The 53,231-nt window shown below is 64.6% G+C and carries 43 protein-coding genes; 17 read left to right on the top strand and 26 right to left on the bottom strand.

Annotated features, from left to right (window positions below):
• The 5 genes from fba to gap all read right to left on the bottom strand — a co-directional run.
• Positions 1 to 980, bottom strand: a 980-nt coding sequence (fba, locus tag BLR25_RS19390) for a class II fructose-bisphosphate aldolase (RefSeq protein ID WP_091940211.1), incomplete at its 3' end; no start/stop codon positions are given.
• A 67-nt stretch (positions 981 to 1,047) separates the two neighbouring features.
• Positions 1,048 to 2,475: a pyruvate kinase gene (gene pyk, locus BLR25_RS19385; protein ID WP_091940209.1), complete on the bottom strand. Its 1,428-nt coding sequence runs from the start codon at positions 2,473 to 2,475 to the stop codon at positions 1,048 to 1,050.
• Between the two features lie 144 nt (positions 2,476 to 2,619).
• Positions 2,620 to 3,405 (bottom strand): hypothetical protein, encoded by a 786-nt coding sequence (locus BLR25_RS19380; protein ID WP_091940207.1) that lies wholly within the window; start codon positions 3,403 to 3,405, stop codon positions 2,620 to 2,622.
• A 228-nt stretch (positions 3,406 to 3,633) separates the two neighbouring features.
• Positions 3,634 to 4,803, bottom strand: coding sequence for a phosphoglycerate kinase (locus BLR25_RS19375; protein WP_091940205.1), 1,170 nt, complete (start codon positions 4,801 to 4,803; stop codon positions 3,634 to 3,636).
• Between the two features lie 96 nt (positions 4,804 to 4,899).
• Positions 4,900 to 5,904 carry a type I glyceraldehyde-3-phosphate dehydrogenase gene (gene gap, locus BLR25_RS19370; RefSeq protein WP_091940204.1) on the bottom strand — a complete coding sequence of 335 codons (1,005 nt, stop codon included), beginning with the start codon at positions 5,902 to 5,904 and terminating at the stop codon, positions 4,900 to 4,902.
• A gap of 463 nt (positions 5,905 to 6,367) precedes the next feature.
• Between gap and pgi the strand changes: the two genes are divergently transcribed.
• The 4 genes from pgi (at position 6,368) to glgA (ending at position 12,513) form a co-directional block, all read left to right on the top strand.
• Positions 6,368 to 8,005, top strand: coding sequence for a glucose-6-phosphate isomerase (pgi, locus tag BLR25_RS19365; protein ID WP_091940202.1), 1,638 nt, complete (start codon positions 6,368 to 6,370; stop codon positions 8,003 to 8,005).
• A gap of 66 nt (positions 8,006 to 8,071) precedes the next feature.
• Positions 8,072 to 9,709, top strand: coding sequence for an alpha-D-glucose phosphate-specific phosphoglucomutase (locus BLR25_RS19360; RefSeq protein WP_091940200.1), 1,638 nt, complete (start codon positions 8,072 to 8,074; stop codon positions 9,707 to 9,709).
• Positions 9,710 to 9,760: 51 nt separating this feature from the next.
• Positions 9,761 to 11,032: a glucose-1-phosphate adenylyltransferase gene (gene glgC / locus BLR25_RS19355; RefSeq protein ID WP_091940198.1), complete on the top strand. Its 1,272-nt coding sequence runs from the start codon at positions 9,761 to 9,763 to the stop codon at positions 11,030 to 11,032.
• A 26-nt stretch (positions 11,033 to 11,058) separates the two neighbouring features.
• Positions 11,059 to 12,513, top strand: coding sequence for a glycogen synthase GlgA (glgA, locus tag BLR25_RS19350; RefSeq protein WP_091940196.1), 1,455 nt, complete (start codon positions 11,059 to 11,061; stop codon positions 12,511 to 12,513).
• Between the two features lie 83 nt (positions 12,514 to 12,596).
• Here the strand turns inward: glgA and BLR25_RS21580 are convergent, their stop codons facing one another.
• From BLR25_RS21580 to BLR25_RS19320, 6 genes are all read right to left on the bottom strand, one after another.
• Entirely contained in the window at positions 12,597 to 13,058 is a 462-nt protein-coding gene (locus BLR25_RS21580; RefSeq protein ID WP_218122825.1) for a DUF2934 domain-containing protein, read from the bottom strand.
• Between the two features lie 90 nt (positions 13,059 to 13,148).
• The gene (gene malQ / locus BLR25_RS19340) at positions 13,149 to 14,693 is read right to left on the bottom strand and encodes a 4-alpha-glucanotransferase (RefSeq protein WP_091940192.1); all 1,545 of its coding nucleotides are present in this window, start codon (positions 14,691 to 14,693) and stop codon (positions 13,149 to 13,151) included.
• Positions 14,694 to 14,697: 4 nt separating this feature from the next.
• Entirely contained in the window at positions 14,698 to 16,680 is a 1,983-nt protein-coding gene (gene glgX / locus BLR25_RS19335) for a glycogen debranching protein GlgX (RefSeq protein WP_091940190.1), read from the bottom strand.
• Complete coding sequence (gene glgB / locus BLR25_RS19330) at positions 16,668 to 18,860, bottom strand: 1,4-alpha-glucan branching protein GlgB (protein WP_091940188.1); 2,193 nt, start codon at positions 18,858 to 18,860, stop codon at positions 16,668 to 16,670. Before glgB ends, glgX begins: the two co-directional genes overlap by 13 nt.
• A gap of 10 nt (positions 18,861 to 18,870) precedes the next feature.
• A complete protein-coding gene (locus tag BLR25_RS19325; protein ID WP_091940186.1) occupies positions 18,871 to 21,330 on the bottom strand; it encodes a glycogen/starch/alpha-glucan phosphorylase in 2,460 nt (819 codons plus the stop codon).
• Positions 21,331 to 21,559: 229 nt separating this feature from the next.
• A complete protein-coding gene (locus tag BLR25_RS19320) occupies positions 21,560 to 22,297 on the bottom strand; it encodes an SDR family oxidoreductase (protein WP_091940184.1) in 738 nt (245 codons plus the stop codon).
• Positions 22,298 to 22,495: 198 nt separating this feature from the next.
• Between BLR25_RS19320 and BLR25_RS19315 the strand changes: the two genes are divergently transcribed.
• From BLR25_RS19315 to BLR25_RS19300, 4 genes are read left to right on the top strand one after another with little or no spacing between them, the layout of a single operon-like run.
• On the top strand, positions 22,496 to 23,236 hold the full coding sequence (locus BLR25_RS19315; protein WP_091940182.1) for a 16S rRNA (uracil(1498)-N(3))-methyltransferase: 741 nt from the start codon (positions 22,496 to 22,498) through the stop codon (positions 23,234 to 23,236).
• A 25-nt stretch (positions 23,237 to 23,261) separates the two neighbouring features.
• Positions 23,262 to 24,770, top strand: coding sequence for a polyphosphate:AMP phosphotransferase (gene pap / locus BLR25_RS19310; RefSeq protein WP_091940220.1), 1,509 nt, complete (start codon positions 23,262 to 23,264; stop codon positions 24,768 to 24,770).
• A 7-nt stretch (positions 24,771 to 24,777) separates the two neighbouring features.
• A complete protein-coding gene (gene argA / locus BLR25_RS19305; RefSeq protein WP_091940180.1) occupies positions 24,778 to 26,097 on the top strand; it encodes an amino-acid N-acetyltransferase in 1,320 nt (439 codons plus the stop codon).
• 58 nt (positions 26,098 to 26,155) lie between these two features.
• Positions 26,156 to 26,425 (top strand): oxidative damage protection protein, encoded by a 270-nt coding sequence (locus BLR25_RS19300; RefSeq protein ID WP_091940219.1) that lies wholly within the window; start codon positions 26,156 to 26,158, stop codon positions 26,423 to 26,425.
• A 60-nt stretch (positions 26,426 to 26,485) separates the two neighbouring features.
• Here BLR25_RS19300 and BLR25_RS19295 read toward each other — a convergent pair whose 3' ends face one another.
• Positions 26,486 to 27,232 carry a cytochrome b gene (locus tag BLR25_RS19295; RefSeq protein ID WP_245715615.1) on the bottom strand — a complete coding sequence of 249 codons (747 nt, stop codon included), beginning with the start codon at positions 27,230 to 27,232 and terminating at the stop codon, positions 26,486 to 26,488.
• A gap of 130 nt (positions 27,233 to 27,362) precedes the next feature.
• Between BLR25_RS19295 and BLR25_RS19290 the strand changes: the two genes are divergently transcribed.
• Complete coding sequence (locus BLR25_RS19290) at positions 27,363 to 27,758, top strand: calcium-binding protein (RefSeq protein WP_143009933.1); 396 nt, start codon at positions 27,363 to 27,365, stop codon at positions 27,756 to 27,758.
• A gap of 318 nt (positions 27,759 to 28,076) precedes the next feature.
• Here BLR25_RS19290 and rpiA read toward each other — a convergent pair whose 3' ends face one another.
• Entirely contained in the window at positions 28,077 to 28,739 is a 663-nt protein-coding gene (rpiA, locus tag BLR25_RS19285; RefSeq protein ID WP_176785990.1) for a ribose-5-phosphate isomerase RpiA, read from the bottom strand.
• Between the two features lie 426 nt (positions 28,740 to 29,165).
• Here rpiA and BLR25_RS19280 point away from each other — a divergent pair, with 426 nt between their 5' ends.
• Positions 29,166 to 29,678 carry a calcium-binding protein gene (locus BLR25_RS19280; RefSeq protein ID WP_143009932.1) on the top strand — a complete coding sequence of 171 codons (513 nt, stop codon included), beginning with the start codon at positions 29,166 to 29,168 and terminating at the stop codon, positions 29,676 to 29,678.
• A gap of 254 nt (positions 29,679 to 29,932) precedes the next feature.
• Here BLR25_RS19280 and BLR25_RS21845 read toward each other — a convergent pair whose 3' ends face one another.
• The 4 genes from BLR25_RS21845 to aceE all read right to left on the bottom strand — a co-directional run bounded on the left by BLR25_RS21845 (position 29,933) and on the right by aceE (position 36,666).
• On the bottom strand, positions 29,933 to 30,436 hold the full coding sequence (locus BLR25_RS21845; RefSeq protein ID WP_091940172.1) for a type II secretion system protein: 504 nt from the start codon (positions 30,434 to 30,436) through the stop codon (positions 29,933 to 29,935).
• A 341-nt stretch (positions 30,437 to 30,777) separates the two neighbouring features.
• Positions 30,778 to 32,610, bottom strand: a complete 1,833-nt coding sequence (gene lpdA / locus BLR25_RS19270) for a dihydrolipoyl dehydrogenase (protein ID WP_091940170.1) — start codon at positions 32,608 to 32,610, stop codon at positions 30,778 to 30,780.
• 11 nt (positions 32,611 to 32,621) lie between these two features.
• Positions 32,622 to 33,962: a dihydrolipoyllysine-residue acetyltransferase gene (aceF, locus tag BLR25_RS19265; protein WP_091940168.1), complete on the bottom strand. Its 1,341-nt coding sequence runs from the start codon at positions 33,960 to 33,962 to the stop codon at positions 32,622 to 32,624.
• A gap of 16 nt (positions 33,963 to 33,978) precedes the next feature.
• The gene (gene aceE, locus BLR25_RS19260; RefSeq protein ID WP_091940166.1) at positions 33,979 to 36,666 is read right to left on the bottom strand and encodes a pyruvate dehydrogenase (acetyl-transferring), homodimeric type; all 2,688 of its coding nucleotides are present in this window, start codon (positions 36,664 to 36,666) and stop codon (positions 33,979 to 33,981) included.
• Positions 36,667 to 36,994: 328 nt separating this feature from the next.
• Here aceE and BLR25_RS19255 point away from each other — a divergent pair, with 328 nt between their 5' ends.
• The 6 genes from BLR25_RS19255 to BLR25_RS19230 all read left to right on the top strand — a co-directional run bounded on the left by BLR25_RS19255 (position 36,995) and on the right by BLR25_RS19230 (position 43,231).
• Entirely contained in the window at positions 36,995 to 38,479 is a 1,485-nt protein-coding gene (locus tag BLR25_RS19255; RefSeq protein WP_143009931.1) for a hypothetical protein, read from the top strand.
• A 288-nt stretch (positions 38,480 to 38,767) separates the two neighbouring features.
• Positions 38,768 to 39,319 (top strand): toxin-activating lysine-acyltransferase, encoded by a 552-nt coding sequence (locus tag BLR25_RS19250; protein WP_218122824.1) that lies wholly within the window; start codon positions 38,768 to 38,770, stop codon positions 39,317 to 39,319.
• A gap of 343 nt (positions 39,320 to 39,662) precedes the next feature.
• The gene (locus BLR25_RS19245) at positions 39,663 to 41,045 is read left to right on the top strand and encodes a TolC family outer membrane protein (protein WP_091940162.1); all 1,383 of its coding nucleotides are present in this window, start codon (positions 39,663 to 39,665) and stop codon (positions 41,043 to 41,045) included.
• A gap of 117 nt (positions 41,046 to 41,162) precedes the next feature.
• Positions 41,163 to 42,104 carry a hydroxymethylbilane synthase gene (gene hemC / locus BLR25_RS19240; RefSeq protein ID WP_091940160.1) on the top strand — a complete coding sequence of 314 codons (942 nt, stop codon included), beginning with the start codon at positions 41,163 to 41,165 and terminating at the stop codon, positions 42,102 to 42,104.
• Positions 42,101 to 42,874: a uroporphyrinogen-III synthase gene (locus BLR25_RS19235; protein WP_091940159.1), complete on the top strand. Its 774-nt coding sequence runs from the start codon at positions 42,101 to 42,103 to the stop codon at positions 42,872 to 42,874. The genes hemC and BLR25_RS19235 overlap by 4 nt, the downstream gene beginning before the upstream one ends.
• 117 nt (positions 42,875 to 42,991) lie before the next feature.
• The gene (locus BLR25_RS19230) at positions 42,992 to 43,231 is read left to right on the top strand and encodes a hypothetical protein (RefSeq protein WP_091940213.1); all 240 of its coding nucleotides are present in this window, start codon (positions 42,992 to 42,994) and stop codon (positions 43,229 to 43,231) included.
• A gap of 30 nt (positions 43,232 to 43,261) precedes the next feature.
• Here the strand turns inward: BLR25_RS19230 and hemF are convergent, their stop codons facing one another.
• The 9 genes from hemF to BLR25_RS19185 all read right to left on the bottom strand — a co-directional run bounded on the left by hemF (position 43,262) and on the right by BLR25_RS19185 (position 52,743).
• Positions 43,262 to 44,185 (bottom strand): oxygen-dependent coproporphyrinogen oxidase, encoded by a 924-nt coding sequence (gene hemF / locus BLR25_RS19225; protein WP_091940157.1) that lies wholly within the window; start codon positions 44,183 to 44,185, stop codon positions 43,262 to 43,264.
• A gap of 4 nt (positions 44,186 to 44,189) precedes the next feature.
• Positions 44,190 to 45,470, bottom strand: coding sequence for a phosphoribosylamine--glycine ligase (gene purD / locus BLR25_RS19220; protein WP_091940155.1), 1,281 nt, complete (start codon positions 45,468 to 45,470; stop codon positions 44,190 to 44,192).
• 24 nt (positions 45,471 to 45,494) lie between these two features.
• Complete coding sequence (gene purH / locus BLR25_RS19215; protein WP_091940153.1) at positions 45,495 to 47,087, bottom strand: bifunctional phosphoribosylaminoimidazolecarboxamide formyltransferase/IMP cyclohydrolase; 1,593 nt, start codon at positions 47,085 to 47,087, stop codon at positions 45,495 to 45,497.
• 34 nt (positions 47,088 to 47,121) lie between these two features.
• Positions 47,122 to 47,358 carry a helix-turn-helix domain-containing protein gene (locus BLR25_RS19210; protein ID WP_091940151.1) on the bottom strand — a complete coding sequence of 79 codons (237 nt, stop codon included), beginning with the start codon at positions 47,356 to 47,358 and terminating at the stop codon, positions 47,122 to 47,124.
• A complete protein-coding gene (gene dusB, locus BLR25_RS19205) occupies positions 47,355 to 48,398 on the bottom strand; it encodes a tRNA dihydrouridine synthase DusB (RefSeq protein WP_091940149.1) in 1,044 nt (347 codons plus the stop codon). Before dusB ends, BLR25_RS19210 begins: the two co-directional genes overlap by 4 nt.
• A 155-nt stretch (positions 48,399 to 48,553) precedes the next feature.
• Complete coding sequence (locus BLR25_RS19200) at positions 48,554 to 49,699, bottom strand: FAD-dependent monooxygenase (RefSeq protein ID WP_091940147.1); 1,146 nt, start codon at positions 49,697 to 49,699, stop codon at positions 48,554 to 48,556.
• Complete coding sequence (gene pepP / locus BLR25_RS19195) at positions 49,692 to 50,990, bottom strand: Xaa-Pro aminopeptidase (RefSeq protein WP_091940145.1); 1,299 nt, start codon at positions 50,988 to 50,990, stop codon at positions 49,692 to 49,694. Before pepP ends, BLR25_RS19200 begins: the two co-directional genes overlap by 8 nt.
• Entirely contained in the window at positions 50,987 to 51,685 is a 699-nt protein-coding gene (gene murU, locus BLR25_RS19190; RefSeq protein ID WP_091940143.1) for an N-acetylmuramate alpha-1-phosphate uridylyltransferase MurU, read from the bottom strand. Before murU ends, pepP begins: the two co-directional genes overlap by 4 nt.
• Before the next feature lie 38 nt (positions 51,686 to 51,723).
• The gene (locus tag BLR25_RS19185; RefSeq protein WP_091940141.1) at positions 51,724 to 52,743 is read right to left on the bottom strand and encodes an aminoglycoside phosphotransferase family protein; all 1,020 of its coding nucleotides are present in this window, start codon (positions 52,741 to 52,743) and stop codon (positions 51,724 to 51,726) included.
• 111 nt (positions 52,744 to 52,854) lie between these two features.
• On the opposite strand from BLR25_RS19185, the gene BLR25_RS21445 reads away from it, so the two are divergent.
• A partial coding sequence (locus BLR25_RS21445; protein WP_218122823.1) for a hypothetical protein occupies positions 52,855 to 53,231 on the top strand: 377 nt, incomplete at its 3' end.

Here is a 53,231-nt window from a genome sequence, read left to right as displayed (position 1 = left end):
CCGGCGGCGCCGAAGGCTTCGAGACGGGCGCGGACGACCTTCTTGGCGCCTTCGCGGGCGGGCTTGAGGTAGTCGCGCGGGTCGAACTTGCCGGGGTTCTCGACGAAGTAGCGGCGAATCGCCGCGGTCATCGCCAGACGGATGTCGGTGTCGATGTTGACCTTGCGCACGCCGTGCTTGATGCCGCGGACGATTTCCTCGACCGGCACGCCGTAGGTTTCCTTCATGTCGCCGCCGAATTCACGGATTTCGGCGAGCAGTTCCTGCGGCACCGACGATGATCCATGCATGACGAGGTGCGTGTTCGGGATGCGCGCATGGATCTCGGCAATGCGGTCGATCGCCAGGATGTCGCCGGTCGGCTTCTTGGTGAACTTGTAGGCGCCGTGGCTGGTGCCGATGGCGATGGCGAGCGCGTCGCACTGCGTCTTCCTGACGAAGTCGGCGGCCTGCTCGACGTCGGTGAGCAGCTGTTCGCGCGTCATGTGGCCGTCGGCGCCGTGACCGTCTTCCTTGTCGCCCTTCATCGTTTCGAGCGAGCCGAGCACGCCGAGTTCGGCTTCGACCGAGACGCCGATCGAGTGCGCGAGTTCGACGACCTTCTGCGTCGTCGCGACGTTGTATTCGTACGAGGCGACGCTCTTGCCGTCAGCCTCGAGCGAGCCGTCCATCATTACCGACGAGAAGCCCGAGCGGATCGCCTGCATGCACACCGCCGGCGACTGGCCGTGGTCCTGGTGCATGACGATCGGGATGTTCGGATAGGCTTCGAGGGCCGCCAGGATCTGGTGGCGGAGGAATGCTTCGCCGGCGTACTTTCTCGCCCCTGCGGAGGCCTGCATGATGACGGGCGCGTCGAGTTCGCTCGCGGCGTCCATGATGGCGCAGACCTGCTCCATGTTGTTGACGTTGAAGGCGGGCAAACCGTAACTATTTTCAGCAGCATGGTCCAGCAATTGGCGCAGTGAAACAAGTGGCATGATTCCTCCTAGCGAAGCAGTTTGATGATGATGCGATAAAAAGTGTGGTCTCTGGTTGAAATCGGTCCTAGCCGTGGTCGCCGACGCGAACGATGGTCATGGTGTTGGTGCCGCCGGACGTGCCGTGGCGATCGCCGTAGGTCAGCACGATGAGGTCGCCCTTGACGACGACACCGGCATCGATCAGGCGTTTCTCGACGTCGCGACGCATGCTTTCGCGCTCGTCGGGGACGTCGTCGATGAGCAGCGGGAAGACCTGGCGGAACAGCGACATCTTGGTCAGCGACTGGCTTTCCTGGGTCAGCGCGAAGATCGGAATGCCGCAGTTGAGGCGGCTCATCCACAAGGCCGTCGAGCCGGTGCTGGTCAGCGCGGCGATGGCCTTGACGTTGAGGTGGTAGGCAGCGAACAGCGACGACATCGCGATCGACTGGTCGATGCGCGTGAAGATGCGGTCGAGAAATTCGCGGTCTAGGGTGATCTGCATCGAGCGCTCGGCGGCGAGGCAGATGCGCGCCATCGATTCGACGGTATGCACGGGGTAGCTGCCGACGGCGGTTTCGGCCGAGAGCATGACCGCGTCGGTGCCGTCGAGCACGGCGTTGGCAACGTCCGAGACTTCGGCGCGCGTCGGCGTCGGGGCGTGGATCATCGACTCCATCATCTGGGTCGCGGTGATCGCCAGCTTGTTCTTCTCGCGCGCCATGCGGATCATGCGCTTTTGCAGCGAGGGGACGGCAGCGTCGCCGACTTCGACGGCGAGGTCGCCGCGCGCGACCATGAGGCCGTCGGACGAGTCGAGGATTTCTTCAAGGGCAGCGACGGCTTCGACGCGCTCGATCTTGGCGATCGTCATCGCGTGGCCGCCAGCGGCGCGGACCAGTTGGCGCGCCATATACATGTCGGAGGCGCTTTTCGGGAACGAGACGGCAACGAAATCGGCGCCGATCTGTGCCGCCGTCTTGATGTCGTCCATGTCCTTGGCCGTCAGCGCCGGCGCCGACAGACCGCCGCCCTGGCGGTTGATGCCCTTGTTGTTGGACAGGTCGCCGCCATGGCGGACGACGGTGAAAATTTCGTGGCCGATGACGCGCTCGACTTCGAGCACGATGCGACCGTCATCGAGCAGCAGCGTGTTGCCGGCGTTGACGTCGTGCGGCAGGTCCTTGTAGTCGAGGCCGACGCGTTCCTGGTTGCCGAGTTCGCAACGTGCGTCGAGGATGAAGCGGTCGCCGTCGGCGAGCGTGATCTTGCCATCCTCGAATTTGCCCACGCGGATTTTCGGACCCTGGAGATCGGCGAGGATGCCCACCGGTCGGCCGATTCGTGCCGCAACCTGGCGCACCGTCGAGGCGAGCGCGATGTGATCCTCGGCCTTGCCGTGCGAGAAATTGAGGCGGACGACATCAACGCCTGCCTGCAGAAGCTTTTCCAGGGATTGCGGGGTATTCGAAGCGGGGCCGAGGGTGGCGACGATCTTGGTGTGACGGGTCATGGAGTTCCTTTGGTGGTCTGCGCCGGAAAGGGACGTGGCGCGGGGGTGAAATGTGCAGCTACAAACCAGGATTTTACCGCAAATTCAGGGGGCTATTTGCCGCCGGGCGGCGCCGATACGGCGTCTCCGGCGGGGGAGGAGCGATCAGACGTTGGCCGACCGCCACCATTGGTTGTAGTTGTCGCGCAATTCGCGATGGGAGAGCATCGGATAGAAGGCAATGTCGTGTCCGTTGCCGACGTAGAAGCCGCGCTTGACCATGCGATACGGGAATTCGAGCGAGTGCACGCGGTGCACCATCTTGGTTTCCTTCGTGCTGGGCTCGTTGCCGGCCGGCGGCTTGAGTTCCAGCAGGGCTTCGCGCAGGTGGTGAATGAACGAATAGGGCAGGTCGCCGATGTTGCCGTTTTCCGGGTCTTCGGCCAGTTCGCCGAGTTCGAGTTCGACGAAGAACAGACCGGGGAAGCGGATGAACTTGAGCGGGTGCGTCGTGACGCTCTCGTAGAAACCGACCGGGTCGAGGTTGCTGACGACCAGGCTGTTGGTCGGCACCATGTCCTGGTAGAGGTGCAGGCTGTACGACGTGTCGCGCGGCACTTCGGCGCCGCGTTCGAGGCCGATCGTGTGACCGTAGGCCGTCGTCAGGTAAAGCTTGCCAAGCGCCTTGATCGGCAGGTGTTCGAGGACGCGATAAACCGAGATATAAACCGAGTGCTTCGGCGTGCCGTCAGCCTTCGGTACGCACCGCGCGACGGCGGTGTCGATGTCGAAATAACCGCTGCGGAACTTCGGATCGACTTCGAAGAAAATGCATTGACCCTTGGATTTGTAGCTGCTGCCCGTCGCGTAATACTGACCGAATTTCTCCGGCGGCAGGTTGGAGGCGATCAGCGCTTCCGGGATCAGGGAGAAATAGAGATGAACATCCATGGTGGCACACCCTCTTATTTGTTGGTTGGCTTGTCGATGTTTCCGGTGCGGAACCGGATCGGGCAAACGGCCCGCGTTTGAAGGCAGAGGCCGCGTTGCCGCACTGGCGCTTCGATTATAGGACGCGGGGCGTGCGGTGTCATCGGGCGGGGGCATGCGTATGCCATTGTGCCGTCGACCGGGTGCCGGCCCTGGGGGCGGGCACCCGGCGTCGATCGGTGTCGTGCCTTAGTTCGCGAAGCGCGACTCGAGGATGTCGACGGCAGGCAGGCGCTTGCCTTCGAGGAACTCGAGGAAGGCGCCGCCGGCGGTCGAGATGTAGCCGACCTTGTCTTCGATCTTGAAGACGTTGATCGCCGAGACGGTATCGCCGCCACCGGCCAGCGTGAAGGCCTTCGACGTGGCGACGGCCTTGGCCAGCTCCTTGGTGCCGCCGGCGAAGGGTTCCATTTCGAAGACGCCGACCGGGCCGTTCCAGACGACGGTGCCGGCCTTGGCGATGATGTCGGCCAGGGCCTTGGCCGATTGCGGTCCGATGTCGAGAATCATGTCGTCATCGGCAACGTCGTCGACGCTCTTGACCGTGGCGGTGGCCGTCGCCGAGAACTCCTTGGCAACGACGACGTCGGTCGGCAGTGGCACGGCGACCTTGGCCATGACGGTCTTGGCCTGCTCGACGAGATCCTTCTCGGCCAGCGACTTGCCGATCTTCTTGCCCGAGGCGAGCAGGAAGGTGTTGGCGATACCGCCGCCAACGACGAGCTGGTCGACCTTGGCCGAGAGGCTTTCGAGCACGGTCAGCTTGGTCGAGACCTTCGAGCCGCCGACGATGGCGACGAGCGGACGGGCGGGTTGCGCCAGTGCCTTGGTCAGCGCTTCGAGTTCGGAGGCGACGCAGGGACCGGCACAGGCGATCTTGGCGAACTTGCCGATGCCATAGGTGGTGGCTTCGGCGCGGTGCGCGGTGCCGAAGGCGTCCATCACCCAGACGTCGCACAGCGCCGCCATCTTCTGCGACAGTTCATCGCTGCACTTCTTTTCGCCCTTGTTGCAACGGGCATTTTCGAGCATGACGACTTCACCCGGCTTGACGTCGAAACCGCCGTCGACCCAGTTCTGGACGAGGCGAACGTCCTTGCCGAGGAGTTCGGACATGCGCTTGGCGACCGGCGCCAGCGAGTCTTCGGGCTTGAATTCGCCTTCGGTCGGGCGGCCGAGGTGCGAGGTAACCATCACGGCCGCGCCCTTGCCAAGAGCATACTGGATGCCGGGCAATGCCGCGCGAATGCGGGTGTCATCAGTAATGGCGAGCGAGTCGTCCTGGGGGACGTTGAGGTCGGCGCGGATGAAGACGCGCTTGCCGGCGACGTCGAGATCGGTGAGGCGTTTGAAAGTCATGGCAATAGTCCGTACGAATTGAAAACTGGAGACAAAAAAGGGAAGGGGGCGGAGCGAGACGCTCTTCTCCCTTCCCCCTGCGGGATCAGACCTGAATTACTTCGAGGCCATCACGCGGACCATCTCCAGCACCTTGTTGGAGTAGCCCCATTCGTTGTCGTACCACGAGACCAGCTTGACGAAGGTCGGGTCGAGCGCGATGCCGGCTTCGGCGTCGAACACCGAGGTGCAGGTCTCGCCACGGAAGTCGGTCGATACGACCTTCTGTTCGGTGTAGCCGAGCACGCCCTTCATCGAGCCTTCCGACGCTGCCTTCAGGGCGGCGCAGATTTCCTCGTAGGAAGCTGCCTTGTTCAGTTCGACGGTCAGGTCAACCACCGAGACGTCCGAGGTCGGCACGCGGAAGGCCATGCCGGTGAGCTTCTTGTTCAGTTCGGGGATGACCACGCCGACGGCCTTGGCGGCACCGGTCGAGGACGGGATGATGTTTTCCAGGATGCCGCGGCCACCGCGCCAGTCCTTGTTCGACGGCGCGTCAACAGTCTTCTGCGTGTTGGTCGCTGCATGCACGGTCGTCATCAGGCCGCGCTTGATGCCGAAGGTGTCGTTGATGACCTTGGCGAGCGGGGCGAGACAGTTGGTCGTGCAGGATGCGTTCGAGATGATCGTCTGGCCGGCGTATGACGTGTGGTTGACGCCGTAAACGAACATCGGGGTGTCGTCCTTCGACGGGGCGCTCTGGATGACTTTCTTGGCGCCGGCGGCGATGTGCTTCTCGCAGGTGTCCTTGGTCAGGAACAGGCCGGTCGATTCGACGACGATCTCGGCGCCGATTTCGTTCCACTTGAGTTCGGCCGGATCCTTGACAGCGGTCAGGCGGATCTTCTTGCCGTTGACGATCAGGTAGTTGCCTTCGACCGATACTTCGCCCTTGAAGCGGCCATGCACGGAGTCAAACGACAGCATGTAGGCGACGTAGTCCGGCTCGAGCAGATCGTTGATGCCGACGATCTCGATGTCGTCCTTGAAGTTCTGAACTGCGGCGCGGAACACCATTCTGCCGATACGACCAAAACCGTTGATGCCTACTTTGATAGCCATGATTGTTTCCCTTATTCAATAAAAAATCGCACCATACAATGGATGTCGCCCAACGGAGGGAATCCGGCGGCTGTCGGACTCGCGCGTCTGCGGCTAAATGGATGATAGCCTGTACGACGCTTTGACGCCGGTTGAATTCCCGCCCGAACCGATCATTTTTGCGCAAGACGCCCGGTCGTGCGAGCATACGGTTCATGGGTGGCACCGTTCGGGCGGGTGAGAAGCACCTTTCCGAAACGAAGCGTAGTGTATTACATATGTATTTGCGAAACAACATTTGTTTCGGGGTGAAAGGGTGTTTGCCCGCCCGGTGATTTGATCACTTTTTACGGCGGGAAGTCGCGACGGGCCAGAACTTTGGCATAGAATGTCCGAAACACGCGCTAGCGCTGGCGCTGCAGCCCCAGTGCCGCGAGGCGGGACGAAGCTCCCGGTCAGGACAACAGGAGAAAGGATGCTTTTTATGACATTCACACGCTCGAAACCCTGGGACGCCCTCGTGAAACATCGGCAGGATCTGGAAGGAACGCATTTGCGCGAACTGTTCGCGCGGGATCCGGATCGCGTTGCCCGGCTTTCCTTGTCCTTCGACGGCCTCTATTACGATTTCTCCAAGCAGCGCCTGACGCCCGAGACCCTCGGCCTGCTGCACGCCCTGGCGAACGAGGCCGGCATCGCCGACGGCATCCGTCGCATGTTTGCCGGCGAGCGCATCAACAATACCGAAGACCGTGCCGTGCTGCATGTCGCCTTGCGGCGTTCGGCCGGGCCGTTCCCCGGCGGCGATCAGAATGTCATGGACGAGGTGCTGGCGACGCGGCGGCGCATGGCCGCCTTCGCCGAGCGTCTGCGCAGCGGTCAGTGCTGCGGCGCCAAGGGCATGCCGATCCGCGATATCGTCAATATTGGCATCGGCGGCTCCGACCTCGGTCCCAAGATGATGGACTATGCATTGCGATCGATCGGCCATCCGACCCTCGGCATTCACTATGTTTCCAATCTCGACGGCGCCCAAATGGCGCCGTTGTTGCAAACGCTCGATCCGCGCACGACGCTGTTCATCGTCGTCAGCAAGACCTTCACGACGCAGGAGACTCTGTTCAACGCGCGCACGGCGCGCAACTGGCTGCGCGCCAATCTCGGCGATGACGTCGTCCTGCAAAACCATTTCGCCGCGGTATCGAGCAAGCCCGAGCGGGCGGTCGAGTTCGGCGTCAATCCGGATCTCGTCTTCCCGATCTGGGATTGGGTCGGTGGCCGCTATTCGCTGTGGTCGGCGGTCGGGCTGGCGCTGATGATCGCGATCGGTCCGAATGCCTTCGACGAGATGCTCAAAGGTGCCGAACGCATGGACGAGCATTTCGCTTCGGCCCCGGTCGAGCGCAATTTGCCGGTGACGATGGCGCTGGTCGGTCTCTGGAACACCAGTTTCCTCGGCGCCGAGAGCCTAGCGGTGCTGCCGTACAACGAATCCTTGAAATATTTCCCGTCCTTCCTGCAGCAGCTTGAGATGGAAAGCAACGGCAAGTCGGTGACGCGCGACGGCGAGACCTTGCCGGCCCCGGCGTGTCCGATCGTCTGGGGCGAACTCGGCAATAACGGGCAGCACGCCTTCTTCCAGTTGTTGCATCAGGGGGGGCGGTTGGTGCCGTGCGACTTCATCGCCGCGGTCTGTTCCGATTTTCCGCTGCCGGAGCATCAGGAGGCCTTGCTCTCGAACTGCTTTGCGCAGAGCGCTGCGCTGGCCTTCGGCAAGACGGCCGAGGAAGTGCGCAAAGACATGGAGAAGGCGCTGCAGCGTCCCGAAGAGATCGAAATGTTGTTGCCGCATCGCGTCTTCAAGGGTAACCAGCCGTCATCGACGCTGCTGCTCAACAGCCTGAGTCCGGCCTCGCTCGGCGCGCTGGTGGCGCTATACGAGCACAAGGTCTTCGTCCAGGGGCTGATCTGGGGCGTCAATTCCTTCGACCAATGGGGCGTCGAACTCGGCAAGGCGATGGCCAGCCTGATCCTGCCGGCCGTGCATGATCCCGAGCGCGCCGTCGGACTCGATGCCTCGACACAAAAGCTGCTGGCGTACTGCCGCAGCCGTCTGGGATAGGAGGTCGCGCGACGAAACCGCCTTGCCCATCAAAAAAATCGCCAACTACCGATCAGGGAGAATGAAATGAGCATCACAACGGTGAACACCCGTCCCATCGCGGGACAGAAGCCGGGAACCTCGGGCTTGCGCAAGAAAGTCAAGGTGTTCAGCCAGCCGGGCTATCTCGAGAATTTCGTCCAGTCGATCTTCGACAACCTGAATGGGCAGGCGGGAAAGACCTTGGTTCTTGGCGGCGACGGCCGCTATTTCAACGACGTGGCGATCCAGACGATCCTGCGCATGGCGGCCGCGGCCGGCTTCGGTCGCACTTTGGTCGGCAAGAACGGCATCCTGTCGACGCCGGCCGCCAGTGCCGTCATCCGCAAGCATGGCGCCTTCGGCGGCATCATCCTGTCGGCGAGCCACAATCCGGGCGGCCCCGACGATGACTTCGGCATCAAGTACAACCAGGGCAACGGCGGTCCGGCCAACGAGACCTTTACCGACGCCGTCTATCAACGCACGCAGGAAATCTCGGTCTATCGCCTTGTCGAGGGCGCCGACATCGACCTCGGACGCCTCGGCACCACACAGATCGGCGCGATGCAGGTCGAAATCATCGATCCGGTCGCCGATTATGCCGAATTGCTGGAATCGCTGTTCGATTTCAAGCGCATTGCCGCGCTGCTGCAGCGGCCGGACTTCCGCATGCGTTTCGACGCCATGCACGCCGTTACCGGGCCTTATGCCAAAGAGATTCTCGAGCGGCGCCTCGGCGCACCGGCGGGCACGGTCGTCAATGGCACGCCGCTGCCCGATTTCGGCGGCGGTCATCCCGATCCGAACCCGGTCTATGCCGCCGATCTCGTCGCGGCGATGGCCGATCCGGCGCTCGGCCTGTCTTTCGGCGCAGCATCGGACGGCGACGGCGATCGCAACATGATCGTCGGCGCGAATTTCATCGTCAGCCCGAGCGACAGCATTGCCGTGCTGGCCGCCAACTACGCGCTGGTGCCGGCCTATGCCAAAGGTCTTGCCGGCGTCGCCCGTTCGATGCCGACGAGCTGCGCGGTCGACCGCGTCGCCGCAGCCTTGGGGATTCCCTGCTTCGAGACGCCGACTGGCTGGAAGTTCTTCGGCACGCTGCTCGACGCCGGCAAGGCGACGCTGTGCGGCGAGGAAAGCGCCGGCACCGGGTCGAATCACGTGCGCGAGAAGGATGGCTTGTGGGCCGTGCTCTACTGGCTGAACATCCTGGCGGCGCGCAACGAGGCGGTCGAGCAGATCGTGCGTGATCACTGGCGGCGTTATGGCCGCAACGTCTATTCGCGCCACGACTACGAAGGCATCGAAAGCGCCAAGGCCGAAGCGCTGTTCAGCGCCCTGCGCCAGCAGTTGCCGGCGCTGCCCGGACAGATCGTTGCCGGCCAGCGCGTCCAGGCTGCCGACGACTTCGCCTATACCGATCCGGTCGATGGCTCGCGCAGCGAACGGCAGGGCGTCCGCATCCTGCTCGACGACGGCTCGCGTGTCGTCTTCCGCCTGTCAGGGACGGGGACCGAAGGGGCGACGATGCGCGTCTATCTCGAACGTTACGTCGCCGATCCGGCGCAGCACTCGGTACCGACACAGGAAGCGCTGGCGCCGTTGATTGCGCTGGCAGAGAAGGTCGCGCGCATCGTCGAGATGAGCGGCCGTGACCATCCGGATGTCATCAGCTGAGGCGACAGGGTTTCGCAGTTTGAATCAAGCAGACAGCAAGGGAGCAAGATCATGATTGAAAGACGCACATTCCAGTTGCCCGGTCGGGCAGTGGCTCTCGTTTTGGCAGGCGGGCGCGGCAGCCGTCTCTATGAATTGACCGATACCCGGGCCAAGCCGGCGGTCTATTTTGGCGGCAAGTTCCGGATTATCGACTTTGCCCTGTCCAATTGCGTCAACTCCGGCATCCGCCGGATCGGCGTGGTGACGCAGTACAAGTCGCACAGCCTGTTGCGCCACCTGCAACGCGGCTGGGGCTTCCTGCGCGGCGAGGTCAACGAGTTCGTCGACCTGCTGCCGGCCCAGCAGCGCGTCGATGAGGAATCGTGGTACCGCGGCACGGCCGACGCCGTGTACCAGAACCTCGACATCCTGCAGAACTATCGTCCCGGACCCGAGTACGTCGTCATTCTGGCCGGCGATCACATCTACAAGATGAATTATGCCGCCATGCTGGTGGACCACGTCGAGGGCGGTGCCGAGTGCACGATCGCCTGTATCGAAGTGCCGCGTCGCGATGCCACCGGCTTTGGCGTCATGGCGGTCGATGGTCGCTGGAACATCACCGAATTCGTCGAGAAGCCTGCCGATCCGCCGCCGATGCCGGGCAAGCCTGATTACGCGCTGTGCAGCATGGGCATCTACATTTTCAACGCCAAGTATCTGTACGCGGAACTTGAACGGGATATCGCCGATCCGACCTCGAGTCACGATTTCGGCAAGGACATCATTCCGCGCGCGGTGCGCAACGGGCTGGCCAAGGCGCATTCCTTCGACCGCAGCTGCGTGCATGCGCCCGAGGAAGCGCCGGGCAAGGAAAATTACTGGCGCGACGTCGGGACGGTCGATGCCTATTGGGAAGCCAATATCGACCTCACCGCCACCGATCCGGCGCTCAACATCTACGACCGTTCCTGGCCGATCTGGACCTACCAGCAGCAATTGCCGCCGTGCAAGTTCGTGCATAACCAGATCGATCGGCGCGGCGTCGCCATCGAGTCGACGGTGTCCGGCGGCTGTATCGTCTCGGGCGAAATGAACCGCTCGGTGCTGTTCTCGGCATGCCGTGTGCATTCGCATGCACGCGTCGATTGGTCGGTGCTGTTGCCGGATGTCGAGGTCGGTCGGCGAGCGCGCCTGAGTCGGTGCATCATCGACCACGGCGTGCAGATTCCGGAGGGGCTGGTGATCGGCGAGGATGCCGAGGAAGACGCGCGCCGCTTCCGGCGCACGCCGAACGGCATCACCCTGGTGACGCGCAAGATGATCGAGCGTCTGACCTGATTTGATTCATTTGCTATAAAAACAACATGCAGATTCTTCACGTTGCTTCAGAAATCTTCCCGCTGGTGAAAACCGGCGGCCTGGCCGATGTCGTCTCAGCCCTGCCGCCGGCGCTCGCCAAGCGCGGCCTCGACGCGCGCGTCTTGTTGCCGGGGCTGCCGGGCGTGTTGCGCGGGATGGTTGGACTCAAGCCGGTGACGACGATCGGGCCGGTTTTCAGCGCGGCGTCGGTGCGCCTGCTGCTCGGGCGCCTGCCCGACAGCGGCCTTCCGGCCTACGTTATCGAGGCGCCGTTCCTTTACCGCCGCGACGGCAATCCCTATGTCGCTCCGGACGGCAACGACTGGATCGACAATCACCGGCGTTTCGGCCTGCTCGGCTGGGTGGCGGCGCACCTGGCGTCGGGGGAACTCGATCCCGACTGGGTGCCGGACGTCGTGCACGCGCACGACTGGCATGCCGGCCTCGCGTCGGCGTACATCGCCCAGAATCCGGCGTTGATGACCGGGACGGTCTATACGATTCACAACATGGCCTTCCGCGGCATCTTCGCGATGGACTGCCACCACGACCTCGGTTTGCCGGCGCGCAAGCTGACGCCGCTGGGTATGGAATTCCACGGCAAGATCTCGTTCATGAAGGCGGGGCTCGTCTACTCGAACAAGATCACCACCGTCAGCCCGACCTATGCGCAAGAAATCTGTACGCCCGAGTTCGGCTGTGGCCTCGAGGGCGTGATGCGTGACCGCGGTCGCGACCTGTCGGGGATCCTGAACGGGGTCGATTACGCCATCTGGCGTCCCGACGATCCCGCGATTGCCGCGTCGTACAGCGCCACCGACCTCGGTGGCAAACAGGCCTGCAAGCGGGCGCTGCAGGCCGAATTCGGGCTGTCGCCGTCGGCGGGTGGCCCGCTCTTCGCGGTGGTCAGTCGGCTCACCTCGCAGAAGGGGATGGACATGCTGCTGGCAGCGCTGCCCGACCTGCTGCGCGAGGGGGCGCAACTCGTCGTGCTCGGTTCCGGCGATGCCGATCTCGAGGCCGGTTTCCGCTACGCCGCCTCGGTGAATCCGGGCAACGTCGCCGTCCATGTCGGTTATGACGAGGAAATGTCGCACCGGATCATGGCCGGCGCCGATGTGCTGCTCGTGCCGTCGCGCTTCGAACCCTGCGGGCTGACGCAGCTCTATGCGCTGCGTTACGGCACGCTGCCGCTGGTGCGCCGGGTCGGCGGGCTGGCGGACACGGTGGTCGATGCGACGCAGGAAAATCTCGCGGCGGACCGTGCCACCGGTTTCGTCTTCAACGAACCGTCCCGCTATGCCTTGAGCGCGCGGATTCAGGACGCCTGCGCGTTTTATCGGGATGCTGCGGCCTGGGCACAGGTACAGCGATGCGGCATGGCCCAGGATTTCTCCTGGGACGATTCGGCGGCGAATTACGAGGCCTTGTATCGCTCCCTGATGCCTGCCCGCGCCTGAGTTTTTGGACGGGCCAGAACGGGCAGTTCCCCGTTTATCGGGGGGCTGCCTGTTTTATTTTGGGTCGGCGCAGGAGGCGTTGCTTAGCGGGCGCTGCCGCTTAGCAGTGCCGTGATGTCCTTTTCGGCCTCGATCCAGTCGCGCACCGGGTCGCTGCGGAAATGGTTGCTTTCGGCCCGGTAGTAAGCGGCTTCGGCGATCATGCGATAGCGCTGCTCGTCGGTGACCAGCATGACTTTGGGCGCGTCGACTTCCATGATGCCGGGCGTGATGCCCGTCTTTTTCACGGCGGTCTTCTTGGCTGCCGGGGCTTTGGGCGCGGGCGCTTTCTTGCTCGCGGCATTGGCGGCGGCCTTCGGTGCGGCAGCCTTCGGTGCGGCGGCTTTGGGCGCAGCAGCCTTCGGGGCTGCGGCCTTCTTGACGGCCGGTTTTTTCTCGGCAGCGGGTGCCGCGCTCGTCTTGGCGACGGCTTTCTTGCTTGCGGGCTTGGCCGGGGCGGTTGCAGCGGCGGACTTCTTCGTCGTCTTGCTCGGTGTGTCAGCCATCTCCATTCCTTTCGAGAAATTGAGTCGACATGAAAATCGTGCCGGCTCTGCTTACTATACTATACAAAACGAATAGCCCATGGGTGGGTTTCAGAACGAAGGAATGGGCGCATCCGCCGTTCGTCCGTACAAAGTAGCAAGTTCAGCGAGCCGCTCGGCGTGCCACGATTCGACCTGCCGCCAGGTGAAGCGCCATTCCCAGAAGCCCTCCGGTTGGCCGGGTTGGTTCATGCGATCCTCCGAAGTGAGACCGAGTACATCCTGCATCGGCACGATGGCGGCGACGGCGACCGAGGCGGTGGCGGCGCGGATCAGATCCCACTGGATCGTCTCGCCGGAGATGCCGAGATAGCGTCGGACATGATCCTGCATCGCCGGCTCCAGCGTTCGCCACCAGCCGACGGTCGTGTCATTGTCATGGGTGCCGGTATAGACGACGGTGTTCGGGGCAAAGTTGTGCGGTTGGTAAAGATTGTCGCTTTTGCCGTCGAACGCGAATTGCAGGATGCGCATGCCGGGGAATCCGGCGGCGGTGCGCAGCGCGTTGACCGGGGCGGTAATGATGCCGAGGTCTTCGGCGATGATGCGCAAGGCGTCGGCCGACGGGCCGTCCGTGCCGGCCAGGATCGGCCGGATGGCGTTGAAGAAGTTGAGTCCGGGACCCGGCTTCCAGCAGCCGTTGATCGCGGTGTCCGAATGGGCCGGGATCTCCCAGTAGGATTCGAAACCACGGAAATGGTCGATGCGCACGATGTCGCAGAGCGAGAGCATGGCGCGCAGGCGGGCGCACCACCAGCGGTAGCCGTCGCGTGCGTGTTCGGGCCAGCGATAGAGCGGGTTGCCCCAGCGTTGCCCGGTCTCGCTGAAATAGTCGGGCGGGACGCCGGCAATGACGCGCGGATAGCCCTTGTCGTCGAGGTCGAAGAGCTTCTGGTGGGCCCAGACGTCGGCGCTGTGCGGCGAGACGAAAATCGGGATGTCGCCGACGATCTTGATGCCGCGGTCATTGGCGTAGCGTTTGACCGCCAGCCATTGGGTGTTGAAACACCATTGGCAGAATTTCCAGAAGCGGCATTCGTCGGCGAGCGAGAGGGCGGCGTCGCGCAGGGCCTTGGGTTTGCGCTGCGCGATCGGCGCCGGCCAGTGCTGCCAGACGCGGTCGATGCCGCCGTGATTGCGGTCGAGGGCGCGGAAGAGTGCGTAGTCGTCGAGCCAGTCTTCGTGATGGGAGCAGAACTGGTCGAAGCCATTGTGCGAATCGGGATGCCCTTCGGCAAAGAAGCGTTCGGCTGCCAGGCGCAGCCGCGACATGCGGAAGCGCTGGATGGCGGGGTAGTTGACGCGATCCTCGCGGAACAGCGGGTCGGGCTCGATATCGATCGCCGTCAGCCAGCCGGCGTCGCGCAACTGGGTGAGGTCGATCAGCAGTTCGTTGCCGGCGAAGGCCGACGGGCTCATGTAGGGCGAGTTGCCCGGTCCGATACCGCCGAGCGGCAGCACCTGCCAGAGCGTTTGCTTGGCGCTGACCAGCCAGTCGATGAAGTGGCGGGCCGAGGGGCCGAGATCGCCCGAGCCGTGCGGGCCGGGCAGCGAGGTCGGGTGCAGCAGAATGCCGCCGTAACGTTTTCCGGGCATGGCCTTACTCCTGTAGCAAGAGGTGGACGCTGCGGCCGTCGACCGGGTCGCGGTCGGCGATGAGTTCCACCGCGAACGGCGCCTGGCTGGCGCTGCGGCAGAGTCGCTGCCAACGGCCCGGCGGCAGGTGCACGTTGCGGGTGGCGGCGTCGCGGTTGATCAGGACGAGCACGCGGACCTGGGCGTCGGCGAGCAGGAAGCCGAGCGCATCCTGCCGGGCGCCTTCCCAATCGGCATGACCCATTTCGCGCCCGTCGGGATGCCACCAGACGATGTCACGCCGTCCGGATGCGCCGGCGTCGCCGGTCAGCCAGTCGCGGCGGCGCAAGGGCGCCAGGCGGCGGCGCAGGGCGATCAGTCCGGCGGTGAAAGCGCTCAGTTCGCGGTCGGCGTTTGGCCAGTCGAACCAGGTCAGTGGATTGTCCTGGCAGTAGGCGTTGTTGTTGCCCTGTTGCGTGCGGCCGATCTCGTCGCCGCCCTGCAGCATCGGCACGCCTTGCGCGACGAAGAGCGTGGCGAGCAGGGCGCGCTGCAAGCGCCGGCGCGTGTCGAGCACGTGCGGGTCGCTGCTGTCGCCTTCGCTGCCGCAGTTCCACGAGAGATTGTGACCGTGTCCGTCGCGGTTGAACTCGCCGTTCTGTTCGTTGTGCTTGTCCTGGTAGCTGACGAGGTCGCGCAGCGTGAAGCCGTCATGTGCGGTGATGAAATTGATGCCGGCCTGCGGCGCGCGTCGGTCGTGGCCGAAGATTTCGCTCGATCCGGCCAGCCGCTGTGCGAGGGCGCCGACGCCGACTTCGCGCGTCAGCCAGAAGGCGCGCACGTCGTCGCGGAAACGATCGTTCCATTCCGACCAGCCGGGCGGGAAACGCCCGAGCCGATAACCGTCGCCGCCGAGATCCCAGGGCTCGGCGATCAGCTTGACGCGGGCCAGCACCGGGTCCTGCCGGACTGCGGCGAGGAAGGCGCTGTCGCGGGTCAGTGCGGCGGCGAGATCGAAGCGGAAGCCATCGACATGCATCTCGGTAACCCAGTAGCGCAGCGCGTCCATGACGAGTTGCAGCACGCGCGGATGCGCGAGCTTGAGGGTGTTGCCGCAGCCGCTGTAGTTCTCGTAGAGCGTCGGATCGTCGCTGCGCAGCCGGTAGTAGCTGGCGTTGTCGATACCGCGGAAGCATACCGTCGGGCCGAACTCGTCGGTCTCGGCAGTGTGGTTGAAGACGACGTCGAGGATGACTTCGATGCCTTCCGCATGGAAAGCGCGGACCATGCGGCGGAACTCGTCGATGACCGGCTCGCCATTGATGCGGGCGGCATAGCGCGGCTCCGGCGCGAAGAAGGCGAGCGTGTTGTAGCCCCAGTAATTGGTGCGGCCGCCGGCGACGAGGCGCGCCTCGTCGAGGAAGGCATGCACCGGCAAGAGTTTGACGGCGGTGACGCCGAGCGCCTTCAGGTGGCCGAGCATCGCTGGCGAGGCCAGCCCGGCGTAGGTGCCGCGCAGGGCTTCGGTGACCTCGGGGTGCTGGCGGGTGGCGCCGCGCACATGCAGTTCGCAGAGCACCGAGTCGGCCAGCGGCGTTGCCGGCGGTGCGTCGTCGCCCCAGTCGAAGGGCGCATGCACGACGCGCGCCGTGAACGCGTCCGGCGTCGATGTGTCGGCGTCATAGCGGAAGCTGCCGGCCAGGTCGCGGGCGTAGGGGTCGATGAGCAGGCGCGACGGATCGAAGCGATGGCCGGGTCCGGCCGGGCCGTGGACGCGGAAACCGTAGCGCAGTCCCGGTGCGGCGCCCGGCAGGTAGCCGTGCCAGACGTCGTCGCTGCGCACCGGCAGAGCCAGACGATGCTCGCCGGCGTCGTCGAAGAGGCAGAGTTCGACGTGCTCGGCATGGGCCGAGAAAAGCGCGAAATTGACGCCCTGGCCGTCCCAGTGCGCGCCGAGCGGCCAGGGGCGGCCGCCCTGCAGCGCGGTGTCGGGGCTCAGTGTTCCCATTCGAAGACTACCGTCGCCAGCGGCGGCAGCGTCAGCGCCACCGACCATTCGCGGCCGTGCGCGGCGATCGGTTCGGCGTTGACGATGCCGAACGGGTTGCCGACGTTGCTGCCGCCGTAATATTCCGAATCGGTATTGATGCGTTCGTGATAGCTGCCCGGGCCGGGCGCGCCGATGCGGTAGCCTTGGCGGACGACCGGGGTGAAGTTGCAGACGCAGAGCATGGCGTGGGCGGGGTCATGGCCGCGCCGGACGTAGGCGATGACCGAGTTGTCCGAATCGTTGGCCGAGATCCATTCGAAGCCGCCGGGTTCGAAGTCGCGCTCGTGCAGGGCCGGCGTGCGCCGGTAGAGCCGGTTGAGATCGCCGATCAGGCGGCGGACGCCGTCATGCATCGGGAAATCGAGCAGGTTCCAGTCGAGCGTGCCGGCGTCGTTCCATTCGTTCCACTGGGCGAATTCGCCGCCCATGAACAGCAGCTTCTTGCCCGGATGCGTCCACATGAAACCGTAGAGCGTGCGCAGGTTGGCGAACTTCTGCCAGGTGTCGCCGGCCATCTTGTTGATCAGCGAGCCCTTGCCATGGACGACTTCGTCATGCGAGAGCGGCAGGACGAAATTTTCGGTGAAGGCGTAGAGCAGCCCGAAGGTCAGCTGGTTGTGGTGGTAGCGGCGATGAATCGGGTCGCGGCCCATGTAGTCGAGGATGTCGTGCATCCAGCCCATGTTCCACTTGTAATGGAAGCCGAGGCCGCCCATCGAGGGCGGGCGGCTGACCGAGGGCCAGGCCGTCGATTCTTCGGCGTAGGTGGCGGCGCCGGGGCATTCCTGCCCGAGCACTTCGTTCATGCGGCGCAGGAAATGCACGGCCTCGAGATTCTCGCGGCCGCCGAAAACGTTCGGGATCCACTCGCCGTGCTTGCGGCTGTAGTCGCGATAGAGCATCGAGGCGACCGCGTCGACGCGCAGTCCGTCGACGCCGTAGCGCTCGATCCAGAACAGCGCGTTGCCGACCAGGTAGTTGAAGACCTCGCGGCGGCCGAAGTTGTAGATCAGCGTGCCCCAGTCCTGATGCTTGCCTTCGCGCGGATCGGCGTGTTCGTAGAGGGCGTGGCCGTCGAAGCGGCCGAGACCGTGTTCGTCGGTCGGGAAATGCGCCGGCACCCAGTCGACGATGACTTCGAGTCCGGCGGCATGACAGGCGGTAATGAAGTTGCTGAAGCCCTGCGGCGAGCCGAAGCGCGCCGTCGGCGCGTAGAGGCCGAGCGGCTGGTAGCCCCAGGAACCGTCGAAGGGGTGTTCCGAGATCGGCAGGAGTTCGAGGTGGGTGAAGCCGAGCTCGGTGACATAGGGAATCAGGCGCCGGGCGATCTCGTCCCAGTCGAGGAAGCCGCCGTCGTCGCCGCGCTGCCACGAACCGAGGTGCACCTCGTAGATCGAGATCGGCCGGTTGAGGCGGTTGCCGGGCGGTGCCGTGGGCGGTGTCGGAGCCGGCGGCAGCTCGCAGACGACCGAGGCCGTCGACGGGCGCAACTCGGCCGAAAAGCCGTAGGGGTCGGCCTTGTGCGGCAACAGGTGGCCGTTGCGGGCGCGGATTTCGAACTTGTAGCGCGTGCCGGCGCCGACGCCGGGAATGAAGATTTCCCAGACGCCGCACTCGCGCCGCAGGCGCATCGGGTGACGGCGCCCGTCCCAGGTGTTGAAGTCACCGATGACGCTGACACGCTGGGCGTCGGGCGCCCAGACGGCGAAGGCGATGCCGTGCACGCCGTCGATCTCGCGCAGGTGCGCGCCGAGCCGCTCGAAGGGACGCAGGTGCGAGCCTTCGGCGAGCAGCCAGACGTCGAGTTCGCCGAGCACCGGCGGGAAACGGTAGGGGTCGTCGACCTCCTGCACGCCGCCGGGCCAGCTCACGCGCAGGCGGTAGCGGATATCCTCCTTGCGTCCGAGCGGCGATGCCTCGAAGAAGCCGGTGGGGCCGCCGAGCGCCTCGATGTGGCGTTCACTGAGTTCGAACAACAATTCGCCGCTGTCGGCATCGATGGCGGATACCGCCGTGGCGCCCGGTTGCAGCGTCCGCAGCCAGAAGCGGCCCTTGCTGTCGATGTGCGGGCCGAGGACGGCGAAGGGGTCGCCGTGTTCGGCCCGGCAGAGCGCCAGGACTTCAGCCTTGTTGAGCATTGCGGTCCTTTCAGATCGGTTTCAGGAGTTGCTCCATGCCCCAGGTGTCAATGGCATATTCGCGAATGGTGCGGTCGGCCGAGAAAGCGCCCATGCCGGCGACGTTGAGGATCGCGCGGCGCTGCCACTCGTCCGGTGTGGCGTAGAGCGCGTCGACGCGGCGCTGCGTGGCAATGTAGTCGGCATAGTCGGCAAGCAGCATGTAATGGTCGCCGTAATTGACGAGCGCATTGAAGAGGTCATGATACCGCTTGCGCTCGTTCGGCGAGAAGAAACCGCCGTCGATCCGGTTCAGCGTCTCGTTGAGTGCCGGGTCGTTCTGGTAGATGGCGCGCGGATCGTAGCCCGAGGTACGCAGCGCCGCGACCTGCGGCGTGCTGTTGCCGAAGATGAAGATGTTCTCGGCGCCGACGTTGTCGCGGATTTCGATGTTGGCACCGTCTTCGGTGCCGATCGTCAGCGCGCCGTTGAGCGCGAACTTCATGTTGCCGGTGCCGGAGGCCTCGGTGCCGGCCGTCGAGATCTGCTCCGACAGGTTGGCTGCCGGGATGATCATCTCGGCCAGCGACACCCCGTAATTCGGGATGAAGACGACCTTGAGGCGATCCTTGACGCGCGGGTCGCCGTTGATGGTGGTGGCGACGTCATGGATCAGATGGATGATCTGCTTGGCCATGTAATACGACGAGGCCGCCTTGCCGGCGAAGATCACGCAGCGCGGCGTCGCATCCTCATCGACGCCGTGCAGCAGGGCGTTGTAGCGCGTGATGACGTGCAGGACGTTGAGCAACTGCCGCTTGTATTCGTGGATACGCTTGACCTGGACGTCGAAGAGACAGTGCGGATTGAGGATGATGCCGGTTTCGCGTTTGACATAGTCGGCGAGGCGCAGCTTGTTGACGTGCTTGGCGGCGGCGAATTCGTTGCGGAATTCGGGGTCGTCGGCGGCAGCGCGCAGCCCCTTCAGACGGTCCAAGTCGAGCCGCCATTCCTTGCCGAGGCGGCGATCGAGCAGCGTGGCGAGGTTGGGGTTGGCCTGCGCCACCCAGCGGCGCGGCGTGACGCCGTTGGTCTTGTTGTGAAACCGGTCGGGATAGAGGCGGGCGAAATCGGCGAAGATCGTCTGCACCATGAGGTCCGAGTGCAATTGCGACACGCCGTTGATGCGATGGCTGCCGACGATCGAGAGGTGCGCCATGCGCACGCGCTTGTTGTCGGGATTGCCGTCGGCATCGTCGATCAGCGAGATGCGGCGGATCAGATCGATGTCGCCGGGGAAGCGTTGCGAGACCTCGTTGAGGAACTCCTGGTTGATGCGGTAGATGATGCGCATGTGGCGCGGCAACAGGTACTGCATCAGGCCGACCGCCCAGGTTTCCAATGCCTCCGGCATCAGTGTGTGGTTGGTGTAGGAGAAGATGCGCTTGCACTGGCTCCAGGCCTGTGACCAGAGCATGCCGTAGTCATCGCAAAGAAGGCGCATGAGCTCGGCGACGCTGATCGCCGGATGCGTGTCGTTGAGGTGGATGGCGATCTGGTCGGCGAGATTGTTGAGATGCCCGTGTTCTTCCAGGTGATGGAAGAGGATGTCCTGCAGCGAGGCGGAGACGAAGAAGTACTCCTGGCGCAGGCGCAGTTCGCGCCCGGCCGGGGTGCTGTCGTTCGGGTAGAGCACCCAGGAAATGTTCTCGAAGCGGTTCTTGAACTCGGCGGCGCGGGCGTAATCGCCGGAGTTGAAGGCGTTGAGGTCGATCTGCGCCGGCGCGCCGGCTTTCCACAGGCGCAGGGTGCTGACGCGCTCGGTGCCGTGGCCGGGAATGACGTAGTCGTAGGCGCGCGCCTCGACGGCCTCGGCCGCGTTCCACTCGGCCCATTCGCCGCAGTGCTCGGCGCTGCCGCCGAAACGCACCGGGAAGACGGTGCCCGGCCGCGGGAATTCCCAGGGCGTGCCATCGACCAGCCAGGAATCCGGGTGTTCGACCTGGGCGCCGTTGATGATCGACTGGGCGAACATGCCGTATTCGTAACGCATGCCGTAGCCCCACGACGGCAGTTCGAGCGTCGCCATCGAGTCGAGGAAGCAGGCGGCGAGGCGGCCGAGACCGCCGTTGCCGAGCGCCGCGTCGGGCTCGCATTCGAGCACGTCGGTGAGCGCCGGGCCGCCGACCGCCGAGAAGGCGGCGTCGGCCGTGTCGCGCAGGTCGAGCGCCGACAGCGCGTTGTTGAGCGCGCGACCGACGAGGAATTCCATCGACATGTAGTAGATGCGGCGGGCCTTGGCCTTGCGGTCTTCGACCTGCGTCTTGACCCAACGCTGGGCGAGCTGCTCGCGGACCAGCAACGACAAGGCCTTGTACAGCTCCTTGGTGTTGGCGGTTACCGGTTCGGCGGCGACTTCGGTGAGCAGCTTCCTGTCGATTTCGGCGCGGAATTCTGCGCCTTCATTGGCAAGGGGATTCGAGGCGGGCATAAACGTCTCTCCACAGTGTCGGTCGTTACGATATGGGCTGATTCTACGGCAAGCGCGCGCGTCCGACAAAAGCGCTCATGCCGCCGTGTTAAAAGCGAGCAAGACCGGTGCCACGTGCGCCGGTGTCGGCAATGGCCGGAATCTGCGCCGGAGGCGGCGCCATGACTCGCACCGACTTCGTCGCAGCCGGTGCGGCGTTGCCCCATTGTGGGGCGTGGCAGGCGGCCGCTCAGGGGAGCTCGCGCAGGTCGGCGGTCGGCGTCTTGCCGAAATCGGCGCCGAGCGAATAGTCCACGATGCGCCGGGCGGCTTCGTCGGGCGCCGTCAGCAGGCCGTTCTGCTTGAGCTGGCGGAAGCGCTTCAGCAGCGGGAAGTGCGCTTCCGGCGTTTCCCGAATTTCCGTTTGCATATCGGTATCGACGACGCCCGGGGCCAGGCTGCAGATGCGCAGCGCCGGGTTCTGGTCGGCGGCGACGGCGCGGGCATGATGGTCGAGCGCCGCCTTGGTGGCGCAATAGACCGACCAGCCGGCGTAGGGCGAGCGGGCGGCGCCGCTCGAGATATGAACGACGCGTAGCTCGCCGGCATGGTCGCGGGCGGCGGCGCCGGCCAGCATCAGCGGCGCGGCGACGTTGATCTGTACCGCCGTGGCGATGGCAGCAGCGGCCTGCGTCTCGATCGGGCCGACCGGGCCGAGTGTGCCGGCGTTGTTTATGAGCAGCAGCGTGCCGGCGTCGGCACAGAAGGCGCGGAGGTCGCTACCGTCGATCCAGGCCGCCAGGGCGGCGGCGTCGGCCATGTCGATGGCCGCTTCGCTCAATCGATCGGGATAACGCGCGAGCAACTCGGGATTGCCGCGCCGGGCGAGGCCGAGGACGGGAATGCCGCGGGCAAGACAGCGTTCTGCGATGGCGGCGCCGAGTCCGCGCGAATGGCCGGTGACGATGGCCTTGATCGGGGTGGTCATGCGGTGTCTCCAGTGGGTGGCGGGCGGCGGACGGCCCGGCCTTGCCCGCTATCATGCCAGAATCATCGGAGGCGGGGGCGGCGGGGGGCGGTGCCGAAGTGTTGTATCGGCGAGGCGGAAGCGCCTTTTTCGCAGCAAAATACCCCGCCGGGGCAAAGTTGGCATCGTTCCGGCACCGGGGTTTTCTATAATATGCGCATGAATGCTCCCCGCTTTTTCTGTCCGCTGCCGCTTGTCGAGGGCGCTGCGCTCGATCTGCCCGAAGACGCCGCCCGCCATGCCGGGCGCGTACTGCGCCTGCGCGCCGGCGACGCCCTGACCCTGTTCGACGGCCGCGGCGGCGAAGTCGACGCCGTCATCGACGCGGTGGCGCGCGACTGCGTCAGCGTGCGCCTCGGCGCCCGGCATGCGGTCGAACGCGAATCGCCGCTGGCGATCACGCTGGTGCAGGCCTTGCAGACCGGCGACAAGATGGATGCCACCGTCCAGAAAGCCGTCGAACTCGGCGTTTCGCGTATCGTGCCGGTGGTATCGCGGCGCAGCGTGCTGCGGCTCGATGGCGAGCGCGCCCGGCGTCGCGCCGCCCACTGGCGTGGGGTGGCGGTGGCCGCTTGCGAGCAGTGCGGGCGTAACCGTGTGCCCGAGATCGAGGAGATCGTCGCGCTCGACCGCTGGCTGGCGCAGCCGGTTTCGGGCGTACGGCGGCTGATGCTGGTGCCCGAGGCCGAGGCCGTGCTGCTGACGCTGGCGCCGCCGACACCGGGGCAGGCGATCGAATTGCTGATCGGCGCCGAGGGCGGGCTGGCGCCGGAAGAGACGGCCCTGGCGACGAGCGCCGGGTTCTGCGGGGTGCGTCTCGGGCCGCGCGTCCTGCGCACCGAAACGGCCGGGATGGCGGCGCTGGCGGCGATCCAGGCGGTATGGGGCGATTTTGCCTGAGGCGGCATTGGCGGAGGAAGAAATCATGTTCGAATCGGCGGAACTCGGGCACAGCATCGACAAAGCGACCTATCGCAAGGAAGTGCCGCAGCTGCGCGCCAGCCTGCTCGACGCCCAGTTCGAGCTGCGCGAGCGCGGCAAATTTCCGATCGTCATCCTGATCAGCGGCGTCGACGGCGCCGGCAAGAGCGAGACGATCAATGTGCTGTACGAGTGGATGGATGCGCGCTACCTGTCGACGCTGGCCTTTTCGGCGCCGACCGACGAGGAACGCGAGCGCCCGTACATGTGGCGTTTCTGGCGCGCATTGCCGCCGAAAGGGCGCATCGGCATCTTTGCCGGCTCGTGGTATTCGAGCCCGATCGCCGAGCGCATCGCCGGCGATGTCGGCAAGGCGCACCTCGACCAGCGCATCGAGCAGATCAACCGTTTCGAGGCGATGCTCGCCAACGAAGGCACGCTCGTCCTCAAGTTCTGGATTCATCTGTCCAAGGACGGGCAGCGCAAGCGCCTGAAAGCGCTCGAAAGCGACCCGCGCACCGCCTGGCGCGTCACCCAGGCGAGCTGGGACCGGCTCAAGACCTATGACAAGCTGCAGGAAGCCGCCGGCCATGTGCTGCGCATGACCAACACGCCGTGGGCGCCGTGGATCGTCGTCGAAGGCACCGACGACCGCTACCGTTCGCTGACGGTCGGCCGCGTCATTCTCGAAGCCATGCAGGCCCGCCTGGCGGCGCCGCAGGCGCGGGATTTCGCCGTGGCGGCGCCGATCGTCGCCAAGGGCGACAGCATCGACGTGCTGACGACGCTCGACCTGACGCAGAAACTCGACAAGAAGAGCTACGAGACGCAGCTGGCCAAGTGGCAGGGGCGGCTCGCCGATCTCGTCCGCCATCCGGCCTTCGGCAAGCGCTCGCTGATCCTCGTCTTCGAAGGCTCGGACGCCGCCGGCAAGGGCGGCAGCATCCGGCGCGTCACGGCGGCGCTCGACGCGCGCCAGTACCAGATCGTGCCGATCGCCGCGCCGACCGAGGAAGAACGGGCGCAGCCGTATCTGTGGCGCTTCTGGCGGCATCTGCCGCGCGTCGGTCGCGTCACCATCTTCGACCGCTCGTGGTACGGCCGCGTGCTCGTCGAGCGTGTCGAAGGCTTCTGCAGCGAAGGCGACTGGCTGCGCGCCTATGCCGAAATCAACGACTTCGAGCACGAGCTGCATGAGGACGGTGCGATCGTCATCAAGTTCTGGCTGCAGATCAGCGACGAGGAGCAGTTGAAACGCTTCAAGGAGCGCGAGGAGGTCGAGTTCAAGCGCTTCAAGATCACCGAAGAAGATTGGCGCAACCGCGAGAAGGCCGGGTTGTATCATGCCGCCGTGTGCGACATGGTCGACCGCTCCAGCACGAGTTCGGCGCCCTGGACCCTGGTCGAGGCCAATGACAAGAGCTTTGCCCGCGTCAAGATTCTGCGTACCATTTGCGAGCGTCTGGAAAAGGCGCTGCTGACCGAGAAAACGAAAGAGAAGGAAAAGGACTGAAACCGACATGGCCGAAGAATTGAGCTCCGCCCACTTTGTCTCGCTGTTTCGCGCGGTGGCGCCGTATGTGAACCTGTTCCGCGGCAAGACCTTCGTCATTGCCTTCGGCGGACGTGCGATCGCCGGGCCGCTGGCCCGCTCGCTCGCCTACGACGCCAACCTGCTGGCAGCCCTCGGCGTGCGCCTCGTGCTGGTGCACGGCGCCCGGCCGCAGATCGAGGAGGAATTGCGCGAGAAGGGTCTCGAATCGAAGAACCATTCGGGCTATCGCATCACCGACGCGGCCGCGCTCGACTGCGTCATCGACGCGGTCGGCAGCGTTTATCTCGAAATCGACGCGCTGCTCTCGCAGGGGCTGCCCGACACGCCGATGGCCAACAGCACGATCCGCGCGGTGACCGGCAACTTCATCGTCACCAAGCCGCTCGGCGTCATCGACGGCGTCGACATGCAGTATGCCGGCTGCGTGCGCAAGATCGATGCGGAAGGCATCAAGGCGCAGCTCCGCATCGGCAACATCGTCATCCTCTCGCCGCTCGGCGCCAGCCCGACCGGCGAGATCTTCAACCTGGCGATGGAAGAGGTGGCCGAGGCGACAGCGGTCGCCATCGGCGCCGACAAGCTGATCTTCCTGACCGACAGCCAGGGCGTCACCGACAGCGACGGCCGTCTGCTCGACGAGATGACCACCGACGCCGCCGACCGGCTGGTTACCTCCGGCGAGTGGCTGTCGACCGACATTCGCCGTTATCTGCCCTGTGCCGCGCGCGCCAGCCGTACCGGCGTCGGCCGCGTGCATCTGATCGGCTACAACGAGGACGGCACGCTCCTGCGCGAACTCTTTTCGCGCGACGGGGTCGGAACCATCATCACGCGGGAATCGCTGGAAATCCTGCGCGATGCGCGGCCCGACGACATCGGTGGCCTGGTCGCGCTGATCGAGCCGCTGGAAGAAGCCGGCATTCTCGTGCGGCGTTCGCGCGAACTGCTCGAACGCGAGATCACGCGCTTCTCGGTGGTCGAGCACGACGGCATGATCGTCGGTTGCGCCGCGCTCTATCCCTATGGCGAAGAGCAGGCGGAACTGGCCTGCGTGGCGGTGCATCCGCACTTCCGTCGCTGGGGCTACGGCGAGCAACTGCTCAAACGCATCGAGATGCGCGCGCGGGCGCTCGGCATCCGCTGCCTGTTCGTGCTGACGACGGTGACGGCGCACTGGTTCCGCGAGCGCGGCTTCTCCGAGCAGTCGGTCGCCGATCTGCCGGAAGAGAAGCGGCTGGTCTACAATCTGCAGCGGCGTTCGAAGGTGTTCTCGAAGCCGCTGTGAAATGCAAGCGGCCATCGGCCGGAAGAACGATCGCACCTGAAACTACGGAGTTATGCACATGGCAAGAATGGTGAAATGCGTCAAGCTTGGCCGCGAGGCCGAAGGTCTCGATCTGCCGCCTTATCCCGGCGAGCTCGGCAAGCGCATCTATCGGAGCGTCTCGAAGGAAGCCTGGCAACAGTGGGTTCGCCTGCAGACGATGATCATCAACGAGAACCGCCTCAACCTGGCGGACGGCGAGCATCGCAAGTACCTCTCCGAGCAACTCGAAAAGCATTTCTTCGGCGACGGCGCCGACCAGGTGCAGGGCTACGTGCCGCCGCGCTGAGCGCTGGCCGGGCGTATTCCTGGAACAAGGGCTCCCGCGGGAGCCCTTGTTTTTTGCCGCCTAGCGACGCTGCGGCCACATGCGCCGCAGGGTGTCGTCACGCATCAGGTGGTGGTGGACAAGTGCCGCCGCGGCGTGCAGTCCGATCAGGAGCAGGCCGAGATTGGCGCCGGCTTCGTGGAGATTCTCGATGCGCTTGGCCAATGAACGGTTGGCGTCGATCAGCGGTGGCAGTTCGATGCCGAAGAAGGGAATCGGCTTGCCTTCGCCGCTGAGGATCAGCCAGCCGGTGAGCGGCAGCGCCAGCAGCAGCGCATACAGTGCCACGTGCATGAGTTTGGCCGACACGGCCTGCCAGTGCGGGGACGGCGGCGTGATGCCGGGGCTGGCGTTGGCCAGGTTCCAGGCCAGGCGCAGGGCGCTCAGCCCGAAGACGAGCAGGCCGAGCATGAAATGCCAGTGTTTCAGGAGATTGCGCGGATCGCTGCCTTTCGGGAAGAACTCGCGCAATTCGATGCAGGCATAGACGGCGGCGAGCAGGACGAGCGTCAGCCAGTGCAGCCCGATCGAAATCGTCCCGTAGCGTTCATGCGTGTTGCGTAGCGTCATGGTCGTGTTCCGGAGAAAGGTGGACGAGCGCGGGATAATACACGCCGCCCGCGCTTGACCGCCGCAACGCCCGAAAAGTTCAGTCGCGTCCCCTTTGATCGCAGTACCGCTCAGCGTCAGATTCTCGACATTGTCCGTCAGCGTGTAATCGACCGACGACAGCACCAGATCCGTCCCTTCGCCGGCGTACTCGACCATCTACCGTTTCGACCGCGTCAGCGGTGCCGACACGATCATCGAGAACGATGCGACGACGGGCAATCGGGATACGCTGTTCATCGACGCGCGGGCCGATCAACTGTGGTTCCGCCGGCGCAGCAACGATCTCGTGATCGACATCATGGGCAGCCAGGATATGAGCGGCAATAACCCGAGCAACACGGTGACGATCCAGAACCACTATGTCGGCACGCAGTATCAGGTCGAGCGGATCGTGTCGAGCGACGCCAAGGTGCTATTGGCGTCGAATGCCAACGCGCTGGTGACGGCACTGTCGAATCAGCTTGAGACGAGCGGTGCGCAAAGCTTCAACGATTCGTGGATGCTGATCCAGAAGGGGGCCTGGCAAACCGCGGCGAATACGGCATGGAAGTCCGACACCACCGTCAGCAACCTGATCACCGCAATGGCACAGATGGCGCCGCCGGCGGCCGGAACGGCGTTGTCAACAGCCGACTTCCAGACCCGCGTGACGGCGATATACGCGGCGAATATCATGGTGTGATTTGGGGGGCCGTGCTGTCGTAAGGCAGCACCGGTGTGGTGGCGGTGCCGTCGGGCGTGCGTGAGAGCCACGCCCGACGGTGCCGCCTTTTTTTGGGCGAGGTCGCCATGCGCACTGCGAAGAATTTCGCGCGGCCCGCCAAGAATGCCGGTGGCGTCGGCCGCATCGATGCGGCCGCGGGCCTTTAGCGCCGAGCGTGGCATGGCGGTGATCGATGAACCGAAAAATCTGTTCGGTATCGAGACGAACGTAATCGGCGGCGGCAGACGCGCCCCGGGTTTCTCGTACGGCAAGCCGCCGGTCAGCGCGGCGTGACGCTCAGTCGGCGCTCAGTGTGATGACGCCCTTGTCGGTACCCATCAGGCAGACGTTGGCGGCGCGGCGGGCGAAGAGACCGTTGGTGACGACGCCGGCGAGGTGGTCGATTTCGCTTTCAAGCGCCACCGGGTCGACGATCTGCAGGCCGTGTACGTCGAGAATGATGTTGCCATTGTCGGTGACGAAGCCTTCACGCAGCACCGGACGGCCGCCGAGGCGCGTGAGTTCGCGCGCGACCTGGGCACGCGCCATCGGAATGACTTCGACCGGCAGCGGGAAGCGGCCCAATACATCTACATACTTCGAAGCGTCGACGATGCAGACGAACTTCTGCGCCACGGCCGAGACGATCTTCTCGCGCGTCAGCGCGCCGCCACCGCCCTTGATCATGTGCATTTCGGCAGTGATTTCGTCGGCGCCGTCGATGTAGACCGGCAGGTCGGTGACGTCGTTGAGGTCGTAAACGCGGATGCCGTGACCTTCGAGGCGGCGGCGCGTGTCCTCGGAACTGGCGACGGCGCCGGTGATGCGGTCCTTGATGCCGGCGAGCGCTTCAATGAACAGGCGTGCTGTGGAGCCGGTGCCGACGCCGACGAGTCGGCCTTCGACGACATGCGCGAGCGCCGCTTCGGCGACGGCTTGTTTGAGTTCGTCCTGGGTCATGATGAGAGATTGGCGATGGTCAAAGCAAGCATTCTATCGGAATGTCCCGGCAACGCACAGGCGTGCCGGTGCGCACCGCCATGGTGAGTAAAGTGCGTGAGACCGAAGGCGGTATTCAACAAAATGTCTAGACTTTCGCCTGGATTCGGGATGAGCCGGTGATTTTGTCGAAATTATGTGAATTAGTTAATACTTTTATTTTTTTAGACTACTTAAATTAGCTTCGCCGGACAAAAATTCCATTACGGTAACTGACCAATAGCCTCTCAATTATCATTTCTCTGACCTTCTCCCAGAGAATCAATCAATCGTTCGCCGATTGCCTTTTCGGTAGCCTCTGTCAGATCCGACTTTCCAAACTCTGACGACATGGAACCAGCCCTGTTCAAATGGGGTTGGGGTAGCGCTTACATCTGGAGCACAGGCATGTCACGAACGACACGATTGAGTCGTGCGTCAGGATACGCGGACGGTAATCGGGATACGTTGTTCATCGACGCGCGGGCCAATCAACTGTGGTTCCGCCGGCGCGGCAACGATCTCGTGATCGACATCATGGGTAGCCAGGACGGGATGGGCAATAATCCGAGCAACACGGTGTCGATCCAGAACCACTATGCAGGCACGCAGTATCAGATCGAGCGGATCGTGTCGAACGATGCCAAGGTACTGGCAGCGGCCGATGCCAATGCGCTGGTGATGGCACTGTCGAATCAGCTTGAGACGAGCGGTGCTGGAAGCTTCGACGATGTGTCGATGCTGATTCAGAAACGGGTCTGGCAAGCGCCGGCGGATGCTGCGTGGAGGCCCGACGCCACCGTCAGCAACCTGATCACAGCAATGGCGCAGATGGCGCCGCCGGCGGCCGGGACGACGTTGTCCGCGGCCGACTATCAGAACCGCGCGTCGGCGATTTATGCGGCGAATGTCATGGTGTGATTTGGGGCCCGTGCTGTCGTAAGGCAGCACGGGTGTGGCGGTGGTGCCACATGCCTGCCCGGCGATGCTTTCGAAATTATGCAAATGGCAGTTGTTGGCCGAGGCGGCCCGGCAAATAGATGAAGCAGATGTGTCGATCGGTGGGGGCGAAGTCGACCATGGGGGCGCGAATTTACGCGCCGCGATGGCGTCAAGCGCGCTCCGAAGAATACAACGCGATGCGGCGAGGATGTCGGGGTGTGAGACTTACAGGGTCAACCACATCCGTCGGTATGGACAATGACGCGGTAGCTTTTTGGTGTGCAGTAAGTTGTGTCTTGGACTGTTGTGTTGCTCTCACAGTATGTGACCGAACACGAGTTTGGCACCGGTGCGTCGGGGACCGAAAAACGGATGTAGAAAAAATCCGGTTTCGTCACGGTGAAACCGCTCGTGTTGATCAACGTCTCGATTTGATAGGGGCGCGCGTCGCCAGCGTTCGGATAGCCATTGATGATGTTGGCGGAAATGCCGTTGTACAAGATCTCGGCTTCGGCGTATAGGCACTTATGGCTGTCGCTGCTCAGCATGCAGGCGGCATTCCATAAATAGGCCGTCGTATGCAGTGCGCCGGCAAGCGCATTGAGCTTGGCGATACGAGCGTCCTTGGCGAGATCGACAAATCGCGGCATCGCGGTGGCGGAAAGAATGCCGAGAATGACAATGACGCAGATCAGTTCGATCAGCGTAAACCCCTTTTCGCGTGGTGTGGCGGCCATAGCACGACTCCAGAAGCAATGGGAGAGGGTGTCTCGCCAGACGGGCGGAACAATGTCTCATGGCTGTTTTTTTGGAGTTCGACAAAGGGGTAATTCGCTATTTCAAGCGGTTTTGTCGATTAGGCCGGTGTTGTTATTGTGTATGAAGTGTCTTGATTATCGATCATAGACCAGATCGATTCGCGCAGGCAAGGCGAACGACAGCGGTGCGAGTAGCGGCCCGTTGTCGGTGATGTCCGCGCGCGTCGATGAACTCCCGGGGCGGCCATTTTTTCGACGGCGTCAACGGAAAACGCACCGGCGCCAGGGGCGTCCGGTGCGTTGCGGGGGGCGTCGTCGTGTCAGCGTTTGCGCGCCGGCGGAATATCGGTGCAGCTGCCGTGAGCGACCTCGGCCGCCATGCCGATCGTCTCGCCGAGCGTCGGGTGCGGATGGATCGTTTTTCCAATGTCCACGGCGTCGGCACCCATCTCGATGGCCAGCGTGATTTCACCGATCATGTCACCGGCCGAGGGGCCGACGATCGTGCCGCCGATGACGCGATGCGTTTCGGCGTCGAAGACGAGCTTGGTAAAGCCGTACTCGGCGCCGTTGGCGATGGCGCGGCCCGACGCCGCCCACGGGAACTTCGCCGTTTCCACCGAACGTCCCTCGCGCTTGGCCTGGTCTTCGCCGACGCCGACCCAGGCAACTTCCGGGTGCGTGTAGGCGACGCCAGGAATGACCGTGGCATCGAAGCCGGTTTTCTGGCCGGCGGCGACTTCGGCGGCGACGTGCGCTTCATGTACCGCCTTGTGCGCCAGCATCGGGTTGCCGACGACATCGCCGATGGCGAAGATGTGCGGCACGTTGGTACGCATCTGCGCATCGACCGGGATGAAACCGCGTTCGTCGACGGCGACGCCGGCGTTCTCGGCGGCGATCTTCGAGCCGTTCGGACGGCGTCCGGCCGATTGCAGGATCATGTCATAGCGCACGGCGTCGGCCGAGGGGGCGTTCTCGCCATCGAACTTGACCCAGAGGCCGTCGTCGCGGGCGTCGACGGCGACCGTGCGGGTTTTCAGCATGACGCGCTCGAAGCGGTGTCCGTTCTGCTTCTCCCAAACCTTGACGGCGTCGCGGTCCGGTCCCTGCATGATCGCGTCGAGCATTTCGACGACATCGACCTTGGTGCCGAGGCTCGAATAGACGGTGGCCATTTCGAGGCCGATGATGCCGCCGCCAATGACAAGCAGTTTCTTGGGGATGGCGCCGTTGACCGTGCGCAGTTCAAGTGCGCCGGTCGAGTCGACGATGCGCGGGTCTTCCGGGATGAAAGGCAGGCGCACGGACTGCGAGCCGACGGCGATGATGCACTGCTTGAAGCGCAGTACCTTCTTGGCGCCGGTGGTGTCCTGGCCCTTGCCGTCGGTGACGGCGACTTCGAGGTGATGCGCGTCGAGGAAGCGGCCGAGGCCGCGCACGACCTCGACCTTGCGTGCCTTGGCCATGCCGACGAGGCCGGTGGTCAGCTTCTTGACGACCTTGGCCTTGTGCGCGCGCAGGGCGTCGATATCGATTTGCGGCGGCGCGAAGCTGACGCCGCAGTCGGCGAGGTGCTGCGTTTCGTCGAGCACGGCGGTGACGTGCAGCAATGCCTTGGAGGGAATGCAGCCGACATTGAGGCAGACGCCGCCGAGCGTGCCATAGCGTTCGACGAGCACCGTCTTGAGGCCGAGGTCGGCGCTGCGGAATGCAGCCGAATAACCGCCGGGGCCGGCGCCGAGGACGAGCATGTCGCAGTCGATGTCGGCCGTGCCGGAAAATGCCGATGCTGTCGGCGCGGAGGCGGGCGCGGGGGCTGCGGCGACCGGCGCGGCCGTGGGTGCGGCGACCGGCGCGGCCGTGGGTGCGGCGATGGGTTCTGCGGTCACCGGGGCGGCGGCGGTGGCGCCGGCCGCATCGATGATGGCAACGATCGTGCCTTCGGAGACGCGGTCGCCGACCGCGACCTTGAAGGCGGTGATGACACCGTCACAAGGGCTGGGGATGTCGATGGTGGCCTTGTCCGATTCAAGCGTCAGCAGCGGATCTTCGGCTTTGACGGCATCGCCGGGTTTGACGGACAGTTCGATGATCGGCACGTCGTGAAAATTGCCGATGTCGGGGACCTTGACTTCGATGAGTTGGCTCATGTCCGGTCCTTTCAGATCAATGCCCGACGCATGTCGGAGAGCAGCTGCGCGACATAGGCATTGAAGCGCGTGCCGAGCGCGCCATCGATGACGCGGTGGTCGGCCGAGAGCGAGAGCGGCAGGATCAGGCGCGGGATGAAGGTCTCGCCGTTCCAGACCGGCTTCATCACCGACTTGGAGACGCCGAGGATGGCGACTTCAGGCGCATTGACGATCGGCGAGAAGCTGGTGCCGCCGATGCCGCCGACGCTGGAGATGGTGAAGCAGGCGCCGCTCATGTCGGCCGGGCCGAGCTTGCCGTCGCGTGCCTTCCTGGCGAGTTCGCCGCATTCGACGGCGAGCTGGCTGACCGATTTCTGGTCGACATTCTTGATGACCGGGACGACGAGGCCATGCGGCGTGTCGGCAGCGAAACCGATGTTGAAGTATTTCTTCAGGACCAGGCTGTCACCGTCGAGCGAGCTGTTGAATTCCGGATACTTGGCGAGCGCGATCTGGCAGGCCTTGATGACAAAGGCAAGCATCGTGATCTTGGCGCCGCCTTTCTCGTTTTCCTTGTTGACCTGCAGGCGGAAGGCTTCGAGTTCGGTGATGTCGGCTTCGTCGTGGTAGGTGACGGCCGGGATCATCACCCAGTTGCGCGCCAGGTTCTGGCCGGAGATCTTCTTGATGCGCGAGAGCGGTTGGCGCTCGATCGGGCCGAATTTCTCGAAATCGACTTTCGGCCAGGGCAGCAGATCGAGTCCGCCGAGGCTGGCGCCGGCCGGGGCCGGTGCCGCCGCTGCGGCGACCGGTCCGGATTGCATGACGCCCTTGACGTAGGCGATGACGTCCTCGCGCAGGATGCGGCTTTTCGGTCCGGAGGCCGGCACTTGCGTCAGCGTCACGCCGAGTTCGCGCGCCAGCAGGCGCACCGAGGGGCTGGCGTGGGTGTGGCTGATCGGCGCGTTCGGCGAGGTCGGGATCGGCGGCGCAGCCGGCGGCAGGCTGGCGGGCGCCGCTGCGGGCGCCGGTGGGGCGGCCGGGGCTTTTTCTGCGACCGGGGTGGCCGCTACGGCAGCCGGGGGCGGGACGACCGAAGCCACCGGTTCGGACGGCGCGGCGGCAGCGCCTGCGGCCTCGACGATCGCAACGATGCTGCCCTGCGAGACGCGGTCGCCGAGCTTGACGCGCAGTTCCTTGACGACGCCGGCCGCCGAGGCCGGCACGTCCATCGTCGCCTTGTCGGATTCGAGCGTGACGAGCGCGTCGTCGATCGCCACCGTGTCGCCGACGGCGACGCAGAGTTCGATAACCGGAATGTCGGTGTAATCACCGATGTCCGGGACCTTGATTTCGATATGCTGACTCATGTGCGGTTCTCCCTGGTTATACCGTCAGCGGATTCGGCTTGTTGATGTCGATTCCGTATTTTGCGATGGCTTCGGCGACCGTGCTTGCGGCGATGACGCCGTCGTCAGCGAGCGCTTTCAGCGCCGCAACGGTCACCCAGTAGCGATCCACCTCGAAGAAGCGGCGCAGCGCTTCGCGCGTGTCGGAGCGGCCGAAACCGTCGGTGCCGAGCGTGACGTAGCGGCGGTCGATGAACGGACGGATCTGTTCGGCATAGAGGCGGACGTAGTCGGTGGCGGCGACGACCGGGCCGCGCGTTTGGCCGAGGCGCTGCGCGACGTGCGATTGGCGCGGCGTGTCGGTCGGATGCAGCATATTCCAGCGCACGGCGTCGTTGCCGTCGCGCGCGAGTTCGCTGAAGCTCGGGCAGCCCCAGAGGTCGGCGTCGACGCCCCAGTCGTTCTTGAGCAGTTCGGCAGCGGCGATGACTTCGCGGAAGATCGTGCCGGAGCCGAGCAGTTGCACGCGCGGCGTCTTGGCATCGTCTTCGGCGCCACTGCGGAAGCGGTAAAGGCCCTTGACGATGTCCTGTTCTGCACCGGCCGGCATTTCCGGATGCTCGTAGTTCTCGTTCATGACGGTGATGTAATAGAACACGTCCTGCTGTTCGGCGAACATCCGGCGCATGCCGTCCTGCATGACGACGGCGACTTCGTAGGAGAAGGTCGGGTCGTAGCTGATGCAGTTCGGGATCAGGCCCGAGAGGATCAGCGAGTGGCCGTCCTCGTGCTGCAGGCCTTCGCCGTTGAGCGTCGTGCGGCCGGCGGTGCCGCCGATCAGGAAGCCGCGCGCGCGCTGGTCGGCGGCGGCCCAGTAGAGGTCCATGGTACGTTGCAGGCCGAACATCGAGTAGCAGATGTAGAACGGGATCATCTGCTCGTTATGCACCGAGTAGGCCGTCGCCGCGGCGATCCAGTCGCTCATCGCGCCGGCTTCGTTGATGCCTTCCTGCAGAACCTGGCCGGTCTTCGATTCCTTGTAGAACATCAGTTGGTCGTGGTCTTCAGGCACGTAGTTCTGGCCTTGCTGGTTCCAGATGCCGATCTGGCGGAACAGGCCTTCCATGCCGAAGGTGCGCGATTCGTCGGGGACGATCGGGACGACGCGCTTGCCGATCTGCTTGTCCTTGAGCAGGATGTTGAGCAGGCGGACGATGGCCATCGTCGTCGATACTTCGCGTCCTTCGCCCGAGGCCTTGAGCAGCGGTTCGAAGGCCGCGAGCGGCGGCACTTCGAGCGGCTCCGCGTGCGTGCGCCGGCGCGTCAGGTAGCTGCCGAGCGCGGCGCGGCGCTCGTGCATGTATTTGTATTCCTCGGAATTCTCGGCAAAGCGCAGGTAGGGCAGTTCGTCGATCTTGTCGTCGGGCACCGGCAGCTTGAAGCGGTCGCGGAAGCCGATCAGCGCCTCGCGGTCGAGTTTCTTCTGCTGGTGCGAGATGTTCATCGCCTGGCCCGATTCGCCCATGCCATAGCCCTTGACCGTCTTGGCCAGGATCAGCGTCGGCTGGCCCTGGTGCTCGGTCGCCGCCTTGAAGGCCGCGAAAATCTTGAAGATGTCATGGCCGCCGCGGTTGAGTTCGAAGAGTTCGCGGTCGGTGTAATCGGCGACGAGCGCCTTGAGTTCGGGCGTGTTGAAGAAGTGTTCGCGCACGTAGGCGCCGTTCTTGGCCTTGTAGGTCTGGTATTCGCCGTCGACCACGTCCATCATGCGCTTCTTGAGGATGCCCTTGGTATCGCGGGCGAAGAGCGGATCCCAGAAGCGGCCCCAGATCAGCTTGATGACGTTCCAGCCGGCACCGCGGAACTGACCTTCGAGGTCCTGGATGATCTTGCCGTTGCCACGCACCGGGCCGTCAAGCCGCTGCAGGTTGCAGTTGATGACGAAGATCAGGTTGTCGAGGCGCTCGCGCGCGGCCATGCCGATGGCGCCGAGCGTCTCGACTTCGTCGGTCTCGCCGTCGCCGAGGAAGGCCCAGACCTTGCGATCGTTGGCCGGGATGAAGTTGCGGCTCTGCATGTACTTCATGAAGCGCGCCTGGTAGATCGCCTGGATCGGACCGAGTCCCATCGACACGGTCGGAAAACGCCAGAAGTCGGGCATCAGCCAGGGGTGCGGGTAGGAGGACAGTCCCTTGCCGTCCACTTCCTGGCGGAAATGGTTGATTTGGTCTTCGCTCAACCGCCCCATCATGAACGCGCGGGCATAGACGCCGGGGATCGAGTGGCCCTGGAAGAAGACGAGGTCGCCGCCGGAGGCGTCGTCCTGGCCGCGCCAGAACCAGTTGAAGCCGACGTCATAGAGCGCGGCCGACGAGGCGAAGGAGGCGATGTGGCCGCCGACGTTGGTGTTCTTGTTGGCGCGCACGACCATCGCCATGGCGTTCCAGCGGATGTAGTTGCGGATCCGGATTTCGATGTCGGCGTCGCCCGGGTAGTTCGGTTGCCGGTCGGTCGGGATCGTGTTGATGTATTCGGTCGTGGCGCTATAGGGCAGGTCGATGCCTTTTTCACGCGCCTGTCCGATCATTTGCTCGATCAGGAAGTGGGCACGCTCGGGGCCTTCGTTCTCCAGGACGGCAGCGAGTGCGTCGAGCCATTCGCGCGTTTCCTGCGGGTCGGCGTCCGTATCCGCGACGGCGGGGATGGTGTTGGTTTGCGGTGCCATGCATGTTCTCCTGAGGACCGGTTGATGAGGTGGCCGACAGTCGCGCGTCTTCATCGGGAAGGATTGAGCGACTGGCAATACGCCGAGTTTCGATTTTTCGCAATATGAAATGTTATGCTGTAATGCGAAATTTCGTGTTTTTCGTGTGACCTGTTTTTTCCCGGATGGTTCCATTACGAACGCAAAGGATGTCATCGTACTTTAGCGCGGCGCGTCGGGGTAGCGCCGTGTGCCCGGGGTGAAGATGCCCTTGGCTGCGCCGCGCCATGTTTCCGGCATTGCGCCCAAAAGGGGCTGTCGGGAAGTTGCGGGCAATGTGGCACCGTCCATGCCGATCGGCATTGTGCGCCGTTTGTTTAAGGCGGTTATGTATACTTCGTACAGAGTCGTTATTGTCCGGTTCTGTGTGGCATTCCCGTCTCCTGCTTTGGCAAAGTATGGCGTTCATCCAGTTGATGGTGGTCTCGCCGGACTGTTATATCTGACAGGTCAATTCCGATTCGATGGGGAATACAATGGCCTGATCAATGATATTTCGATCGAACGTACAAAAAAAGCAATACGCGAGATGCCTGGCAAACGCCGTATTGCGGATCGGCGAAGACATGGGAGGAATGTATATGACCGTCGCCTGCGCAAGACGTTGCCAAGTCCCGTTGCCGTCGTCAGGGGGAGGCATGAGCGATCGCCTCGTCATGGCAGGGTGATTTTCATGGGAGATGCGACCATGAACACTGTCGCGCCCGCGACGCTGCCAGCGGGCGGCAACTACATTATCGTCAGTCAGGTGGAATCGAATCGGGTCGTGTATTTCACCGACAACCCGGAGTATCGGCCGCCAATGAACGGCCGTTGGTATTGGGTCGGCACTTATGTCGGCATCTTGCCCAGCGCGATGACTCTCAGGAACTGCTGGGCATGGCGATTCAATGGCCAGGTTTTCTCCGGAACAGCGGAAGAGCCGGTGCCGGCGCTGGAAACGTCCTCGCTCGATGGCGAGAAAGCGTCCTTGCTGCGGGCGTTGAGCGAAAAGATCGAAAGCGTGCGCGCCCCGTTCATGCCGTCCTGCCTGTTCGGCGAGTTGGCCCGCCGGGAGAAATTGAAAGAGGCGCGGGATTACCTCGCCCGGGCGAAAGGCCGGGTACCGGAGGAAGAAAAATTCGAACTGCTCGAAGCCGTGGCGGTTGCGCGGGGTTGTGCCATGTGGCAGGCGGCGAGACTGATCGTGATCAAGGCCGAGGAAACCGAGCGCGTGGTGAAGGAGAGCGAGCGTTTTCGTGAAAAGATGAATCAGGCGATTGCCGCCGCCGGGAATCAAGCGACCTTGCTGGAATTGCGGGAACGTCTGCTTGAGGCGAGCTTTCCCGGGCTTTCGACGCGATTCGAGAGCGACGCCGATCGGATGGAACCCGTCAATCATCAGGGGGTGCTGGGCGAAGTCCATCGACGGCATGAAATGTCGCGTCTGAAAGCGCAACTGCGCGAGACGATCAATCGCAAGCGACGGCTCAATCATTCCGACTATATCGGCAACGACGAACTTGTGCGTCATAAGGCATTGCTGGCGCGAAGCCTCCTGGAAAACGGCGGGAAGCCTCGGGAGCGCGAAGATTATTCCATTCTCGAGAGTTATGCCGTGGCGCGCGGCCTGCCGCTGGCGAAGGCGGCAGTGCTGCTGGCCAGCGCCGTTGGCGCCAATTGGGAGCGCCTGACGAGCACGGAGCGGATCAAGGACACCATCTTGGCGCGAATCGATGCGATCACGACGCTGGGCGACATCGATGACATCGAGGAAATGATCGCGGTGATCTAAGAGCTTGGTTCGGTAGGGCTCGTGGGCCGCGAGCCCCGCCGAAATAGGCTCTAAGCCTTGTCTGACAGCCAAAACCGACGGCCCTGTCATTCGCTATGACGCGATAACCATGAAAAATATTTTTATTGAATAAGCGATTCTCAGGAAATAGTTGGCATTTTGATTTTTCGATGACTGGCACAATTCCTCCAGTCGCTGGCAGATATTCAGGCCGAAGCGGCGCAACCGCGAAGATCAATTCTACTGGCGGGCGGTGTTCGATCAGGGGCCTGCCGACAGGGGGAGAGAATGATGGCAGAGAACAATCAAGAACCACTGGCGTCCGCCATGGCGGCGCTTGAGCAGGCCAGGGAAGGATTTGCGCGGTTGCCGCTGATTGGTCCGGCGCTCTGGCTATACGCACGGGATCCGTTTCGCAAGTTCCTGTTCGTCGCCGATATCGACTGGGCGATATTGCCGCCAGTCATGCTCGATCAGTGCCACCTCTATTACAAGGATGGCGTGCCCAGTGCCTACTTCTCGTGGGCGCTTGTCAATGAGGCGGTGGCAGGAAGAATGCGGGCGTCGTTGCCGAAAATCGCACCCCATGAATGGCGATGCGGCGAGGACGTCTGGATCATCGACGTTGTGGCACCGTTCGGCGGTGCGGAAGAGCTGTTCACGGAGCTGCGCCAAACGGTCCTTGCCGGGCGCAAGGTCTCGATGATGATCCTGGATCCGGAGACTCCGGGGATGTTCACCGTTCGCGAGTACCCGCCGGAGGCGCCTCGGGAATCGTCGCAGGCGGCGCCCGGCGAGTCCTTGCCGGAGGAACCCGCGGAGACTTCGCCCACGCTTTGACGGCGGCCATCCGGCGGGAGAGGAATGCGGTCCAGCGGTTTTGTTGCAGGCAGCACCGTTTTTGAAGCAGGTCATGTGATGGCGCCGGGGGGCGTGCGGGAGGCGAGGGGGGCGCCTCCCGCCACTGTTCGTACGCGATGACCCCGGCCCCACGAATCCGGGCGAGCCCGGCGAGCGGAATGTCCGATGAGGCTGCGTCAACAAAGCGCGTTCAGTGCTGCCGTCGAGAACCGGAGCCGGGTGCTTGCCGGCGGTTGAGCGAATCTGGCCTGGAAGGGCGCGTTCTGGCCGGAGATGCGCGGTTCCAGGATCTATCAACGCTTCAGAAAAGCGGGCGTGAGCGATGAATCAATTCAATTCATGGAAGCGTCGTCTGTTCCGATTCTGCTCCGGGATCGTTGTGCTTGTCGGCTTGTTGCAGACGGCGGCTGCGGCCGATTTTCTCGGAATCTACCGTCTGGCGCAGGGGAACGATCCGACCTTTGCCGCCGCCCGCCATGCGCGCGAAGCCGTCGAGCAGCGCCTGCCGCAGGCGTGGGCCAATTTCCTGCCGACAATCAGTGCGACCAGTGCGGATAACAGGACATTGGCAAATACCTCGTTCAACTATGCGACGCCGATCGATCGGACCGTGCGTACCTGGAACTGGAATGTGCAGATGACCCATCCGCTCTTCCACGTGCAGAATTATTACGCGTACATCGAAGCCGCCGCGACGGTCGAGCAGGCTGTGGCGCAATACATGCAGGCTGAGCAGGATCTGATCCTGCGCGCGGCGCAGGCCTACTTCGATGTCGTTGTCGCGGAAGACTCGATCGTCGTTGCCGAGGCCAAGCTCAAAGCGATGAGCGAGCAACAGGCGATCGCCGCGCGGGGCTTTCAGTTTGGAACGACGGCCCTGACCGATGTCCACGAGGCACGCGCGCGTGTCGATCTGGCCCGCTCCGAACTTGTGGCGGCGCGTAACGAACGGGTGGCGAAACGCGCGGAACTCGAGAAAGTCATCGGCGAATCGCCACGGACCTTGTCAGCCTTGCGGCCCCAAATCGTCGCACCACGCCCGCAACCCGACGATGAACAGGCGTGGGTCGGCCAGGCGCGTGAAAATAATCCGGTGGTCCGTGCCGGGCAGGCGGCGCTCGCCGCGACCGACTCGGTGGTCAGCAAACATCGTGCCGAGCATCTGCCGACGCTCGATTTTACGACGACGCTCGGACGGAATTATTCTTCCGGAATTTATTCGATGCCGACCGACTACACGACGCTGGGCCGGACCATGACCACCGGCATTCAAGTGACCATCCCGATTTTTTCCGGCGGCGGGACGAGCGCCCGGGTCGCCGAAGCGATTGCCAATCGTCGCAAGGCGGAGGCCGATCTTGAGGCGGCGCGCCGGCAGGCTGCCACCGACGCGCGCCAGGCTTTTGCCGGGATCGCCAGCGGACTGGCGCAGATGGAGGCCTTGGCGTCGGCAATCGAGTCGGGAGAAGTGGCGGTCACAGGCAACCAGGCCGGGTATCGCGTCGGCATTCGCATCAACAGCGATGTGCTCAACGCCGAACAGCAACTGTATGCCTCCAAGCGCGATCTGACCAAGGCGCGTTATGACACGCTGATGCAAGGTCTGAAGCTCAAGGCGGCGGCCGGGGCGCTGAGCGAGGAAGACGTGCTGGTGATCAACGCCTTGCTTGGGCCGCGCTTCACGGACCTTGGGGCGGGCGAGTAGCAGGATCTTCGTCCTTGCCGGGCGGACAGGACCGCGGCGGGTCAGCGCCGCGGTAGCGGGACTGTTACAATCCGCATCGTCTTTCCCGCCTTTGCAAAGGATGTCAGCGTGTCCGTTATGCCCCCTTCTCCCGAGAAAATCGTCATCGCTTCGCGCGAATCCCGGTTGGCCATGTGGCAAGCCTGTCATGTGCAGGCGCGGCTGGCGGCGCTGTATCCCGGTGCCACCGTCGATATCCTGGGCATGACTACCCGAGGGGACCAGATCCTCGATCGGCCGTTGTCGCAGATCGGCGGCAAGGGCCTGTTCATCAAGGAACTCGAAGTGGCGATGCAGGAGGGGCGAGCCGATCTCGCCGTGCATTCGCTCAAGGACGTGCCGATGGAGATGCCGGAGGGATTCCGCCTGACGGTGATCTCGGCGCGTGAAAATCCGCGCGATGCGTTTGTCTCGCCACGCTACGACAGCCTCGAGGCGCTGCCCGCCGGCGCAGTCGTCGGGACGTCGAGCCTGCGCCGCGAGGCGATCCTGCGTGCCAAGTTTCCGGCGCTGCGCATCGAGCCGCTGCGCGGCAATCTCGATACGCGTCTGCGCAAGCTCGACGAAGGTCAGTACGACGCCATCATCCTGGCGGCGGCGGGGCTGATCCGGCTCGGGCTGGAAGCGCGGATCCGCACGGTGTTGGCGCCGGAAGTGTCCTTGCCCGCGCCTGGGCAAGGGGCGCTAGGCATCGAGATTGTCGACGGTCGCGACGAGGTCGCTGCCTGGCTTGCGCCGCTGCATGACGCCGATACGGCGCATTGCGTGCGGGCGGAGCGTGCGTTTTCCCGTGCACTTGGCGGCAGTTGCCAGGTGCCGCTCGGCGGTTATGCGGTGATCGAGGCCGGTCAGTTGTGGTTGCGCGGCTTCGTCGCAACCTCGGATGGTCGTCGCATGGTCGCCGGCGATCTGCGCGGACGTCCCGAAGACGACGAGGTCTTGGGCGAGCGTCTGGCCCAGCAGTTGCGCGCGCAAGGCGCCAACGAGATTCTGGCGGCGCTGGCCTGCGGCGCGCAATGACGTCGGATTTGCCGCTGCGCGGTAGGCGTGTTCTGGTAACGCGCCCGGCGGCCCAATCTGCGGCGCTGGCCGGCATGATCGCCGCGCTTGGCGGCGAGGCCGTGTGCTTTCCGCTGCTCGACATCGGTCCGATCGATGTTGCCACGGAGGGCGCCGATGACAAGCACGTCCTCGCCTCCTACGACTTCGCCGTTTTCATCAGTCCCAATGCCGTCGATTACGGGCTGCCGCGCGTTCTCGGCGATGGCTGGCCGGCGGCAACGCGGGCTGTGGCGATCGGGCCGAGTACAGTGGCGGCGCTGGCGGCGCACGGGATCGGCCCGGTGCTGGCGCCGAGCGGTCGCTTCGATTCCGAAGCGGTGCTTGCCTTGCCGGAGTTTTCCGCAGCGGCGGTCGCCGGACGCCGGGTGCTGATCCTGCGTGGCAACGGTGGTCGCGAATTGCTCGCCGAGACGCTGCGGGCGCGCGGCGCGACGGTCGACTGCCTGAGTTGCTATCGACGCTCGGCGCCGGCCGACATGTCGCCGTTGGTTGCGCTCTTGCGCAACGGAGGCGTCGATGCAGTGACGCTGTCATCGAGCGAAGGCTTGCGCAATCTGTGGTCGGCCTTGACGCCGGACGATCGTCAGCGTCTGGTGCATCTGCCGGTATTCGTGCCGCATGCGCGAATCGCCGAGGAAGCGGCGGCGCTGGGCTTGCAGCGGGTGCTGGCAACTGCGCCGGCCGACGCCGGACTGGTGGCGGCGTTGACCGCGTTTGACGGATTCTGAGCGACATTCCGGCGGACGATGTCGTTCGCATCACTATTTTCATGCGTCATGTCCTGTTTTTCGCCGCGTATGGCTAGAATGTCGTAATAGCCGTTTGGAATGGAAGGCGTGACGAACATGATGGGTGTCGATCTCCGCAAAATTTACCGATTTTCGCCTGTCGAGCCGGCGCCCGATCCAGCCGCCTTGCCCATCGGCGGCGATCTGTATTACGAGTGCCTGGAATGCACGGTGGTGGTGAGTTCTGTGCCCTTCATCGCCTGCGCGTGCACCTGCGGCAATCTCACGGGCAGCGGCGGGAAAACGACGGTGACGCGGCCCGAGCGAGTCCGCGTCATGCGCGGCAAACTCAAGTAGGCGCGCCGGGCGCTCGCCGCGTCGAAGCGCTCAGACCCAGTCGCGGGGAATCAGGGCTTCGCCGAGTCGCGCTTCGGCGCTGCCGGCTTCGGCATGCCAGTCGTAGCGCCAGTGGGCGACCGGCGGCATCGACATGAGGATCGACTCGGTGCGACCGCCGGATTGCAGGCCGAACAGCGTGCCGCGATCGCAGACCAGATTGAATTCGACGTAGCGGCCGCGCCGGTAGGCCTGGAAGTCGCGTTCGCGCTCTCCGTAGGGAGTGTCCAGCCGGCGCGCGACGATCGGCAGGTAGGCGCCGGCGAAGGCGTCGCCGACTGCGCGCGTCTGGGCAAAACAGCGCTCGAAGCCGCCGTCGCTGAGATCGTCGAAGAAGATGCCGCCGACGCCCCGCGCTTCCTTGCGGTGGGGCAGGTAGAAATAGTCGTCGCAGGCGCGCTTGGCGCGTCGATAGACGTCCTCCCCGAAGGGCAGGAGTGCTGCCCGGCAAGCGCCATGGAAGTGGCGGATGTCGTCTTCGACGGGGTAATAGGGCGTCAAGTCCATGCCGCCGCCGAACCACCACAGCGGGGCGGTCGAGTCGTCGTCGCTTTGGGTCGTCAGGCAGCGCACGTTGAGATGGGCCGTGGGACAGTAAGGATTGCGCGGGTGCAGGACGAGGGAGACGCCGATGGCGGTAAACCGGCGTCCGGCAAGTTCCGGTCGTCGGGCTGTCGCCGAGGGCGGCAGCGCGGCGCCGCTGACGCGCGAGCGGGCGATGCCGCCGCGCTCGAAGACGCGGCCGCCTTCGATGATGCAGGTCAGGCCGTCGCCCTGCATGGCGCTGCCGTCGGGGCGTTGCCACGCGTCGTGGCGGAAACGGCCGCCTTCCGACCCTTCGAGGGCTTCGACGGCGGCGACGAGGCGCGCCTGCAAATCGCTGAAGTAAGCGGCGAGCGCGCCCTGGTCGTGCATCGCGTCAGCGGTTGATGGCGCGATGGCCGATGTCGCGACGGAATTGCATGCCGTCGAAGTGGATGCCGGCGATCGTTTCGTAGGCGCGCTTCTGAGCCAGCTTGACGTTGTCGCCGAGGGCGGTGACGCAGAGGACACGACCGCCGGACGTGACGACCTTTCCGTCCTGTTCGCGGGTGCCGGCATGGAAGACGTGCACGTCCTCGGCTTCGTTCGGCAGGCCGGTGATGACATCGCCGGTGCGCGGCGATTCCGGATAGTTGGCAGCGGCGAGCACGACGCCCAGGGCAATGCGGCGATCCCATTCGGCTTCGACTTCGTCGAGCTTGCCGGCGACGGCATGTTCGAGCAGCACGCGCAGGTCGGACTTGAGCCGCATCATGATCGGCTGCGTTTCCGGGTCGCCCATGCGGCAGTTGAATTCGACGACCTTGACCGAGCCGTCCTTGCCGATCATCAGGCCGGCGTAGAGGAAGCCGGTGTAGGGCATGCCGTCGGCCATCATGCCGCGCACGGTCGGCAGGATGACTTCGCGCATCGCCTTGGCATGGATCGCCGGGGTGACGACCGGCGCGGGCGAGTAGGCGCCCATGCCGCCGGTATTGGGGCCGGTGTCGCCGTCGAAGATGCGCTTGTGGTCCTGGCTCGAGGCGAGCGGCAGGACATTCTTGCCGTCGACCATGACGATGAAGCTCGCTTCCTCGCCATCCATGAATTCTTCGATGACGACGCGGGCGCCGGCGGCATCGTACTTCACGCCGAGTTTGTTGTCCGAGAGCATGTCGTCGATGGCGCGGTGCGCTTCATCGAGCGTCATGGCGACGACGACACCCTTGCCGGCCGCCAGTCCGTCGGCCTTGATGACGATCGGCGCGCCTTGCGCGTCGACATAGGCGTGCGCCGCCGCAGGCTCGCTGAAGGTCTCGAATTTTGCCGTCGGGATGCCGTGCCGCGTCATGAAGCGCTTGGCGAAATCCTTCGAGCTTTCGAGCTGCGCGGCTTCGCGCGTCGGGCCGAAGATTTTGAGGCCGCGGGTGCGGAAGAGGTTGACAACACCGGCGGCGAGCGGCGCTTCAGGACCGACGACGGTGAGATGAATGCCTTCGCGCTCGGCGAAGTCGGCCAGTTCCTCGGGTTGGGACAGATTGACGTTTTCGATCTCGAGTTCGCGCTTCGTGCCGGGGTTGCCGGGCGCGACGTAGATCTTCTGGACGCCGGATGTCTTGGCCAGGCGCCAGGCCAGGGCATGTTCGCGTCCGCCGGAACCGATGACGAGTAGTTTCATATCAGCGTGGTCTTAGGGGGTGGATTAATGTCGGAAGTGGCGAGCACCGGTAAAGACCATGGCAATGCCATGTTCGTTCGCGGCAGCGATGACTTCGTCGTCGCGCATCGAACCGCCCGGCTGGATAACGGCCTTGGCACCGGCGGCAGCGAGCACGTCGAGGCCGTCGCGGAACGGGAAGAAGGCGTCGGAGGCGACCACCGATCCCTCGAGCGACAGACCGGCGGCTTGCGCCTTGATGCTGGCAATCTTGGTCGAGTCGACGCGGCTCATTTGGCCGGCGCCGACGCCGAGCGTCATGCCGCCACCGCAGAAAACGATGGCATTGGACTTGACGAATTTGGCGACGCGCTCGGCGAAGAGCAGGTCTTCGATTTGTTGCGCGCTCGGCTGGACCGTCGTCACCACCTTGAGGCCGGCAGCCTGGGCGCTGAAGTTGTCAGGCGTCTGCACCAGCAGGCCGCCGCCGACGCGCTTGAATTCCAGCGTGTTGAGGGCGCGGTCGAGCGGTACGACGAGGACGCGCAGGTTGGTCTTGCCGGCGAGCGCGGCTTTCGCTTCGGCGCTGAAGGACGGTGCGATCAGCACTTCGACGAAGTGCTTGCGCGCGTTCATCGCCTCGACGACGTCAAGGCCGACTTCGCCGTTGAAGGCGATGATGCCGCCGAAGGCCGAGGTCGAGTCGGTCTGGAAGGCTTTTTCGTAGGCCTTGAGCAGGGTGATGTCAATGGCGACGCCGCAGGGGTTGGCGTGCTTGATGATGACGCAGGCCGGTGCGTCGAAGCTCTTGACGCATTCCCAGGCCGCATCGGCGTCGGCGATGTTGTTGTAGGAGAGTTCCTTGCCCTGCAGCTGCGTGTAGGCGGCGATGCTGCCGGGCGCCGGCGCGAGGTCGCGGTAGAAGGCGGCGCGCTGGTGCGAGTTCTCGCCGTAGCGCAGCGTCTCGACGCGGTCGAAGGCGAACTGCAGCCGAGCCGGGAAGACCGAGGGCGTCGGCGCCGCGTCGGCCGCCTTGGCTTCGACGCCGTCGTCGAGGCCGGTCAGCCAGTTGGCGATCATGCCGTCATAGCGGGCGGTGTGGGTGAAGGCCTTCTTGGCGAGCGAAAAACGCGTCGTCAGCGACAGCGCGCCGTCATTGCCGCGCATTTCTTCAAGCAGTGCCGGGTAATCGTCCGGATCGGTGACGATGGCGACGCCGGTATAGTTCTTGGCCGACGAGCGCACCATCGTCGGGCCGCCGATGTCGATGTTCTCGATCGCTTCTTCGAGCGTCACGCCCGGCTTGGCGATGGTCGCGGCAAAGGGATAGAGGTTCACGCAGACGAGGTCGATCGTCGGGATGTCGTGCGCGGCGAGCGTTGCCATGTGTTCGGGCAGGTCGCGCCGGGCGAGGATGCCGCCGTGGACTTTCGGATGCAGCGTCTTGACGCGGCCATCGAGCATTTCCGGGAAACCGGTGTAGTCGCCGATTTCGGTGACGGCGAGGCCGGCGTCGCGCAGAAGCTTGGCGGTGCCGCCGGTCGACAGGAGCTTGACGCCCTGGGCGGCGAGTCCCTGGGCGAATTCGAGTGCACCGCGTTTGTCGGAAAGGCTGATGAGGGCTTGACGGATTTTCATGGGCAGGATCTTGGGTCAGGGATCGGGAAAGGCGTTAGACGAGATTGTGTTCGATCAGCTTCTTGCGCAAGGTATTGCGGTTGATGCCGAGCATCTCGGAAGCCAGCGTCTGGTTGCCGCCGGCGTGTTCGAGGACGACCTCGAGCATCGGACGTTCAACGCTCTTGAGTACCATGTCATAGATGGCGGCCGGCGGTTCTCCGTCGAGATTGGCGAAATAGGTCTTGAGTGCGCCGTGAATGCAGGCACCGATATCGTGTTGTTGTTTCATGCGGCGAGTCCCCCCTCGGTGTCGCTGTTGTCGCTGTTGTTCTGATTGGTGTATTGCAGATGCTCGTGTTGTTCGGCCAACTGGAAAAAGAAGTCGTTGACGGCGCGGCGCTGCACATCGATATCCGGCAGCTGGTTCATGTGATGGCGGAAGGCGGCCGAGCCGACGAGTCCCTTCGTGTACCAGGAGATGTGCTTGCGCGCAACACGCACGCCGGTCTCGTGGCCATAGAAGGCGTAGAGGTCTTCGAGGTGCGCGAGCAGGATGGCGTGAATCTCGCTGACGCGCGGCGGCAAGAGGTGCGTGCCGGTGGCCAGGTAGTGCTCGATTTCGCGGAATAGCCACGGCCGGCCCTGCGCCGCCCGACCGATCATCAGTGCGTCGGCGCCGGTGACGTCGAGGACGTGACGGGCTTTTTCGGGCGAGGTGATGTCGCCATTGGCGATGATCGGAATGTGCGCGGCGGCCTTGATGGCGGCGATCGTTTCGTATTCGGCGTGGCCGGTGTAACCGTCGGCGCGCGTGCGTCCGTGCACGGCGAGCGCGCGGATGCCGGCCTGTTCGGCGATGCGGAGAATGGCCGGGGCGTTGCGGCAGGAGGAGTCCCAGCCGGTGCGGACTTTCAGCGTCACCGGCGTTTCGGGTACGGCACGGACGACCGCCTCAAGGATGCGGCCGACCAGCGCCTCATCCTTCATCAGCGCCGAGCCGGCCATGACGTTGCAGATCTTTTTGGCCGGGCAGCCCATGTTGATGTCGATGATCTGGGCGCCGTGGTCGACGTTGTAGCGCGCGGCCTCGGCCATCATTGCCGGCACCGAGCCGGCGATCTGCACCGAGATCGGCGCGACTTCGCCGGTGTGGTCGGCGCGACGCCGCGTCTTGGCGCTACCGTACAGGAGCGAGTTCGAGGTGACCATCTCCGAGACGGCCAGTCCCGCGCCCATCTTCTTGCACAGTTGTCGGAACGGACGGTCGGTGACCCCGGCCATCGGCGCGACAAAAAGATTGTTTCGGAGAGGGAAACCAAGGAAGTTCATGCGATTGGCATTTTTCGACAGGGCAAGGGGCGAATTCTACCTTGTTTGCTGCTTAAAAAATAGTCAATTCGGTACTTGGGAACGGTGCTTTTTTGCTCAACGCGGTATTTGGAGCCTGTCTCGGCGGAGGTTTCGGCCTCCGCCGAAATCGGCGCTTAGCGCGTGCCCCAGATCATCTGGCGGGCGAGTGGCGCACGCAGCGGCGGGGTGAGGTCGAGCGTGAGCAGGCCGAGTCCTCGCAGCGCCCGTAACGGACCGATATCGTTGGAGAACAGGCGGACGAGGCCGTCGGTCAGCAGCGTGCCGATCAGGCGGTCGGGCTGGCGTCGCCGGGCGTACCGGGCCAGTGTCGAGGCATCGCCCGGGTCTTGCCGGCGGGCGTCCCAGAGCGTGTCGGCGAGCGTCCACGCATCGCGCAGACCGAGGTTGAAGCCCTGGCCGGTCACCGGGTGCAGCGTTTGCGCGGTGTTGCCGATCCAGACCTGGCGCGGGCCGGCGAGCTGTTTGCGCAGGCGCAGCGCGAGCGGGAAGGCGGCGCGCGGGCCGCAGGCGACGATGTCGATGCGCTTGCCGAGCCGTTCGCGCAGCGCGTCGAGGAAGCTGGCCTCGTCGCCTTGCAACAGGCGCTGCGCCGTCGCCGTCGGCGCCGTGAGGACGATCGCATAATCCGGGCCGAAGGGCAGGAGCGCGAGCGGGCCGTCGGGGGTGAAGCGTTCCCAGGCTCGGAAATTGTGACTGCTCGCCGGCCGGACTTCGGTGACGATGGCGAGCTGGCCGTAGTCCCGGACATGGACGTCGGGGCCTTCGGCAGGCGCGCCTTCGGCATGGACGAGCAGCCGGGCGGCGATCTCGGCGGGGCCGTCATCGGTACGCACGTGCAGCCGGACGCCGGTGTCGTCGCTGTCGATGCGCTCGACCGTCGCCGGTCGCAGGGTGGGGATCGTGTCGGTTTCGCGCTCGAGCCGGGCGGCGAGATCGCGATAGCGCAGGACATAGCCGAGTGCCGGCAGGCCATGCTCTTCGGCGCAGAGTTCGGTGCGGCCGAAACCGCCCTGCTGCGAGACGTGGATGCGGCGGATGTCGGTGGTGTCGCCGACGTTCCAGGCGTCGAGTCGTTCGAGCAGTTGGCGGCTGCCGTGGGCGATGGCCAGTGCGCGCGGGTCGTTCGCCCAGGCGCGGCGCGGCGCGCGGTCGATCAGCAGCAGGTCGAGGCCGCTGCCCTTGAGGGCGCGGGCCAAGGCCATACCGACCGGGCCGGCGCCGAGGATGGCGATGTCGACGTGACGGAGCGGTTCAGTCATGGCGCATCAGCGCCTCGATGTCGGCGACGGTCTTCGGCGCGGTGGTATAGACGTCGGCACCGTCGTCGGTGATGAGCACGTCGTCCTCGATGCGGATGCCGATGCCGCGCAGTGCTTCGGGAATCGCAGCGTCCGGGCGCAGGTAGAGGCCGGGTTCGACGGTCAGGACCATGCCGGATTCAAGGCGCGCCCACTGGTCTTCATCCTTGTATTCGCCTGCGTCGTGGACGTCGAGGCCGAGCCAGTGACCGGTGCGGTGCATGTAATAAGGCTGGTAGGCGTTCTGTTCGATGAGGCCGTCGATGTCGCCCTGCAGGATGCCGAGATCGACGAGGCCGCGGACGAGTACGCGGACGGCGGCGTCGTGGTCGTCGATAAAGCTGGCGCCGGGCCGGAGCGCAGCGATTGCAGCAGCCTGCGCAGCCAGGACGATTTCATAGACGTCGCGCTGCGCGCTGGTGAAGCGCCCGTTAACCGGGAAAGTGCGGGTGATGTCGGCGGCATAGCCCTCGACTTCGCAGCCGGCGTCGATGAGGACCAGCGATCCGTCGGCGAGTGTCTGGTCGTTGTTGACGTAATGGAGCACGCAGGCGCCGGCACCGCCGGCGACGATCGGCGGGTAGGCATGGCCGGCAGCGCCGCTGACGCGGAATTCGTGGCTGAGTTCGGCTTCGAGCGCGTATTCGGGCAGGCCCGGCCGACAGCGTTGCATGGCGCGCACGTGGCCGGCCGAGGTGATGGCGGCGGCGCGGCGCATGTGGCCGATTTCGGTGGTGTCCTTGACGCGCCGCAGATGTTCGATTTCGCGACGCAGGTCGTGCAGGACCGTCGGCGCCTGTTTGCCGGCGCGGCGTTGGGCGCGCACGGCGTTGAGCGCGGCGGTGACGCGGGCGTCCCAGCCGGCGTCATGGCCGAGTGTGAACCACAGCGACGGGTGGCCGGCCAGCAGGTCGGGCAGGCGTGTGTCGAATTCGCCGCAGGGATAGGCCTCGTCGACGCCGAAGACTTCGCGTGCGCCTGCCGGGCCGTAGCGGAAGCCGTCCCAGGTCTCGCGCTCGGCGTCTTTCTCGCGGCAGAACAGGATCGTGCGCGGCGCCGTGCCGCCGACCAGCACGAGAATCGCGTCGGGTTCGGGAAAGTTGCTGAGGTACCAGAAGTCGCTGTCGAAGCGATAGGGGTAGTGCGTGTCGCGATTGCGGGTTTTTTCGCGGGCGGTCGGCAGGATGGCGATGCCGTCGCCGATCCGGTCGAAGAGCGCGCGGCGGCGGGCGGCGTGGGCGTCGGTGTTCATGGTGACAGTGCTCCGGTGTCGGTTTGGCGCAGGGCGCGGTCGAGATCCGCCAGGCGCTCGGGGGTTCCCACGTCGACCCAACGGCCGCGGTGATGTTCCCCGGTCAGCCGTCCTTCGGCGATCGCGGCATCGAGCAGCGGCCGCAGTTTCATGACGGTGCCGTCGGGGACGTCGGCGAAGAAAGCGGGGGCGAAGACGCCGGTGCCGGCGTAGGTCAGCGTCGGGCCAACGGCGTCGGCGGCCGTGCGCACGATGTCGCCGTCGAGGCAGAAGTCGCCACCGGGGTGTTGCGGTGGGTTGTCGACGAAAACGAGGTGCGCCTCGCGTTCGGCCAGCGCGTAGGCGCGGCGGAAATCCCAGTCGCACCAGACGTCGCCGTTGACGACGAGAAATGGCGCGTCGCCGAGCAAGGGCAGGGCATGGGCGATGCCGCCGGCAGTTTCGAGTGCCCCCGGCGGTTCGGGCGAATAGCGGATCGACAGGTCCCAGCGGCTGCCGTCGCCGAGCGCCGCTTCGATCTGTTCGCCGAGATGGGCGTGGTTGATGACGATGTCGCGGAAGCCGCAGGCGGCGAGCCGCTCCAGGTGCCAGGCGATCAGCGCCTTGCCGCCGGCGCAGAGCAGCGGTTTGGGGGGCGTGTCGGTGAGCGGGCGCATGCGTTCGCCGCGGCCGGCCGCGAGGATCATTGCTTTCATTGGCGGGGTCTGTTGATGGCCATGTCGGAAGTCGCGCCTCAGAAGGTCAGGCCGGTCTCGGGCGCGCGCGCTTCAAGCTGGTCGAGCAGTTGCGCCAAGGGCTTGAGTTCGCGATAGCGCTGGCAGGTCCGGCGCAGGTACGCCATGACGCGGGGCATGTCCTTGAGGTAGCCGTCCTTGCCGTCGCGATGCCAGAGCCGTGCGAAGATGCCGAGCACCTTGATCTGGCGCTGGGCGCCCATCCATTCATAGTCGCGATAGAAGGCGTCGAAGTCGGCGTGCACCGGCAGTCCGGCGTCGCGGGCGCGTTCCCAGTAGCGGATGACGAAATCGAGTTCCTGTGCTTCCGGCCAGTCGATGTAGGCGTCGCGGTAGAGCGAGACGAGGTCGTAAGTGATCGGGCCGTAGACGGCATCCTGGAAGTCGAGGATGCCGGGATTGCCTGGGTATTTGTCGGCGAGGACCATCAGGTTGCGCGAATGGTAGTCGCGGTGAACGAAGACCTGCGGTTGTGCCAGGTTGTTGGCGAGAATCGCCTCGAAGACGCGGTGCAGTGCCGCTTCCTGTTTGGCGTCCAGGCTGATTTCGAGATGCTTGCCGAGGTACCAGTCGGGGAATAGCCGCAGTTCGCGTTCGAGCAGCGTCCGGTCGTAGTCGGGCAGGACGCCGGGGCGGCTGGCGCGCTGGATGTCGACGAGCGCTGCGTTGGCATCGCCGTAGAGTGCGCGTGCGGTGTCGCCGTTCAGCGCGCTGAGGTAGGTCGTGTTGCCAAGGTCGGAGAGCAGCAGGAAACCGTCGTCGAGGTGGTCGGCGAGGACCTCGGGGACGTGTACGCCGGCGGCATGGAACAGCGCCGCGACGTGCAGGAAGGGGCGGCAGTCCTCGTGCTCGGTCGGTGCGTCCATGACGATGCGCGTCAGGCCGTCGGGCAACGTGATGCGGAAATAGCGACGGAAACTGGCGTCGGCCGAAGCCGGTTCAATCGTCAGTTCGTCGCCCGGACGCAGGTCCGGAAAGAGGTGTTCGAGCCACTGATGTAGCTGGCGGGTGCGCGGCATGCCGCTTCTCCTTGTGTCTTGATGCTAAAATGCGGCGATTTTACCACCCGTCGTGTCGGTCTCTCCGTCGCCGGTACGGCGCAGGGCGGGCTTATTTCCTGAAGTGTCCGGATGACTTTTTTGCCCCGGCGCAAGCCTCTTGCGCGGATTTTCCTGTTGGGTTTCGCCGGTATGATGGTCGGCGGAAACGTGATCGATGCGCGCGCGCAGGCCTCGTCGTCGCTGCGCGTCGACCCGGTGTTACTCGGTTTGCCGCCGGCCAAGCCGGAGGCGCCGAAGGCTACCGCCGAGCCGGTGGTCGAGACGCGCCCGGTGACGGCACCTGTCGTCGAGCGTCAAGCGGTTGATCCGGCGGTGACGCTCGCGCCGGCACCGGACCGCCGTCCGCCGGCCGCAACCCAGGCAACCCAGGCAACCCAGGCAACCCAGGCAACCCAGGCAACCCAGGCAACCCAGGCAACCCAGGCAACCCAGGCAACCCAGGCAAC

The sequence above is a fragment of the Propionivibrio dicarboxylicus genome, from assembly GCF_900099695.1.
GTDB classification, from domain to species: domain Bacteria; phylum Pseudomonadota; class Gammaproteobacteria; order Burkholderiales; family Rhodocyclaceae; genus Propionivibrio; species Propionivibrio dicarboxylicus.
This window is presented reverse-complemented; position numbering and strand designations above follow the sequence as displayed.

Excerpts from the sequence above, each read along its gene's own strand:
- BLR25_RS19320 (WP_091940184.1), bottom strand. The coding sequence starts at position 22,297 with ATGACCACCCCGATCAAGGCCATCGTCACCGGCCATTCGCGCGGACTC.
- pgi (WP_091940202.1), top strand. The coding sequence starts at position 6,368 with ATGACATTCACACGCTCGAAACCCTGGGACGCCCTCGTGAAACATCGG.
- dusB (WP_091940149.1), bottom strand. The coding sequence starts at position 48,398 with ATGAACTTCCTTGGTTTCCCTCTCCGAAACAATCTTTTTGTCGCGCCG.
- argA (WP_091940180.1), top strand. The coding sequence starts at position 24,778 with ATGGCCGAAGAATTGAGCTCCGCCCACTTTGTCTCGCTGTTTCGCGCG.
- BLR25_RS21580 (WP_218122825.1), bottom strand. The coding sequence starts at position 13,058 with ATGGCTGACACACCGAGCAAGACGACGAAGAAGTCCGCCGCTGCAACC.
- gap (WP_091940204.1), bottom strand. The coding sequence starts at position 5,904 with ATGGCTATCAAAGTAGGCATCAACGGTTTTGGTCGTATCGGCAGAATG.
- hemC (WP_091940160.1), top strand. The coding sequence starts at position 41,163 with ATGCCCCCTTCTCCCGAGAAAATCGTCATCGCTTCGCGCGAATCCCGG.
- hemF (WP_091940157.1), bottom strand. The coding sequence starts at position 44,185 with ATGCACGACCAGGGCGCGCTCGCCGCTTACTTCAGCGATTTGCAGGCG.
- BLR25_RS19360 (WP_091940200.1), top strand. The coding sequence starts at position 8,072 with ATGAGCATCACAACGGTGAACACCCGTCCCATCGCGGGACAGAAGCCG.
- glgB (WP_091940188.1), bottom strand. The coding sequence starts at position 18,860 with ATGCTCAACAAGGCTGAAGTCCTGGCGCTCTGCCGGGCCGAACACGGC.
- murU (WP_091940143.1), bottom strand. The coding sequence starts at position 51,685 with ATGAAAGCAATGATCCTCGCGGCCGGCCGCGGCGAACGCATGCGCCCG.
- rpiA (WP_176785990.1), bottom strand. The coding sequence starts at position 28,739 with ATGACCCAGGACGAACTCAAACAAGCCGTCGCCGAAGCGGCGCTCGCG.
- aceE (WP_091940166.1), bottom strand. The coding sequence starts at position 36,666 with ATGGCACCGCAAACCAACACCATCCCCGCCGTCGCGGATACGGACGCC.
- BLR25_RS19210 (WP_091940151.1), bottom strand. The coding sequence starts at position 47,358 with ATGAAACAACAACACGATATCGGTGCCTGCATTCACGGCGCACTCAAG.
- purH (WP_091940153.1), bottom strand. The coding sequence starts at position 47,087 with ATGAAAATCCGTCAAGCCCTCATCAGCCTTTCCGACAAACGCGGTGCA.
- aceF (WP_091940168.1), bottom strand. The coding sequence starts at position 33,962 with ATGAGTCAGCATATCGAAATCAAGGTCCCGGACATCGGTGATTACACC.
- BLR25_RS19235 (WP_091940159.1), top strand. The coding sequence starts at position 42,101 with ATGACGTCGGATTTGCCGCTGCGCGGTAGGCGTGTTCTGGTAACGCGC.
- BLR25_RS19375 (WP_091940205.1), bottom strand. The coding sequence starts at position 4,803 with ATGACTTTCAAACGCCTCACCGATCTCGACGTCGCCGGCAAGCGCGTC.
- glgX (WP_091940190.1), bottom strand. The coding sequence starts at position 16,680 with ATGGGAACACTGAGCCCCGACACCGCGCTGCAGGGCGGCCGCCCCTGG.
- BLR25_RS19380 (WP_091940207.1), bottom strand. The coding sequence starts at position 3,405 with ATGGATGTTCATCTCTATTTCTCCCTGATCCCGGAAGCGCTGATCGCC.
- pepP (WP_091940145.1), bottom strand. The coding sequence starts at position 50,990 with ATGAACACCGACGCCCACGCCGCCCGCCGCCGCGCGCTCTTCGACCGG.
- BLR25_RS19230 (WP_091940213.1), top strand. The coding sequence starts at position 42,992 with ATGATGGGTGTCGATCTCCGCAAAATTTACCGATTTTCGCCTGTCGAG.
- glgC (WP_091940198.1), top strand. The coding sequence starts at position 9,761 with ATGATTGAAAGACGCACATTCCAGTTGCCCGGTCGGGCAGTGGCTCTC.
- purD (WP_091940155.1), bottom strand. The coding sequence starts at position 45,470 with ATGAAACTACTCGTCATCGGTTCCGGCGGACGCGAACATGCCCTGGCC.
- lpdA (WP_091940170.1), bottom strand. The coding sequence starts at position 32,610 with ATGAGCCAACTCATCGAAGTCAAGGTCCCCGACATCGGCAATTTTCAC.
- BLR25_RS19280 (WP_143009932.1), top strand. The coding sequence starts at position 29,166 with ATGTCACGAACGACACGATTGAGTCGTGCGTCAGGATACGCGGACGGT.
- BLR25_RS19295 (WP_245715615.1), bottom strand. The coding sequence starts at position 27,232 with ATGGTCGAGTACGCCGGCGAAGGGACGGATCTGGTGCTGTCGTCGGTC.
- BLR25_RS19325 (WP_091940186.1), bottom strand. The coding sequence starts at position 21,330 with ATGCCCGCCTCGAATCCCCTTGCCAATGAAGGCGCAGAATTCCGCGCC.
- BLR25_RS19245 (WP_091940162.1), top strand. The coding sequence starts at position 39,663 with ATGAATCAATTCAATTCATGGAAGCGTCGTCTGTTCCGATTCTGCTCC.
- BLR25_RS19250 (WP_218122824.1), top strand. The coding sequence starts at position 38,768 with ATGATGGCAGAGAACAATCAAGAACCACTGGCGTCCGCCATGGCGGCG.
- BLR25_RS19255 (WP_143009931.1), top strand. The coding sequence starts at position 36,995 with ATGCCGATCGGCATTGTGCGCCGTTTGTTTAAGGCGGTTATGTATACT.
- glgA (WP_091940196.1), top strand. The coding sequence starts at position 11,059 with ATGCAGATTCTTCACGTTGCTTCAGAAATCTTCCCGCTGGTGAAAACC.
- malQ (WP_091940192.1), bottom strand. The coding sequence starts at position 14,693 with ATGCCCGGAAAACGTTACGGCGGCATTCTGCTGCACCCGACCTCGCTG.
- BLR25_RS19185 (WP_091940141.1), bottom strand. The coding sequence starts at position 52,743 with ATGCCGCGCACCCGCCAGCTACATCAGTGGCTCGAACACCTCTTTCCG.
- pyk (WP_091940209.1), bottom strand. The coding sequence starts at position 2,475 with ATGACCCGTCACACCAAGATCGTCGCCACCCTCGGCCCCGCTTCGAAT.
- BLR25_RS19315 (WP_091940182.1), top strand. The coding sequence starts at position 22,496 with ATGAATGCTCCCCGCTTTTTCTGTCCGCTGCCGCTTGTCGAGGGCGCT.
- pap (WP_091940220.1), top strand. The coding sequence starts at position 23,262 with ATGTTCGAATCGGCGGAACTCGGGCACAGCATCGACAAAGCGACCTAT.
- BLR25_RS21845 (WP_091940172.1), bottom strand. The coding sequence starts at position 30,436 with ATGGCCGCCACACCACGCGAAAAGGGGTTTACGCTGATCGAACTGATC.
- BLR25_RS19200 (WP_091940147.1), bottom strand. The coding sequence starts at position 49,699 with ATGACTGAACCGCTCCGTCACGTCGACATCGCCATCCTCGGCGCCGGC.
- BLR25_RS19300 (WP_091940219.1), top strand. The coding sequence starts at position 26,156 with ATGGCAAGAATGGTGAAATGCGTCAAGCTTGGCCGCGAGGCCGAAGGT.